This window comes from Pelistega suis (assembly GCF_013133795.1).
GTDB lineage: Bacteria > Pseudomonadota > Gammaproteobacteria > Burkholderiales > Burkholderiaceae_B > Taylorella > Taylorella suis.
Map to the genome: position 1 here is coordinate 518,559 of NZ_JABGBN010000001.1, position 57,671 is coordinate 576,229.

The window sequence follows — 57,671 nt, forward strand, 5'->3', positions numbered from 1 at the left end:
AACACGAGATTGATTCGAAATACCGTAGCGTGCGTGAGATGAAACGCCTTAATGCGAATCGCGAAGGCTCTTTGTTAGACTTTATTGAAGACTTTACAAAACGTTTCCCTAAATGTGTTGATGAATACGAAACGTTGTTGACGGATAACCGTATTTGGAAACAGCGTTTAGTAGGTATCGGTGTTGTCGAACCAGAACGTGCTAAAGCCTTAGGTTTCTCAGGTGTGATGTTACGTGGTTCAGGTATTGAGTGGGACTTACGTCGCAAACAACCATACGAAGTCTATGACCGATTGGAGTTTAATGTACCGGTTGGTGTTAATGGTGACTGTTACGACCGCTATCTTGTGCGTATCGCAGAAATGCGTGAAAGTAATCGCATCATTGCGCAATGTGTGCATTGGCTAAAAAATAATCCAGGTCCTGTTATTACGGATAATCACAAGGTGGCTCCACCCAAACGAGTGGATATGAAAACAGGTATGGAAGACTTAATTCACCACTTCAAACTCTTTACAGAGGGGTACCCTGTTCCTGCGGGTGAAGTGTATTCAGCCGTAGAGCATCCAAAGGGTGAGTTTGGTATTTACATGGTATCTGATGGTGCGAATAAACCGTATCGTTTAAAAATCCGTGCGCCGGGGTTTGTGCATTTGCAATCACTAGACGAAATGTCTCGTGGTCATATGTTGGCGGATGCAGTGACCATTATTGGTACACAAGATATCGTGTTTGGTGAAATTGACCGCTAATTTAGTGGTTATTAATTGGAACAATAACTATGTTGCTTTCAGAACAGGCTTATAAATTGATTGATGTAGAGTTGGCAAAATATCCTGCTGACCAACGTCAGTCTGCTGTCATGTCAGCGTTGCGTATTGCGCAAACTGAAAAGGGCTGGGTCTCTGCGGAGATTATTGATGATATAGCGAAGTACATTGGTATGCCACCTATTGCGGTACAAGAGGTAGCGACTTTCTACAATATGTATGATTTAAAACCAATGGGTCGCTTTAAAGTGACTGTATGTACAAACTTACCCTGTGCATTACGTGATGGCGAAAAAACACTAGACTACCTAAAAGAACAATTAGGTATTGATGTAAACGAAACCACCGCAGATGGTCTTATTACACTTAAAGAAGGCGAGTGTATGGGTGCTTGTGGTGATGCACCAGTTTTACTTGTTAATAATCATCATATGTGCGTACGCATGTCGAAAGAGCGTATCGATGAAATGTTGGCGGACATTCGCAAAGAGGGGCAAGCATGAGTTTTCTAGGTAAATACTCTCAAGGCTTGGTACCTAATCCAGGTAATGATTTAGCGACAAGCATGGCTTTGCATGGTCGTCATATTAAACCGCAAATTTTAGCGGATTTAAATGGCGATAATTGGCATATTGAGGACTATATCAAACGTGGTGGTTACGAGGCTTTACGTAAGATTTTATCGACAGGCATGACACAGGAAGCTGTGATTGCTGAGGTCAAGGCATCTGGTTTACGTGGTCGTGGTGGTGCAGGCTTCCCCACAGGATTAAAGTGGAGTTTTATGCCACGTTCTTTCCCTGGTCAAAAATATATCGTTTGTAACTCAGACGAGGGTGAACCGGGTACTTTTAAAGATCGTGATATCTTGCGTTTTAATCCTCATGCAGTCATTGAAGGCATGATTATTGCGGGTTATGCGATGGGCGTGAGCGCTGGCTATAACTATATTCACGGTGAAATTTTTGAAATTTATCAGCGTTTTGAAGAGGCATTATCAGAAGCGCGAGCAGCGGGTTTCTTGGGTGATAATATCCTCGGTACTGATTTTAGCTTCCAGTTAAATGCTCACCATGGTTATGGTGCGTATATTTGTGGTGAAGAGACGGGTCTTTTAGAGTCCCTCGAAGGTAAAAAAGGTCAGCCACGCTTCAAGCCGCCGTTCCCTGCAAGCTTTGGTCTTTATGGTAAGCCAACCACGATTAATAATACCGAGACATTTGCTGCAGTTCCTTGGATTATCCGCAATGGCGGACAAGCGTATGCGGATGTCGGTATTCCTAATAATGGTGGTACAAAATTATTCTCAATTTCGGGGGATGTAGAGCGTCCGGGGACGTATGAGATTCCATTAGGTACGCCGTTTTCAACTTTATTGGAGTTGGCGGGTGGTATGCGTGATGGTAGCAAGTTAAAAGCCGTTATTCCTGGTGGTTCGAGTGCACCAGTGATTCCAGGCAATATCATGATGGATCTCACCATGGACTATGACTCAATCTCAAAAGCGGGATCGATGTTGGGTTCTGGTGCTGTTATTGTGATGAATGATACACGTTGTATGGTGAAATCTTTACTACGTTTATCGTATTTCTATTACGAAGAGAGCTGTGGACAATGTACACCTTGTCGCGAGGGTACAGGTTGGTTATACCGCGTTGTTAATCGTATTGAGCATGGTCAAGGTCGTCAAGAAGACTTGGATATGTTGGACAATATTGCAGGTAACATCATGGGGCGCACTATTTGTGCCTTGGGTGATGCTGCCGCTATGCCAGTACGTGGTTTCTTAAAACATTACCGTGATGAATTCGCTTACCACATTGAAAATAAAAAATGTGTGGTGGCTCCATATAAATAGGTCAGAATAATGGTTGAATTAACTATTGATGGTAAAACCGTATCAGTTCCTGATGGCAGTATGGTTATGCATGCCGCTAACGAACTGGGTATCTATGTGCCTCATTTCTGTTATCACAAGAAGTTATCTATTGCAGCTAACTGTCGTATGTGTTTAGTGGAAGTAGAAAAGGCACCTAAAGCACTTCCAGCTTGTGCTACACCAGTGACACAAGGTATGGTTGTACATACAAGTTCAGAAAAAGCCAAAGCTGCACAAGAAGCGGTAATGGAGTTTCTATTGATTAATCACCCATTGGATTGCCCAATCTGTGACCAAGGTGGTGAGTGCCAATTACAAGACTTAGCGGTGGGCTATGGTAAAACAAGCTCTCGTTACCAAGAAGAAAAACGTGTGGTGATGCATAAATCAATGGGTCCATTGGTGTCAGCAGAAGAAATGTCGCGTTGTATCCAATGTACACGTTGCGTGCGTTTTGGCCAGGAAGTCGCTGGTCAAATGGAATTGGGTATGCTGAACCGTGGCGAACACTCAGAAATTACGTCTTTTGTGGGTAAAGCAGTTGAGTCTGAGTTATCTGGCAATATGATTGATATCTGTCCGGTTGGTGCGTTGACTTCTAAACCGTTCCGTTATTCGGCACGTACATGGGAGTTAGCTCGTCGTCGTTCGGTAAGCCCTCATGATAGTTTGGGTGCTAACTTAGTTGTCCAAGTCAAAGGCGACAAAGTGATGCGTGTTGTACCCTTTGAAAATGATGATGTGAATGAGTGCTGGATTAGCGACAAAGATCGTTGGTCGTATGAAGGTCTCAATGTAGAAGATCGCCTCACAGTACCAATGGTACGTGATGAGAACAATGTATGGCGTGAAGTGAGTTGGCAAGATGCACTCAAAGTGGTTGGCGATGCTTTAGGTCAGATTGCACATCATGACGGGGCGGAATATATCGGTGCTTTAGCCTCAGAAACCTCTACTTTAGAAGAGTTGGCGCTATTAAAACGCTTGATGAGCGGTTTAGGCTCAGACAATGTTGATGCACTATTACGTAATACCGATGTAAATTTCGCTCGTGCAACAGCAGGTGCTGCCTGGTTAGGCATGTCAATTAATGATCTAGATAGCGTAGATGGCGTGGTGGTGATTGGTTCTAACCTACGTAAAGACCATCCGTTGATGGCACAACGTTTACGTCAAGTAGCTAAAAAAGGTGCGCGTATCACATTAATTGATAGCTATGGTGAAGATCCTTTATTCCCTGTAGCTGCGCGTCTAACAGTAGCGCCATCTGAATTAGCAAATACCGTAGAAGCAGTTGCTAAAGCGGTTGCTGCGCAAAAAGCAGGTGCTACGGCAGACTTAAATGATTCGGTACAAGCCTTAGCGGCACAAATCGTTGGTGGTAGTAAACCAGCAGTATTCTTGGGTAATGCGGCGGTTGCAGCGCCTGATGCTAGTCAGATTGCTGCCAAAGCACAAGAGTTAGCCGATGCGTATGGTGCGACATTAGGTTTCCTAACCGCGGGTGCGAATACCGTGGGTGCTTATATTGTGGGTGCAGTTGCTCAAGGTTCTGGCCTGAGTGCAAAACAAATGGTAGAGAATCAATTAAAAGCATACTTGGTATTAAATGCAGAACCCCGCTTTGATATGGACAATGGTTTCACCGCAGAAAAGACGTTATCGAATGCATTCTCTGTTGCCTTTACTGCGTATAAATCAGCAGCAGCAAGTTGGGCGAAAGTGATGTTGCCTGTGGCGACATTTGCTGAAACATCGGGTACGTTTATTAATGCAGAAGGTCGTGTACAAAGCTTTAAAGGCGTTGTTCCGAGTAAGGGTCAAGCACGTCCTGCTTGGAAAGTACTGCGTGTATTAGGTAATGTATTACATTTTAATGGTTTTGAACAAGAATCTTCAGAACAAGTTCGTGATGAAGTAATTGGTTCAGGCATTCCTGCGAAGTTAAATAATAAAGTGACTGTACTTGGTCAAGAAGTACGTCGTGCGACTGTATCAACAGGTCTTGAGCGTGTAGCAGAGGTGGCTATTTATCGTACAGATGCGATAGTTCGTCGCGCAGAATCTCTACAAGCAACAGAGATTAGTCGTACACCAAAAGTGCGTATTAATGCAGCGACATTGTCTAATCTACAAGTAGTAGACGGAGATAAGGTCAAAGTGAAATCAGCAACAGGCGAGGGTGAGTTTGTGGTTGCGCTAGATAATCAATTAGCAGACAATACAATCCGCTTAGCACAAGGCTTTGAAGAAACTGTGGCGCTAGGTAGTGCCTATGCCCAATTAACTGTGGAGCGTATCTAAAATGGATATTTGGTCTTGGTTCACAGATGGTGTTGCTGCCCTAAATACTTGGGGGACTGAGTTATTAGGCGAAACGGCATGGCTCATCATTTGGTCTATCGTTAAGATTTTGGTGATTGCATTACCCATCATTATCTGTGTGGCGTTCTTGACTTTATGGGAACGTCGTATGATTGGTTATATGCACATCCGTCGTGGTCCTAACCGTGTAGGTCCCGGTGGTATTCTTCAACCATTTGCAGACGTATTAAAGCTACTTACGAAGGAAGTTATCGTACCCACAAAATCGAATAAGATTTTGTATATCGTGGCACCGATTTTAACCTTAGTCCCCGCCTTAGTGGCTTGGGCTGTGGTTCCTTTTGGACCAGAAGCGGTATTAGCCAATATTAATGCAGGGTTGCTCTTTATCATGGCAGTAACATCACTCGGTGTTTATGGCGTGATTTTGGCAGGTTGGGCATCTAACTCTAAGTATCCATTTATTGCAGCGATGCGTGCATCAGCACAAATGATTTCTTATGAGTTGGCGATGGGCTTTGTATTGCTGACAGTATTGCTTGTCTCTGGTACGTTAAATATGAACGGTATTGTGACAGGTCAGACGCAAGGTTGGTTTGCGGACAAAGGTCTAACTTTCCTTTCTTGGAACTGGTTACCTTTATTGCCTTTATTTGTTATCTATGTGATTTCGACAGTTGCAGAGACCAACCGTCACCCATTTGACGTGGTAGAGGGTGAGTCTGAGATTGTCGCTGGTCACATGGTGGAATATTCTGGTATGGGCTTTGCGATGTTCTTCTTAGCAGAGTATGCCAATATGATTTTATTATCTGCTATGGCTTCAATTATGTTCTTAGGTGGTTGGTCTAGTCCACTAGATTTTGCACCTTTTAATATGATTCCGGGCTGGTTATGGTTAGGTATTAAATCATTCTTTGTGGTGTCATTCTTTATTTGGTTCCGTGCTTCATTCCCACGTTATCGTTATGACCAAATTATGCGTTTAGGTTGGAAAATCTTTATTCCGCTTACCGGTATTTGGTTAGTGGTTGTAGCTATTTGGATGCAGACACCATTTAATATTTGGACCCATAACTAGGAGTAGGTAAGATGAGTTTTAAGAATCACTTTGCAAGCCTATTCTTGAGTGAATTAATCAAGGGTATGGCGCTTACAGGGAAATACTTCTTTAAGCCGAAGTTTACCTTGCGTTATCCATACGAAAAAACACCAATGTCACCACGATTCCGTGGTTTACATGCACAACGTCGTTACGCTAATGGCGAAGAACGTTGTATCGCTTGTAAATTATGTGAGGCTATTTGTCCTGCGATGGCGATTAGTATCGAATCAGCAGAACGTGAAGATGGTAGCCGCCGTACTACACGTTATGACATTGATTTAACAAAATGTATTTTCTGTGGTTTCTGTGAAGAAAGCTGTCCTGTGGACGCTATCGTAGAAACACATATCCATGAATACCACGGAGAAAAACGTGGTGACTTATATTTCACTAAACCAATGTTATTAGCGGTAGGTGATAAATATGAGCCTGAAATTGCAGCGCGTCGTGAAGCTGATGCGCCTTATCGATAAGGCAGGTGAGGAAAAATATGTTTTCTAGCATTCTATTCTATATCTTAGCGGCGGTATTGCTCTACTCAGGTGTGCGAGTTGTTTTAGCTCGTCATCCAGTAGTAGCTGTCTTACACCTTATTTTAGGGTTTTTTACGGCAGCGATGCTTTGGATTCTGATTGGTGCAGAGTTCTTAGGCTTGCTTTTAATTGTTGTATACGTTGGTGCGGTGATGGTGCTGTTCCTGTTCGTGGTGATGATGATTGATGTTGTACCAGAATCATTACGTAGTGGCTTCCGTACATTCTTGCCAGTCGGACTTGTCGTGGGTGGCCTAATGGTAGCAGAGGTAGCCTTTGTATTAGGCTCAGCTTACTTAGATACGCCAGCACCAGCAGCTTTACCAGCAGACTATAACAATACACTTGCTTTAGGCATTGCGATGTATACAGAGTATTCTTTTGCTATCCAAGTGGGTGCATTGATTTTGTTGGTAGGTATGATTTCTGCGATTGCCTTAACATTACGTGAACGTAAAAATCGTAAATATGTCTTGGCGAGCGATCAACTCTACGTAAACGCAAAAGACCGTGTTCGTTTAGTGAATTTAACATCAGAAAAGGAAACTCCTAAACAAGAAGGGGGTGAGCAATAATGGAAATCACACTAGCGCATTACCTCATTCTTGGCGCAATATTATTTGCGCTAGGAGTATTTGGTATCTTTTTTAACCGTCGTAATATCATTAGCTTATTGATGTCTATTGAGTTGATGTTGTTAGCGGTAAATATGAATTTTGTGGCTTTCTCAGTATGGCATCCAGCAGCAAATGGTTTGCCAGATACAGCAGGTCAGATTTTTGTATTCTTTATTCTTACAGTAGCGGCAGCGGAAGCAGCGATTGGTTTAGCGATTCTTGTATTGTTATTCCGTAAGATTAACTCTATTAACGTTGACGACGTGGCTCGTCTCAAAGGCTAAGGGGAAATATTATGACAACATTTTCTCCCGTTCTCTTAGCGTGCATTGCCTTAGCGCCGTTGCTAGGTGCAATTTTGGCGGGTCTATTTGGTACGGGCTTTTTAGGCAATTTTGTGAGCCGTCGAGGTTCACATATGGTGACGATTGCTTTAGTAGCCTTTTCTGCATTAGCCTCCGCTTACGTTCTCTACAACGTTGTTGTTAATGACGCTTACTTTAATGGTAATCTCTATACGTGGAGTATTATCGGTAAAATCGCCATTGATATTGGTTTCCTCATTGATCCTCTTAGTGCATTGATGATGGTCGTTGTGACTTCTGTATCGTTGATGGTACATATCTACACTATAGGCTATATGGTGGATGACCCGGGTTACCAACGCTTCTTTGCTTACATCTCATTGTTTACCTTCTCAATGCTGATGTTAGTGATGGGCAATAATATGCTCTTATTGTTCTTCGGTTGGGAAGCGGTAGGCTTAGTCTCTTACCTATTAATTGGCTTCTGGTATACCAAGGACACAGCGATTTTTGCCAATATGAAGGCGTTTTTGGTTAACCGTGTGGGTGACTTTGGCTTCATTTTAGGTATCGGTTTATTATTTGCCTTCTCTGGCTCAATGAAATATGACGATATTTTTGCTAAATCAGCAGAGTTAAATCAAATCATCGTATTAGGTGATTGGCATATGTTGACTTTGGCATGTATCTGCTTATTCGTGGGTGCTATGGGTAAATCAGCGCAAGTGCCTTTACATGCATGGTTACCTGATTCAATGGAAGGTCCTACACCGATTTCAGCCTTAATTCACGCAGCGACGATGGTGACTGCGGGTATCTTTATGGTATCACGTTTCTCTCCCTTATATGAGTTAGCACCAAGTGCTTTATCGCTCATTATTGTGGTGGGTGCGATTGGTGCCTTATTCTTAGGTATCTTAGGTCTTATCCAAAACGATATTAAACGTGTTGTAGCGTACTCGACCTTATCGCAATTAGGTTATATGACGGTTGCATTGGGTGCATCGGCTTACTCTGTGGCCGTATTCCACTTAATGACGCATGCGTTCTTTAAAGCCTTGTTGTTCTTAGGTGCGGGTTCGGTGATTATCGGTATGCACCATGACCAAGATATCCGTAATATGGGTGGTTTACGTAAGTATATGCCAATCACGTGGATTACGTTCTTGATTGGGACTTTATCACTTGTAGGTACACCGTTCTTCTCGGGTTTCTACTCAAAAGAGCACGTGATTGAGGCTGCACATTATTCAACTGTATGGGGATCTAGTTTTGCCTACTATGCGACGCTAATTGGTGTATTTGTGACATCGCTATACTCATTCCGTGTGTACTTCTTGGTATTCCATGGTAAAGAGCGTTTTGATACGACAGCTCATGCACATGGTCACGATGATCATGCTCATGATGACCATCATCATGGTGGTACACCGCATGAGTCTCCATGGGTAGTGACATTACCATTAGTGTTATTAGCGATTCCTTCTATTGCCGTAGGTGCGTGGGCAGTGGATGCGTTATTGTTCAAAGGTTACTTTGCTAATACCATCTTTATCGGTCCAAATAGTCCAGCAATGGCAACATTGGCTGAGCACTTCCATGGTTGGGTTGCTTATGGCGTTCATGCTTTCTCAACCTTACCATTCTGGTTGATGGTGGCTGGTTTAGTCGTCGCTTGGTATGGTTATGTTGTTAATCCAGCATTACCACCGAAGATTTATAAAGCATTATCGGGTGTAAACCGCGTTCTTGAGAATAAATACTTCGTGGATTGGATTTACGAAAATGTGTTTGCTCGCGGTGGTCGTGCTTTAGGTAAGTTCTTCTGGAATGTTGGTGATAAAGGCATTATCGAAGGTATCTTTATTGGTGGTTCAACCCGATTAGTAGGCTTGGTAGCTGCGCTTAGCCGCGTGTTCCAATCAGGTCACATCTATCATTATGCATTTGCAATGATTGTGGGTTTAATCGTATTAATTTCTTTCTTTGTATTAGGTTAAGGGCGGCGAAATGACATCTAATCTTCCTTGGCTTTCCTTATCGATTTTTGTACCGATTATTGCCGGTATTCTCGTGCTAATTTTTGGTCGTGATGAGCGAGCGGAATATACACGTAAAATGGCATTGATGGGTGCAATTGTGAGCTTTTTAGTGACATTGCCTATTATTGCAGGTTTTGATTCGACAACGGCAGAGATGCAGTTTGTTGAGAAAGCCGCATGGATTGACGCATTTAATGTGGCTTATCATTTAGGCGTTGATGGCATTAGCGTATGGTTTGTCATTTTGACTGCCTTTGTAACAGTGATTGTTGTTGTTGCAGGTTGGGAAGTCATCACGACACGAGTGGCACAATATATGGCAGCCTTTTTAATCCTTTCTGGATTAATGGTCGGTGTATTTGTGGCATTAGATGGTTTGCTTTTCTATGTATTCTTTGAGGCAACCTTAATTCCTATGTACATCATTATTGGTGTATGGGGCGGACCAAATCGTGTATATGCTGCTTTTAAGTTCTTCCTATACACATTGTTAGGTTCATTGCTCACATTAATTGCGTTTATCTACCTCTATACAAAGACAGGTACATTTGATATTGCTACATGGCAACAATTACCATTAGCCATGACACCGCAATTATTGATTTTCTTTGCCTTGTTTGCGGCATTTGCGGTGAAAGTACCTATGTGGCCAGTACATACATGGTTGCCTGATGCTCACGTTGAAGCACCAACAGGTGGTTCGATTGTGTTGGCTGCTATTATGTTAAAGCTTGGTGCATACGGTTTCTTACGTTTCTCGCTACCGATTGCCCCAGATGCTTCACAAAGTATGGCTGGTTTAATGATTGCTTTATCATTAATTGCAGTGATTTACATTGGTTTAGTGGCAATCGTTCAAGAGGATATGAAAAAACTGGTGGCTTATTCATCAGTAGCGCATATGGCTTTTGTGACATTAGGCTTTTTCATGTTCAATACAGCTGGTGTTGAAGGTGCGATTATTCAAATGATTTCACACGGTTTTGTATCGGGTGCAATGTTTATGTGTATCGGTGTGCTTTATGATCGTTTACACTCGCGTCGTATTGCTGATTATGGCGGTGTCATCAATGTTATGCCTAAGTTTGTGACTTTCTTTGTATTGTTCTCAATGGCAAATAGTGGCTTACCAGCAACGAGTGGTTTCGTAGGTGAGTTCTACGTTATTCTGGGTGCAGTGGAATACAATTTCTGGATTGGTTTATTGACTGCGACAGCATTAATTCTAGGTGCTTCTTACTCGCTATGGATGGTTAAGCGTGTTGCCTTTGGTAATATTACTAACCCAGAAGTGAAGCAAATGGATGATATTAGTAAACGTGAGTTTGCGGTATTAGCAACATTGGCGGTATTTACACTGTTTATGGGTGTGTATCCACAAGCATTTACAGATGTTATTCACGTTTCTGTACAAAACTTACTTGAGCATGTTGCTCAATCTAAACTGTAAGGTCTGGGACAATAATGGATAATCAATTTAATTTTGTACTCGCATTACCGGAAATTGTTCTTTGTATTTTAGCGACCGGTATTTTACTTGTAGAGGCATTTGCTAAGTCAAAAGATAGTGCAGTGAGCTACTCGCTTTCTTTATTGTCTTTAGTCGTTGTGACTGTGATTACTTTATTCCAATGGAATACAGGTGTTGTTGGTACAACCTTCTACGGACAGTTTACAGCAGATCCTCTTGCTCACCTTTTAAAAGCATGTTCATACTTAGCGGTATTAGCAACATTAATTTATAGCCGTCAATACTTAGTTGAGCGTCAAATGGTAAAAGGCGGTGAATACTACGCCCTAAGCCTGTTTGCTTTATTAGGTCAAATGGTGATGATTTCAGCCACAAACATGCTGACCATTTACTTGGGTTTAGAGTTAATGTCATTAGCTTTATACGCTTTGGTGGCGGTTCGTCGTGATCATCTTGGTAGTATTGAGTCTGCGATGAAATATTATGTGCTAGGTTCATTGGCTTCAGGCTTTATGTTGTACGGTATTTCTATGGTTTATGGTGCAACAGGTGAAGTTAGCCTAGCAGGTGTCGCAGCTGTATTACAAAGCGGTAAATTTGAACAAATGGCCTTTGTATTGGGTGTGGTATTCGTGGTGGCAGGTATCGCCTTTAAATTAGGTGCGGTACCATTCCATATGTGGATTCCTGACGTTTACCAAGGTGCGCCAACAGCAGTGACATTAACGATTGCGTCAGCACCTAAATTGGCTGCATTTGCGATGACATTACGTTTATTAGTAGAGGCGATGAATGCAGTGGCTATTAGCTGGCAACCGATGTTAGTGATTTTAGCTGTATTATCATTAGCGATTGGTAACCTCACGGCGATTATGCAAACTAACTTTAAACGTATGTTGGCTTATTCGACGATTTCGCATGTGGGTTTTGTTTTATTAGGTCTATTGTCAGGAGTGACGGACGGTAAGCTTGCAAGTGGTGCTTATGGTGCTTCGTTATTCTACATGGTGACTTATGTATTAACGACGTTAGTCGCATTTGGTGTGGTACTAATCCTTAGCCGTCAAGGTTTTGAGAGCGAAGAAATCAGTGATTTAGCAGGGCTAAATAAGCGCCATCCATTGTTAGCATTTGCGATTCTTATCCTTATGTTCTCATTGGCAGGTATTCCACCATTAGTGGGTTTCTATGCTAAATTAGTTGTATTGCAGGCGGCTTTAGCAGCAGGTCATGTGGTATTGACGATTGTAGCTGTATTGTTCTCACTTATTGGTGCTTTCTACTACTTACGAGTGGTAAAAACAATGTACTTTGATGAGCCTGCAGTCAATGCCCCTGTTATCGGTAACCAATTAAGCTTCCGTAGTGGTGTATTATCTGTAAATGGTTTATTGATTTTATTATTAGGTATCTTACCGGGTGGTTTATTAGCGTTATGTGTTCAAGTGATTGATGCATCGTTAAAATTCGCTCAATAATGTAAAGAAGAATTATGTATCCAGAGACATCCGTTTGGTTGATTATCGTATTGGCTGTTGTTTGTGCTAATTTACCGTTTCTCACTGAACGGATGTTTGTTTTGGCACCCGTAAAACTCAAGGGTGAGCCTGATAAATTTATGGGCTATTACCTTGGACGTGCTTTATTGTCATATTGCTTTTTAGGTACGGCATTTTATCTATTAACAGATGTCGGCCTGTCGATGAGTGCAAAGGCATTTGGTGGTGTAGCCTTTATTTTATTGCTTGCTGTTCCTGGTTTTATTTATGGTAAAACCGTTGCTTATAAAAATATGGGTATTCACTTACTTGAATTAGCTGTTTTTGCGTGTTTTGTAGTGGCAGTTGGCTTCTTTATCGAATCGTATTATGCCAATCGTTTTGTGCAAAGTTGGCAATTCTATGCCATTAGTATTTGTATCTTTCTTGTATTAGTATTTCCCGGCTTTACATGGCGTCATCTGATGCGTCATCCTCATTTACCTAAAAGTCGTTTAGAAGAATAAAGTGTTGTGGTGTTGCGGTTTAGTTAAACTTAATGCGTAGTTTAGGGTTAAATAATAGTGCAGCACCCATTCCAATCACAATCCCCCAAAATGCCGAGGCAAAACCCAACCAAGTCATACCTGATGCGGTAATGATAAAGGTCAGTAAGGCGGCTTCACGATTCTCCTTATCCTCAATGGCTATAGTAATATTGCTATAAATGGTACTGAGTAGCGCAAGTCCAGCTAAAATAGCGACGAGTGCACTTGGGAAAACAGTGAAAAGCGTTACAATGGTGCTTGCACCAAATGCTCCCAACATATACGTTAGACCATTACTAATACCAGCAATATAACGCTTATCAGGATTAGGATGACAATCTTTGCCTGTTGCAATAGCAGCACTCACGGCACCTTGTACAATTTGAACAGCTCCTGTTAAGGCAGTTAGAGCAGAAGTTGCACCCGTCACTAACATGATTGGACGTGATTTGGCCTGATGAAAACCATCAAGGCGTAAAATGGCCATTCCGGGTAGGTATTGACCGCTAAGACTTACCAGCAGTAGAGGGAGGGCAAAGCTTAATAAACTATTAAGCGTAAACTCCGGCATAATGAGTTGTGGTGTTACCCAACGCAATTCAAATTTATCGGTTTGTAATTGACCTGTGAGCAAAACATAGAGGATACCAACAATAAATACCATGAGAATATGGTAGCGAGGGACAAATCGCTTACCTAAAAGGTAGGTGCTAAGCATTAAGATAAAAAGTGTTGGCGAGACGCTAATAGTTTTAAAAGCAGAGGCACCGAATTGAAAGAGTAAGCCTGCTAGCATACCACCAGCGACACCTTGTGGAATCCAAGCCATTAGTCTATCGAATTGACCAGACAACCCTACAAGAATAATCCCGATACTGGCAATCATATAGCCACTCACCATTTCTCCGACACTAAAAGAAGGGAATAGACTAAGTAGGAGTACGGTGCCGGGTACACTCCAGCCCGTCATGATAGGGATTTTGAATTTACAGCTCAGAAATAAGGTAGTTATACCTATGCCAAAAGAAGTTCCCCAAACCCAGCTCATCAAGGTGTCATTGGATATATCAGCAAGTTGAGCGACCTGAAAGATAATTAATAAAGGGCCACAATAAGCAATGATGGCAGCTAAAATACCTGCAAGCACCGCGGTGATTGAGATATCTTTGACCATAAGTACATCCTTCGGGGATAAAAGAAGGATTGTAGAGTATTTTAGAAAGAGATTTAATTAGGGATTAAACCAATTTAGTACAGCATCTAAACCGCTATGATTAATGCTATAGGCAGCCTTTTCTTGGACGATTGGTTTGGCACGATAAGCGACGGAATAATGGGCATGTTGCATCATAAGCAAATCATTAGAACCATCACCCATAGCGATACATTGAGACGTATCTGCTCCAACTTTGGCAGCTAGTGCTTGTAGATAATTTGCTTTGGCTTGAGCATCGACAATAGACCCCAAGACACGTCCTGTTAGATAACCTTGATTGTCGATTTCTAGTGTATTCGCATGTGTTTCATAAAGACCCAATCGTTCTTTCAGTCTATTCGTAAAGAAAGTAAAACCACCCGAAACTAAGAGGGTTTTAATACCTGCTTCATGGGCTTTTTTAATTAAATGTTCTGCACCCGGATTTAAACGAAGTTTTTCTGTATAGACTTGCTCAAGCGCTGTAGCTGGTACGCCTTCTAACATGGCAACACGACGGCGGAGACTTTCTGAAAAGTCGGTGATTTCACCACGCATGGCAGCTTCAGTAATGGCAGATACTTGTTCTTTGCGACCAGCAATGGCAGCAATTTCATCAATACATTCAATATTGATAAGCGTGGAGTCCATATCCATGGCTAAGACTTTCATATTTTTCCAGTCCTGAAGACCTTGAGGGAAATAAGCAAAATCAGCACGATTATGCTGTGCCCATTGTTGAATTTCTTTTACCGTATCGCTATCAATATCGTTTAATAAGCCACTATGAGCACCTAATAAAATCAGTTGATTGGCATTCGCTAAAGCTGCGGCTTGTTCGAGTAGAGAAAGGTTTAAGCTAGGTGCTTGTAAAACGATACTGGCGTAGTTTGACATAATGGACTCGAAGGAAAATAATAGGACAAGTTTATCCTACCTATATTTTGTTATCTATCTTTTACAAAAAAGTTCTTTTAGGATAGAGGGAAATTATACAAAAGAGACTGTGGGAAAAGGAGATTATTTTGTCAAAACAGCTGAAATCTGATAACGTATATATAAATAATATATACGAGGTGTTTTCTATGACGGTTGCTAAAGTATTTTGGACAGGAAATTCACAAGCTATTCGCTTGCCCAAGGCGTTTCGCTTGAATAGTAAGACAGTACGCATTGAGCAACAAGGTAATAAGCTCATTATAGAACCTGTGATAGATGGTTGGGATTGGTTAGATGAATTAGGAACAATAGATGAAAGTTGGATTCGAAGTGTTAATGAAATGAAGCAACAAGTAGTTCCTCAGGAAAGAAATTGGGGGGATTTAGAATGAAATTCTTGATGGATACTAACGTATTAATCGCATTAATGAAGAGAAATACTAGTCTTTTAGCAAAAATGCGAATGTATACCCCAAGTGATTTTGGACTCTCAACTATTGTATTGTTCGAAATGCAATATGGGGCTGAACGTAGTCAGCGTAAAGAAGAAAATTTAGCAAAACTTGAGTTATTACCTTTTGAAAAACTGCCTTTTACAGCAGAAGATGCAAGGATAGCAGGGACAATAAAAGCATTTTTATATAATCAGGGGACACCCATAGGGGCTTACGATATTCAAATTGCAGCGCAAGCATTGTCACGACGGTTAATTTTATTAACGCATAACACAAAGGAGTTTTTACGTGTCCCCAATCTTGAAGTGGCTGATTGGATAAGTGAATGATTGCCTTACAATTGTCCCCCAGACAAGGTTTTAATCAATTGACGAATGCTATCAATACGTTGAGCAATATCAGGCATATTTTTTAATTCAATACGTAACTTATCGGGACCTTGCAAACGGATATGACGATGTTGTTGAATCAATTCAATAATTGTCACAGGGTCAATTTTATTGTCACTGGCATTAAAGACGAGTAATGCACTCTCTTCACTAATATCAATTTTAAGTAAACCAATTTTTTGTGCCATCAGACGTAGACGATGAGTCATCATGAGCATTAAGGCAGGTTCAGGCAGTTTACCAAAGCGATCGGTGAGTTCCTCTTGAATTTCCCATAAGGTACTTTCATCTTCAGCATGTGAGAGGCGTTTATAAATGGATAAACGCATATTGATATCAGGGCAATACTCATTGGGTAATAGCGCAGACGTATGTAAATTAACTTCTGTACTTAAATCAAAAGGGGATTCTAAATCAGGTTCTTTACCTTCTTTCAAGGCTTTTACAGCACGATTAAGCATATCCGCATAGAGGGTAAAACCGACTTCTTGAATATTGCCGGATTGTTGATCCCCAAGGACCTCACCTGTACCTCGGATTTCTAAGTCATGCATGGCAAGATAAAAACCAGAACCTAATTCCTCCATGGACTGAATGGCATCCAGACGCTTTTTAGCTTGCGAACTAATGGCATCATCACCGGGGGTTAGGAGATAGGCATAAGCTTGATGGTGTGAGCGACCAACGCGGCCACGTAATTGATGAAGCTGTGCCAATCCTAATTTATCGGCACGGTGCATAATGATAGTATTGGCACTCGGTACATCAATACCTGTTTCAATAATCGTGGTACAGAGTAGAATATTACAACGCTGGTGATAGAAATCTTTCATCACCGCTTCTAGTTCTCGCTCATTCATTTGACCATGGGCGACACCGATACGTGCTTCCGGAATAAGCTCTTCAAGACGTGCCTTACGGTTATAAATGGTATCAACTTCATTATGTAAAAAATAAACTTGTCCCCCACGTTTTAATTCACGTAATACAGCCTCACGAATGGTGCTATTGTCTTCACGTCGTACAAAGGTTTTAATTGCTAAGCGTTTTTGTGGTGCCGTGGCAATGACTGAAAAATCGCGAATCCCTTCTAAAGACATACTGAGTGTACGCGGGATAGGCGTGGCAGTTAGGGTCAGAATATCGACTTCAGAGCGTAGAGCTTTGAGGGCTTCTTTCTGACGTACACCAAAGCGATGCTCCTCATCGATAATGACTAAACCTAAGCGTTTAAAATTGACTTCTTTTGACAAGACTTTGTGTGTGCCAATTACCATGTCGACAGTACCGTCAGCTAAACCTTGCAGGGTTGCTGCAACTTCTTTGCTAGAGCGAAAACGCGATAGTTCAGCAATTTTGACGGGCCAATCAGCAAAACGATTACTAAAGGTTTGCGCATGTTGCTCCGCTAACAATGTGGTCGGGCAGAGCATCACGACTTGTTGTCCATTGGCAATGCATAGGAAAGCAGCACGCAGAGCAACTTCGGTTTTACCAAAACCCACATCACCACAGACGAGGCGATCCATCGGTTTATCGCTTGTCATATCATGGATAACGGCATTAATCGCTTGTGCTTGGTCAGCAGTCTCCTCAAAACCAAAGCCTTCAACAAATTGCTCATAATCTTGTAAAGGTAAATTAAAGCTAAAGCCTTGTCGTAAAGCGCGTTGAGCATAGATATGCAAAAGCTCTGCCGCAGTATCTCGCACTTGTTTAGCCGCTTTTTTACGCGCTTTTTCCCATTGTCCTGAGCCTAGTTTGTGCAAAGGAGCAGTGTCAGGGTCAGTACCTGAATAACGAGAGATAACGTGTAATTGTGAGACAGGAACATAAAGCTTACTTTCACCGGCATAGTCAATCTGTAACATTTCCACGAGGTCGCCATTGATTTCCATATGGGTAAGACCTTTATAGCGACCAATCCCATGTTGAACATGCACAATAGGATCACCTTCTTGTAGTTCAGAAAGGTCTCGCACCATGGCATCAACATCACTATGTTTTTCTTGTTGGCGACGGCGGCGGACTTGCCCGGCACTTTCTGGATAGAGGTCATTTTCGGTAAGGATAATGATATTTTTATCAAGTAAGCTAAAACCCTTTTGCAAGGGAGCAACAGCCATCGCAAAGGACTGAGGTTCCTGTAGAAAATCATTTACAGAATCCATTACCATGGAGGGACGTAATTGATTTTCTTGTAGTAGTTGTAGCAAAGTTTCTCGACGACCTGCAGAATCAGCACAAAGGAGTACTTGCCATGTATCGCTATCAATTAGTTTTTTTAAATGTTGAAAAGGATCTTCGTGTCGACGTAAGACGGAGACATTAGGTGGTTGAGCAATGGTTTCGCTAACTGTTTTAGTGTCAAAGGCTAAACGAGGGAAGTTTTTCAGAGAGTGAAAAAATTGCTCACTCGAAAGAAATAGATGGGTGGGTGCCAGAATAGGGCGCTCACGGTCACTATTTAAAAAACGGTAACGATTTTGAGTGTCCTCGCTAAAGTCAGTGATTGTTTTATCAATATCACCAATAGTAAAACTAATACTGTTCTGAGGTAAGTAATCGAAAATTGTGGCTGTTTTTTCAAAGAATAAGGGTAAGTAATATTCAATTCCTGCAAAGTTAATGCCATTACCCACGTCTTTGTAAGGTAAGGCACGCGAAGGGTCTCCCTCAAATATTTCACGAAAACGTGCACGGAATTGTTGTCGTGACTCGGCATCCATGGGAAATTCACGCCCAGGCAATAAATTGATTTCATTAACAGGATAAATACTACGTTGGGTATCGACATCAAAAGAGCGGATAGAGTCAATCTCATCATCCATTAAATCAAGACGATAAGGTAGAGCAGACCCCATTGGGAAAATATCAATAATGCTACCACGAATGCTAAATTCACCGGATGCAGTGACTTGGCTAACATGGTTGTAGTTAGCAAGCACTAACTGTTCTTTGAGTGCTTGTTCATTTAAACGCGCACCTTTTTTAAAAGAGAAGGTAAAGGCGGCTAAAAATGAGGGAGGGGCAAGACGGTAAAGTGCTGTCGTTACAGGAATCACTAAAATATCAACTTCATTATGTCGGAGTTGATTGAGTGTTTGTAATCGTTCGGAAATTAGGTCTTGATGAGGAGAAAACGTATCATAAGGTAAGGTTTCCCAATCAGGAAACTGATTGATACGTAGTGCCTTATTGAAAAGACGCATCTCTTCCGTTAAGCGTTGTGCCTCTAATGGATCAGCACAAAATAGGACGATGCATTTTTTCTCTTGTAAAGCCAATTCTGTTAACCATAGCGCATCACCAGAACCATGTGGTTTAGCAATAGAGAATTTTTGACCAACTTTTAATGCACTAGCAGGTAACTGAATTAAGCTCTTCATGACAACGAATAGTGAGTAAAAGGGTTATTGTAAATGATAACAAAAGAGTACGTGCTCAGTTTTGACAGCCAATGCTAATGGCAACAAGGTTCGCTGCACGTTTCGCGCAGTCGCTCGAACAGAGCCTCGCTGCCGCTCGCCTAACTCGCTTTGTGCATCGAAACGTCTCCGCAAACCTTGAGTGCTTGAGTTAAGATTGCTGTGCCAATGAGCACAAGACCACACGGAGAGACATTCACTCGTAGCGACATTGGAAACGGCGAAGCACTTTCCGGAGCAAGAGTGAACTGTCTGCAGTGTGGGCGGACAGCAAAACACTAATAGCAACAAGATTCGCTGCACGTTTCGCGCAGTCGCTCGAACAGAGCCTCGCTGCCGCTCGCCTAACTCGCTTTGTGCATCGAAACGTCTCCGCAAACCTTGAGTGCTTGAGTTAAGATTGCTGTGCCAATGAGCACAAGACCACACGGAGAGACATTCACTCGTAGCGATATTGGAAACGGCGAAGCACTTTCCGAAGCAAGAGTGAACTGTCTGCAGTGTGGGCGGACAGCCAATGCTAATGGCAACAAGGTTCGCTACACGTTCCGCAGTGAGGGCGATATACAGCAAGAGCGTGAGTTGTCTACGATGAGAGCGATTATTGCCACCTATAAGTCTGCTACAATAAACTTTTACTTTAGAACCTTAGAGCTATGCAAACAATGCCACAGATTACCGCGATTATTCCAGCAGGCGGCGTGGGTGAACGAGCAAAAGCAAGTTGGAATGGTATGGCTATTCCAAAACAATATCGTTTAATTAAAGATAAGGCGATGTTGCTGCATACCGTGGATGCTTTATTAGCACATCCTATGATGACATCCGTTGTGATTGGTGTGGCAGATAAAGATGATTGGATAGAAACATTAAGTCTACCCCCACAATGTATCGTTTCTCGGACAGGTGGTGCAACACGGGCAGATACGGTATTAAATACACTTATAGCGAGTGATTTAGATGATAATGCTTGGGTGATGGTGCATGACGGGGCGAGACCGGGATTGCCTTTTGCTAATTTGGATGCATTGATACAGCAATGTATTCAGGCTGATTCGGGGGGGATTCTTGCTTTGCCTGTGAGCGATACAGTCAAACGCCAGCGATCTCATCAAACTTTACCAGTCATAGAGCGAACCATTGATAGACAAGGATTGTGGTTGGCACAAACACCACAATTATTTAAAAAAGCACAATTAGAAAATGCTTTACAGCAAGCCTTGCAAGCAGGTTTTGTTGTAACAGATGAGGCAAGTGCTATCGAGTTTGTAGGGGAGTCATGTTTATTAGTGAAAGGGCATTGGAAGAACATAAAGGTGACATGGCCAGAAGATTTTGAATTAGTGGAGTATTTTTTATGATGCCGAGTTTTCGTGTAGGACAAGGATTTGATGTTCATGCTTTGGTAGAAGGGCGCCCATTAATTTTAGGGGGAGTAGCGATTCCGCATACTCATGGCTTACAAGGACATTCAGACGCAGACGCTTTACTGCATGCTATTACAGATGCTGTGTTAGGTGCAGCAGGTATGGGGGATATTGGACGGTTATTCCCAGATACCGACCCTCAATATAAAGGTGCAGATAGTCGAGTATTGCTTAGAGCGGCTTTTGATAAAGTGAAGTCTGCAGGGTGGTGCGTAGTAAATGTGGATGCGACTATTCATGCACAAGCCCCCAAGATTATGCCTTATGCACCAGCGATGGTAAGTAATATCGCGGCTGATTTACAAATTGCTGAAGATTGTGTGAATGTGAAAGGTAAGACAAATGAGTATTTAGGTTTCTTAGGTCGTAAGGAAGGGATTGCTGCTACTGTGGTTGTATTACTGAGTAAATAGAGATGAGTAATCTTATTCTGGATGTGGTGATTCCTTGCTACAACGATGAAGAAATGTTAGAACGTGCTGTGCAAAGTGCCTTACAACAAGCAGAGGTTCGTCATATTATTGTGGTAGATGATGGTTCCACCGATAGCAGCCTTTTGCTAATGAAACAATTAGCGCAACAAGATGTCCGGGTAAAAGTCTTATCAATGCCTGTGAATGGGGGAGCTGCACGTGCTCGTAATTGGGGGGCTATGCAAAGTGATGCTGACCTGATTGCTTTTTTAGATGCCGATGATGAGTATGAGACAGGTGCATTGAGTGCGGCTTACATGATTTTTCAGCAATATTTGTATATCAGTTTAGTGCGTTTAAAGCTACGTCCTGTGAGTTTACCTAGTCATTATCAGTATCATCAAGGATTCCCTCGAATTTGGCAAACCTTAGAAATGACGGTAGGAGGGAATATGGTTTTTCGTCGTAATGCTTTTATGGCAGCAGGGGGGTTCCCACAGCATGAGCTATTTCGTCGTCTTGGTGGAGAGGACGGTGCATTGGGTATTGCCTTTACGCGTTGTACCGTGGTGGGAACTTTATTTGGTGAGCATGAACCAGGCGTTAAACATCTTTGTCACCCCAAAGCGCATGCTTGGCACTTATTAGACACGGCCTTATTTGGTAAAGAAGAAAAACGGGTTAGTGCAGAGGACTTAGCGGCAGCAGAAGAGGTAACGGCTTCTATTGTGAAAAGACTTCAAGGACTTCAAGCAGTTTTGAATATTGAAAAAGCTGGTATTATGCCATTTTATCCAGAAAGGTCTTAAAAAACAGGCTTATTGAGTCAGTGCATACTGAGGGCCATAAAAAACGCCCTTCACCGCAGAGCAAAATACCTGTGCAGTGAGGGCGTGTTGTTATCAATGTAACGTTAATGAGGCGCTACATCAACCATTATTTACCTTGAGCAGCGAGCACTTGTGCTGCGGCATTAACGACAGAAGCAATACGACCGACGTCTTGCAATTGTTCGATAGTTAAACCAGCAGCTTTGGCGTTGTCATAGTGAGATTTTACGCAGAAATGACATTTCCCTACGATAGATGCCGCTAAACCAAAAATCTCAAAACGTGCTTTATCAACACCACCATGAGTGGCATATGCATTCATACGTAGCTTTGCTGGCAATGTACGTAATTGGTCATCCCCCGCCATTTCAGTATATGGGTAATACACGTTGTTCATACCCATTAAAGCAGCGGCAGTTAAAACGCCATTGACATCTTCTTCGCTTAGACCAGATTTAAATTGCTCAATTAAGAATGTGCTTTTTGCAGCATAAGCAGCAGCTAAAGCGACACCCACTGCATCCGCTGCAGATAAAGAAGAGCGAGCAATCGTGCCATCTAAATTTAAACGAATATCTTTTGCCCAGTCAGGGATTTCATTTTTAATAACAGATAAAAATTCCATAATATATTTCCTAGAGATGTTTTGTGATTAATAGGATAAGGGGGAGCCCAATAACCATTAGATACAAAAATGGCCCAGCATATAGCTGAGCCACTCAGCACTATCTTAAGAAATAGTGCTTTTGTTGTGCTATATGTTTGTCAATCAAACAATTATAAAGTTGCACCACCAGCTGCACGGTTGCATGGGCATAATTCGTCAGTTTGTAGACCATCTAAAATACGTAAGATTTCTTCTGGGTTACGACCAACGTTTAAGTTGTTTACAGAAACGTGTTGGATAACGTTATCTGGGTCAACGATAAATGTCGCACGTAGAGCAACACCAGCTGCCTTTTCACGTACACCTAATTGGTCGATTAAAGAACCTGTTGTATCTGCAAATTGGTAGTGACCTAAACGATCTAAGTCTTTGTGGTCACGACGCCATGCTAATTTACAAAACTCATTATCTACTGAACCGCCTAATAGTACAGCTTCGCGGTCTTCGAAGTCTTTAGCTAAGTTGTTGAAACCAACGATTTCTGTTGGGCAAACAAAAGTGAAATCTTTTGGATAAAAGTAAATAACTTTCCATTTGCCTGGGAATGAGCTTTCTGTGATGTCTTCGAAAGCTGATACACCGTTTTCTTCGTGGTTGTTGAAACCAGGTTTAACACCAACTACTTTAAACGCTTCTAATTTTTCACCAACTGTTTTCATCTTTAAGTCCTTTTAAGTTAACTAAGGGGATAAGTCGTTATGACTTAACTAAACCATAACGATATTCTAAAACTATTAAATTTTTTCGTCTAATTGAATATTTTTATTGTCATATAAGGAAATTTCTATCCTACACAATAAACCTCTAGGCTTATTAGGTAAAAGCTTGAGGCGAGCACCTACTGGTTTAAGTAAACGCTCACAAATAGCTAAACCTAATCCTGAGCCACTCACACCGGTTCGAGCTTGTTCACCGCGAGAGAATGGGCGCATAATACGAGGAATATCCTCTTCGTTGACACCTTTACCGTAATCACTAACATCAATATAGATATTGCCATGGTGACGATAAGCTTTTAGATCTATTTCAATTTGCTCATTTTCATTTTTGCCGTAACGACGAGCATTTTCAATAAGATTGCCAACGACACGTTTTAAATTGCCTTCAACAATACGAGCAAACAGATTGTTTTCTATATGATAGCGTAACTTGCCATTAAGTTCAGCGGTATAAGCAGACTCCAAACGGCAGAGATTTTCTAATGTTGTACTGATATTGATTAAGGAGGCTTTTTCTGCAGTCGGGCGAGAGTATTCCAAGATTTGATTGATACAGTGATTGACTTGTTCTAAATCCTGATCGATGGCTTGCATGGACTCTTCAGGAATATTCGACATTTCTAGTTCTAAGCGCATACGAGCAAGTGGTGTGCGCAAATCATGAGAAATACCCGCTAGCATCACTTGACGGTCACTGTCTAATTGTAAGCGATCAGATACCATGGTATTAATATCACGAAAGAGCGTTCTTAGCTCTTGTGGACCAGAGTCTTCAGGTAGGGGAACTGGCTTTTCTCCGCGTGATAATGTGTGAACTGTTTGAGAAAGTTGTCCTAGTGGTTTATTTGCAAGAAAGGCGGCAATACTAGAGCCAAGCACAGAGAGTGCCAGAATGATAAGGCTCCAATAAATCCATTCGCTTTTAATATCTGTAAAAATGGGTGGATTCCGAATCATGAGCCAGTACTCTTGATTATTGAGGGTTCGGAGGCTTAACCAAATACCTTCTACATTGTTAACTGAGCTAGCAATAATTAAATCTGGGTCATGCAATAAGGTTCCCCTGACTTTGCTAGAAACAAGGTTCCAAAAGGTGTCATCAGGTAAGGGTTTGTAATTATCACCAGATTCTTTTGGATAGGCTTGGGTATCACCGATTGAGGCTAATTCAAGAATAAGAGCAGGATGTGTTTCGAGAGGAGCGAAGCGAAATGCACGTTGGGTGATGTGATAAGCCGTAATTGCGCGTTCAGCGATTTGAGTTGCTCTAGGCTCTAGTTGCGCAAATAAGAAGGCAAAAACGAAAGCTGAGAGGCTGACGACCAGTAGAGCGAATAATGTTAAAAAGGCTCTACCAAATACACCCAGCCTCAACCGACTCATTAAATCTCTAAAAGGCGTCAAGAGTTTTTTCACTGAGAGTCGATTTATCCGCAAAATTATTGTCCAGCGTCTGCATCAGGAACAAACACATAACCCAAGCCCCATACTGTTTGAATGTAGATAGGCTTAGCAGGATTAGGTTCTAATAATTTGCGTAAACGTGAAATTTGAACGTCTAAACTACGGTCAAATGCTTCGTATTCACGGCCACGTGCAAGCTCCATGAGCTTGTCGCGCGACATGGGCTCACGAGGGTTACGAGCAAAGACTTTAAGAACAGAGAATTCACCCGTTGTAATAGGAATAATCTCTCCCTTTTTAGTGAGCGTACGAGTCGATAAGTTAAGGGTATAAGGCCCAAAATTAATTAATTCAGTCTCATGGCTTGGCGCACCAGGATGTTCTTCAACTTGACGACGACGTAAAATAGCATTGATACGTGCGAGTAGTTCACGAGGATTAAATGGCTTCGTGAGGTAGTCATCTGCACCCATTTCGAGACCGAGAATACGATCAATATCCTCTGATTTTGCTGTCAGCATAATCACAGGCGTCATATCATTAGCACCACGAATACGACGACAGATAGAAAGACCGTCTTCACCGGGAAGCATCAAGTCAAGAATATATAAATCAAAATTTTCGCGCTGAGTGGCTTTCACCATCTCTTTGCCATCTTCAGCAACGTGCACCGTGAATCCTTGCTCTGAGAGATAGCGACGTAGCAAATCACGAAGACGAGGGTCATCGTCGATAACAAGAATTTTGCGCGGTAAAGCAGCACCTGTTGTTTGCATAGTAGTAGGCATTCCTTTAAGGGCTAAAACGATTATTTTAAATAATATGTAACAACTAACAATGTTATCAGAAAAAAAGAATTATTTTGTTGCAATATGCAAAAAAATTAAAAGAAGTAATTATCTGACATTTTAGGATAAGAATAGATGTGCAGCTACTCAGTCTTGTTAAAATAGGCACAGATTAAATTGTGTGAAGAGTGTAATATGGTCAATTTTATTGCAATTGAAAATGCGTCTAATGGAGCGAGCGTAGCGCTTTTGCAGGATAATTCAGGTGTGCAGACAGTAAAACTTCAAATTTCAACTAATGAAGGTAAAAATGCAGAGCAAGTTTTACCGTTATTAGACACTCTATTAGCCGATGCAAAATTGACCAAAACAGATATTCATGGCGTTGCTTTTTCTCAGGGACCGGGTGGATTTACTGGGTTGCGAGTGGCTTGCGGTCTAGCTCAGGGTTTAGCATTAGGTTTACAGATTCCTGTTGTGCCAGTGAGTTCTTTGGAGGCGAGTGCGGTTTTATCACAAGCTTATATTGATAATGGTTTTATCGTTGTCGCCTTGGATGCCCGCATGCAAGAGGTGTATCTTGCTGTTTATCAAGTAAAAAATAGTGAATTGAAGTCTATTCCTGTATTATCACCTGTATTAATGCAATCACAAGATGTGATGGCGTGGGTGCAAGAACAATTGCCTAGATGGTGTTTAGTATCGGGTCAGTCTTTATCAACAGCGCAGTATTGTATAGCGGGTAATGCATTGAGTGCCTATCCAGAAGATTTTGTCTTACCAAATACACAGTGGGTGGTTGGTGAGACAGCTTGGGCTCATGCTGATACTTTAGTCAGTATAGCTTATAAAAAGTTCCAGAAAGAGGGGGGAGCGTCTTTGGAGGCGTTAGCACCCTTGTATTTACGAGATAAAGTGGCTTTTACCACCGTTGAACGGGAGTCAGGACTAGGGGGGAATCCAAAGATTGCTTTACCGATATTAAATCCTCTTGAAGTAGCACAAAATACATTGGCGACTCAATTGCTTGAGAGGTCGTTATGGATTCGACCGTTGCGCAATAGTGATTTGCCTGCAGTTATAGCGATTGAGAATGTTGCGCATCACACGCCTTGGACAGAGGGGATGTTTTTTGCGGCCCTAATGCATATCCACTATCATAATTGGGCACTTGTAGATGAGCAAGACAATATTCTTGCTTATGCCGTACAGTTGGTAGAACCAGATGTGGTGAATTTGATGACTATTGCGGTAGCACCAAGTCTACAAGGTCAGGGTTTTGGTGAACTATTGCTACGATGGCTAGAGCTGTTTATTATGGGTCGTTCACAAGGTCCTTATGTGCAACTACTGGAAGTTCGTGTTTCTAACGAAAAAGCCCGTTCTCTATATAGCAAACTGGGCTATGAGCAAATTGGTGTTCGCAAAGCGTATTATGAAACTGACGGTGGTAGAGAGGATGCCTTGGTATTACAAAAAGATGTTAGTCTGAATAAAGGAGCATAGAGGTAATGACACCGCAAATTCCTCTTTCAGAAGTACAAACATTATGGTTAAAAGAATTGGGTATCTCCATGCTTTGGGGGCAGGCCTTAGTGCCTTACGAACCAGAGATAGCTCAGTCAGCCTCAGAGCCCTCCTTTCAAGTCGTTCAAGAGGATAGTGCGTCATCCTCTAATAATAATGCTGTTGCTTTAATTAAGCGTAGCTCTCCAGAGGGCAAGACAAAAGCAGGTCGTGTTAGCCGCAAGCAAGAACAAGCTATCCAAGAGATTTATCAAGGATTTCAAAAACAACGAAATCGTCAGCGTCGTGCTCAATCTGAAGTTACCTCAATTCCGGTGGTTCATGCGCAGAACTGGACAGACTTGGAAATAGAAATACGTCACCAATACAAGCAGTGGCAATGGGTGAATGATGAGAAAGAGGTCTTGATTGGACAGGAGGGTAAATCGCCGCTTGATTTATTGATTATAGAAGAAATGCCCGGCGCAGATGATTATGTTGAGGGGACTGTTTTTTCTGGTGAGACAGGCGTATTGCTTGCGAATATCTTGGCACCACTAGGGATTAGCAAAGAGGATGTTGCGATAACTAGCCTATTAAAAATACATCTTCGAGACGAAACATTGCCTAGTCAATATGAGCAAGCTTTACCTTATTTACAAGCACAAATTGCATTGCTTAAGCCAAAGTGCATTTGGTTATTGGGGGCAAGAGCGGCGCAACCGATTTTGAAACAAGAGAATGGGAGTATGGATGTCTTACGAGGTCAAGAGTGGTTTTATCCGCTGAGTGATGATATTCAAATTCCTGTGGTGGTGAGCCATCATCCGAGTTTGTTGCTGATTCATCAGGGATTAAAAGCGGATATGTGGGAAGATGTACAGAAAATTAATGCATATTTGAGTGAGTAGGATTTAATTTTCTGATGTGAGATGGTGTTAAATTTAAAAAATACGGGATAAAAAGCTACTTATAACCTAATGAAGAGTATAAGTAGCTTTTTGTATTTTAGACGTGTTGTGCCTTGCCGTGGCTAGTATCGCCAATTTCCTCAAAAGCTTGAGGATATTTTTTCTCATTGTGTTTGCACAATAAAATCACGACAAACATTAGCACAGCCACACTCACACCAAAGATGATAATGATAGTATTAATGTGTAGGTCGAGATGGACCAGTAAGCCGTATAAGGCGACCATTAAAAGAATATTTAATTGTTCATTAAAATTCTGCACAGCAATTGAGTGTCCAGCTGAGAGTAGCACATGACCACGGTGTTGTAGTAGGGCATTCATGGGTACCACAAAGAATCCAGATAAACCACCCACCAGAATTAATACAGAGTACACTGCCCAAGGTTCTTTAACAACCACCATTAACATGACACAAAGTCCCATCGCAACACCGACAGGCAGAACAGAAAGGGCTTTTTCAAGCGGAATACGTCCAGCAAGCACAGCACCGATAATTGTCCCGATGGCAGCAACACCCATTAAATAAGCAGATGACGATACATCAAGACCTAGGTGATCCGTTCCCCATTTGAGTACCACCAGTTGGATAACAGCACCAGCGCCCCAGAATAAAGTGGTAACAGCTAAAGAGATTTGTCCGACCTTATCACGCCACAAAATCATCACATATTTAGAGAATACGCGGACGAGTTTTACAGGATTAGTTGCTTGTTTGGGATAAACAAAGTGTGTTTTAGGAATGAGTAAGTTGCAAACAGCCGCCGCAAGGTAAATAAAACCAATAATGATAATGGCGATTTCTGCGGGTGTTTCTTTGAAAGGCTGGAAGGCATCAAATTGTAAAAACCAATTGATTACGTTTTGATTAATTAAGATGCCGCCTAAAACAAAACCAAAAATAATAGAGAGGACGGTCAATCCTTCAATCCAACTATTGCCTTTGACTAAGTCTTTGGGAGGGAGTAACTCGGTCACAATACCGTATTTAGCAGGTGAATAGGCAGCAGCACCAATACCTACAAGACCATAGGCAATACAGATAATATAGGTTTGTAATTGGGGGTTATCATTGGCAAATATCCCCGATATAAACATCAAGAGGCAACCGGTAATTTTGATTGAGTTGGTGACAAACATCACTCGACCTTTGGGGAAAGAGTCAGCAATAGCCCCCACAAAGGCAGCCAAAATAACATAGGATGCGGCAAATGCCCACTTAAGTAGTGAGTCTAACCAGTCAGGACCTGAGAGTTGATGAATTAAAGCAATAGCGGCGATGAACAGAGCATTATCGGCAAGCGACGATAATGCTTGTGCAGTCATAACTGTAAAAAAACCTTTTTTCAAAACATCCTCATCTTGGTAGCAAATTGATATGCATATCGTGAGTCACCTGACAGAATATAAAATTTGTTGGTGAAGGTGACTTTTCTTAACCTTATTCTTTGATAAGCTAGGTTATTATATTGTTTTTTAGATTGCTTAGTAATTAGTTTCTAACGGTTTGTTGAATTCTTGTTCTGTTTTGATGGTTTATTGTGCGTTTAACTCAAATTAAATTATCTGGCTTCAAATCATTTGTAGACTCAACGGTTATCCCAGTACCGAGTCAGTTGGTAGGGGTTGTGGGTCCCAACGGTTGTGGTAAGTCTAATATTATTGATGCGGTGCGATGGGTATTGGGTGAGACCAAGGCATCAGAGCTTCGTGGTGAGTCAATGCAGGACGTTATTTTTAACGGTTCTGGTACACGTAAGCCAGCGGGTCGTGCAGCCGTTGAGTTGGTTTTTGATAATTCCGAAGGCCGTGCCGTTGGACAATGGAGTGTCTATGCGGAAATTGCCGTCCGTCGTGTTTTAACAAGAGACGGGACAAGTAGTTACTTTATTAATAATCAACAAGTCCGTCGTCGAGATGTTCATGATATTTTCTTGGGGACTGGTCTTGGTGCGAGAGGTTATGCGATTATTGGTCAAGGGATGATTAATCGTTTGATTGAGGCAAAGCCTGAGGAATTGCGTGTCTATCTGGAGGAAGCTGCGGGTGTCTCTCGTTATAAAGAGCGTCGTCGAGAGACAGAAAATCGTCTTTCCGATACAAGAGAGAATCTTTTGCGTGTCGAAGACATTCAAAGTGAATTAGAAAAGCAACTTAGCAAATTAGAAAGTCAAGCGGAGGTAGCGACACGTTATCGTAGTTTGCAAGCAGAAGGTGATAAAAAACAATTTGCGCTCTGGTTAAACCGTGAGGAAAATGCGTTACAAGAGCAGCAACGTAAAAATGCAGAAATTGAAGCGGCCCAAACGGAGTTAGAAGGCTCTACAGCTGAGTTACGTGCTATTGAGAACGAAGTAGAATCTCGCCGGCAAGCACATTATCAAGCGAGTGACCTTGTACATAAAGCACAGACACATTTTTATGAAGCCAATACCCAAGTCAGTCGTTTAGAAGCAGAGATTCGACATGTGGTGGATTCTCGACAACGCTTAGGAGCTCGTCGCACGCAACTTAATGAAAAGATAGAAGAGTGGTTAGAACAATTTAAGCATTGCGAAGAGCAGATTGTTCTTGTCGAAGAAGAATTAGCCATGGGTGTTGAGCGTCTAGAGGAGGCTAAATTACGAGAAGAAGAATTACGTACCCAGTTGCCTGATTTAGAAACTCAATTAAAAGCTGCAGCACAAGAACGCGAGCAGATGCGAATTGCTTTATCAGCGATTGAACAGAATTTGGCGTTGCTTGGGCAACAACAGCAAGAGGCTAATCGTCAATTGCAATCTTTAGAAGTGCGTAAAGAGCGCTTAGAAAAAGAAAAACGAGAGTTAGATGCACCAGATACGGAGCGTTTGAATCAATTAGCAGAAGAACGTGAAGTGGCTCAAGAAAATGTCGCCGTTGCACAAGAGCGCTTATTAGAAATTGAAGAAAAGTTGCCGGGCGCAGAAGAGCTTCGTCGTGCAGCACAAGTACGTTCACAAGAAGAGTCTCAACACTTAAGTAAATTAGAGGCTCGATTAAGTGCATTGGTAGCTTTGCAAGAAGATGTGCAGTCAAAGGGTGCTTTAGAGCCTTGGTTGCAAAAGCATGATCTTAATCGTTTTTCGCGATTATGGCAGTCTATTCATGTTGAGCAGGGTTGGGAAACAGCGTTAGAGTCGGTATTACGTGAGCGTATGACGGCTTTGCAGGTACATCAATTAGAGATGGTGGCAGGGTTTGCTTATGATGCTCCGCCAGCACGCTTAGCCTTTTATAGTAAACCAAGTGCAGTGCCTCTACCAGCGACACCCGTAGGATTGACTTCTTTATTGAGTTTGGTGCGAGTAAATGATCCAGACTTAAAGTCTTTATTAGCACAATGGTTAGACGGTGTTTATATTGTCGAAGACTTACAAACTGCCGTTAAAATGCGCAACCAACTGAAAGAGGGCACCCATTTTGTTGTTAAGCAAGGGCATATGGTAGATGCTTATGGGGTATATTTCTATGCAGCAGATTCAGAGCAAGCTGGAATGTTGGCGCGTCAGCAAGAAATCGAGAATCTGCAAAAAGAAATTCGTGCCGCCCAATTAAAAGCCGATCAATCCATTGACGAAGTGGTGCGTGCAGAGCAAGCGTATCAACATATTGTGTCAATGTTAGCCCCAGCACGCCAACAGGTATCCGATACAACACGTCGTGCACATGATGTTCAATTGGCGTATACACAGATGCAAAGTCGTGTGGAGCAATCCAATACCTTGACTAAACGCTTGAATGAAGATTTAGCGGATACCCAAGCACAGATAGAAGAATTAAATATCATGCTCGCTGAGTGCGAAGAAAAGTTTGAACAACTTGATATGCGTTTAGGTGATGAGCAAACACGTTACGCAGAAGCACAAATGCAAGGTGAGGATATTGACGGTCAAGCAGAGTCTTTAAAAGAACAGATTCGTGAGGCAGAACGTCAGGTACAAGAAGTTGGCTTTAGTCAGCGTGGGTTGCAATCTCGTCTTGAGGAGTTAAAGCGTAATCGTCAATTGTCAAAAAGCCAAGCAGATCAGGCTAAATTTGAATTAGAAAATCTAAATGCAGAACTCTTTGAGTTTGATGAAGAGGCGACACGTAGCGGTTTAGAAGACGCTTTACAAGTACAAGCAGAAAAGCAAGCGGCCTTAAATGAAGCTCGTATTCATTTGGATAATCTTGAGGCAAGTCTAAGAGAAAGTGATGAGCGTCGTTTGAGTATTGAGCACTCTCTAGAGCCACGTCGCGCTAAAATTATGCAATTACAGTTGGATGCTCAAGCCGCTCGTTTAGCTGTGGAACAATTCTCTGAGCAATTAAATCTACAAGAGGTTGACCGTGATGCCTTACGTGCAGAAATGCGTGAGTTAGGTGAGAATTGGCAGAAAGTAACTTGGTTGCAGAGCGAAGTTCAGCGTATTTCTCGCCAGATAGAGGCATTGGGTCCTGTCAATTTAGCAGCGTTAGATGAGCTTAATGAGGCCAAAACACGGAAAGAATTCTTGGATAATCAACATCGTGATTTAAGTGAGGCCATTCATACCTTAGAAGAGGCTATTCGTAAGATTGATCGCGAAACACGAGAGTTATTGCAAGATACTTTTGATAAGGTCAATGCGCATTTTGGTGAAATGTTCCCCCGCTTATTTGGTGGTGGTGAAGCGAAATTGCGGATGACGGGTGATGAAATTTTAGATGCAGGTGTGCAGGTCATGGCACAACCACCGGGTAAACGCAACAGTACGATTCATTTATTATCGGGTGGAGAAAAAGCCCTCACAGCGACAGCATTAGTGTTCGCCTTATTTAAGTTAAATCCAGCACCATTCTGCCTATTAGACGAAGTGGATGCACCATTGGATGATGCTAATACCGAGCGATATGCGAATTTAGTTTCGAGTATGAGCGACCAAACACAGTTTTTATTTATTTCTCATAATAAAATTGCAATGCAAATGGCAAAACAATTAGTTGGGGTTACCATGCAAGAGCAAGGGGTGTCTCGAATTGTGGCAGTAGATATTGATTCTGCTGTTAAACTAATGGGTGATGCGTAATAGGTATTTAGGAAAAATATGTCAAGTCTACAAATTAGTATCGTAATCTTTGGAGTATTAGCTGTGTTAGGTGTTGTTGCCTATAACTGGTGGCAAGAGAAAAAAGCACAGCAACGCATTAAAGAGCAATTTCCTGCCTCCGAACATGATCCCCTGCTAAATGGTTTACATGCTATTAATCCAGGTTCTGAAATAAAAGAACCTATTTTTGCCATTCAAAATGGTGAGCCTTCTTTATCGCAAGAGCATGATGAGGATGCTCCAGATGCTTTATGCGAGGCGGTGTTTGATATTCAGTTTGTGATGCCAGTTTTAGGTTCTCAATTAATTAGTCATTTACAGCCTTTACGTACAACAGGACAGAAGACTATTCGTTATTTTGCAGAAACTTCAGATGGCTACCACCGTGCACGTATTCAGCCATTAGAGAGTTATAGCTCAGTACAAATGGCAGTACTATTAGCCAATCGTAGTGGTCCATTGCGTGTAGAAGAATGGGATCGTGCGGTTGTGTATGCGGATAATATTGCCCAAGCCTTTGATGGTACGATTGATTTACCAAACAAAGAGTCTGTATTAAATCGTGCGGCAGAATTAGATGAGTTATGTGCTAGTTTAGAAGCGCAGCTAAGTGTCAAATTACAGCTTGAGGGCACACAACCAGTTAAAGCGATTTTAACGATTGCTCAGCGTCTAGGTTATAGCGAGTATGGCGCAGGACATGTGCGCTTACATGAAAATGGTAAGCCTTTGTTCTTGTTATTATTGGGTGGTGAGTTAAGTTCAGAAGTCCGTTCAGCAGGTGTTGAGTTTGTGGAACTATTGATTGATGTGCCTAATAGCCAAATTATTGATAAGCCATTTAGCCACCTTGTTCAACATGCACACGAACTGGCAAAAGCCTTAAATGCAGAAGTCATAGACGAAGAAGGTAAACCATTAAAACTGGATAATGCCGTTATTCCTCTTATTGATGAGCAACTTGCTCAAGTTTATCAAAATCTAGAAAATGAGGGTTTTGTGGCGGGTTCAGAGCGTGCTGCTCGTTTATTTAGTTAATTACACTTATTATGTTAGAAGTTAAATCACGTTTAGAAGCTTTACGTGATGAGATTCGTCGTCACGATTATGCTTATTACGTCAAAGATGAACCAACGATTTCAGATAATGAATACGATGGTTTAATGCGTGAATTACAAGCACTAGAAGAACAGCATCCTGAATTTATTACCCCAGATTCGCCAACGCAGCGAGTAGGGGGAGAGCCGCTAAGCGCATTTGCTTCTATACGTCATGCCCAGGCGATGTTGTCTTTGGGCAATGTTTTTTCTGAGCAAGAATTATATGCATTTGATAAGCGTGTTGCTGACGGTTTAGCTGAGGCGGGTTTATTAATGCCAGGACAAGCTGTCGAGTATAACTGTGAATTAAAGTTTGATGGCTTAGCCATGAGCTTACGCTATGAGAATGGTGTCTTGATTCATGCAGCAACGCGAGGTGACGGTCAGGTTGGCGAGGATGTAACAGCGAATATTCGTACGATGCCCTCTGTACCATTACGTCTAAATGCACCATACCCTGCCGTCTTAGAAGTGCGTGGTGAGGTGCTGATGAATCGTCAGGATTTCTTAGCCCTGAACGAACGCCAAGCTAAGCGGGGCGAAAAAACCTTTGTCAATCCACGTAATGCAGCAGCAGGTAGTCTGCGTCAATTAGACCCTCGTCTTACTGCGCAACGTCCTTTACGCTTTTTCGCATATGGTTGGGGTGAAATTGTGTTTGCTGAACATCAGACCTTTGCGATTGGTGATACGCATGCGACACGTTTAGATTATTTAGCACAAGCAGGTTTTGTGGTAGCAAAAGAGCGTGCTGTTGTGCGAGGTGCAAATGGCTTATATCATTTTTTCCAGCAAGTAGCTGAACAACGTGCGACTTTGCCTTTTGATATTGATGGAGTAGTCTATAAAGTCAATAAGCTTGTCCAACAACAAGCCTTGGGTTTTGTCTCACGCGCACCACGTTTTGCTGTAGCGCACAAATTCCCGGCAGAAGAAGAACAAACAACCGTAGTGGATATTGATATTCAGGTGGGGCGTACAGGTGCATTAACGCCAGTTGCTCGGTTGAAACCTGTATTTGTTGGTGGTGTGACAATTACCAATGCGACGTTGCATAATGAAGACGAAATCAGACGTAAAGATGTACGTATCGGTGATACGGTGATTGTGCGTCGTGCGGGGGATGTGATTCCTGAAGTGGTGCGTGCTTTGCCAGAATTACGCCCAGCGACTGCACTGGTATTCCGTATGCCGGAAGAATGTCCTGTTTGTCATTCTGCCGTAGAACGCCTACCTGATGAAGCCGTGCTTCGTTGTACGGGAGGCTTATTTTGTGAAGCACAACGTAAACAGAGTATTATTCATGCGGTTAGTCGTAAAGCATTGAATATCGATGGTTTAGGTGAAAAACTCGTTGAGCAATTAGTCGATGTAGGATTTGTCCATTCTATTGCGGACGTGTATAAACTGACGGTTGAAAAGCTGATAGGCTTGGATAGAATGGGGCGGAAATCGGCGGAGAATCTCATATCAGCGATTGAGGTAAGTAAACAAACAAGTCTTGCTCGATTAATTTATTCATTGGGTATTCGTCATGTGGGTGAGGCAACCGCCCGTGATTTGGCTGCCCATTTTGGCCATATTGAACACTTAGAAAAAGCGACAGTAGAACAATTGCTGATGGTGAACGATGTAGGGCCAGTGGTTGCCCAATCCATTGTGCGTTTCTTTGCTGAGCCACATAATCAAGCAGTGATTCAAGACTTATTGGCAACAGGTTTGCAAGTTGAAACGGCTGCCGTGGTAGCCTCAGTCACTAATACTGAAATCGCTGGCAAAACTTTCGTACTCACAGGAACTTTACCGGTTTGGAAGCGTGATGAGGCGGCCGCCTATATTATGCAAGCAGGAGGTAAGGTAAGTGGTTCGGTATCCAAGAAGACAGATTATGTTGTGGCGGGTGCTGATGCAGGTTCTAAATTAGAAAAAGCGACAGCGTTAGGCGTAAGCGTTATTGATGAAGAGCAGTTACGCCAACTTTTAGGCATGTCATCGCTTTAAATAGTTACTAACGAGGTTTACGCCATCAGAGCAAAGAGTGTGGCACCTATTTCCCATGCTTGCTCCTCTTGCTCTTTTGTTAGCACTTTCGGAGCTTGAATCGTTTCTGGTGTATCTGCCTGTGTCAATAAAATCTTACTGGGCACGACTTCATTTAGACGCCATCCGGTGCAAATAGTACGTAGCTGGCGTAATGCACCAGAACCGTCTGTGCCTGCACCAATAATGGCACTAAATGGACGACCTTCAAGTTTCCCTAATACATCATAGTAATAAGTATCTAAGCATTCTTTCATTGCTCCACTAAGTGTCCCGAGATTTTCGGGTGCACAAAAAAGATAACTATCCGCATTGAGTAAATCCTCCAAAGTGACTTCTGGTGCTTGTTTTAACAAAATTTGATGCTCAACGGCTAAACTTTTTTTGATGCTATCTGCTCCCTTTTTTGCCATAAGTGCAGCTAAACGGGCAGTATGCGTTCGCGAGTGATAGACAATTAACAGGGTTTTCATGACTTAATATCCTATGCAATACACGATATAATGACACAATCATCGTCTCGAATAAATACATAGCGTATGGAAAGTACCGATTTAACCCCTAGTGAATTTGACCAAGCTTGGAAAAACGAGGTTTTTGGTGACTTGAGTGAAAAAGATCAGGCGTTTCTTAATCGAGTGTTGGCATGGGTCGAACCCTATCTAAAAAATAAGGAATTATTTACACAAGAGCCAGCTATTCATCATGTTAAAGGTACCTTGAGAGTACTTTCTCTTTTAGAGATGGATGCAACGACGATGGCAGCTGCCTTATTGTCGACCATTACCTTGACATTGGGTGAAGACTCCACGCTTGAGGATAGCCAATTTAAGACCAAGGTGATGGATGATTTTGGTGCGGAGCTTTTTGAGTTGGTCGAAGGGGCACAAGCATTAATTCGCATTGGTACGGTTGCCTTTTTGGCGCATCAACCCTCTGCAGAACAAGAAAAACTACAACAAGAAATGCTACGTAAAATGCTGTTGGCGATGGCAGCGGACTTGCGAATTGTACTGATTCGTCTCGCGGCACGATTGCAGACCTTACGGTGGTATGCAGAGAGTAAATTGCCTTGTCCGGCAGAATTGGCATCACAAACGAGTAATATTTATGCTCCCTTAGCAAATCGCTTAGGGATTTGGCAGATTAAGTGGGAGATGGAAGATCTTTCATTGCGTTTTTTAAAACCCGATGTTTATCGCGAAATTGCGGTTAAGTTAGAGGCAACGCGTAAGCAGCGAGAGGAATTGGTCAATAATTTCCTTGATACGCTTCGCAAGGCGCTAGAAGAACAACATATCAAGGCAGATACAGCAGGGCGAGCTAAACATATCTATAGCATCTATAACAAAATGCGGAATAAGTCCTTGGCTTTTGAGGATCTTTATGATTTATTAGCGATTCGTATCATTGTTAATAATGAACGCGATTGTTATACCGCTTTATCGATGGTGCATTCACATTGGACGCCCGTGATGGAGGAGTTCGACGATTATATCGCACGACCTAAGCCTAATGGTTATCGTTCGTTGCATACTGTTGTTAAGGACGAAGCAGGGCATATTTTTGAGGTGCAAATTCGTACCAAACAAATGCATCAATTTGCCGAGTATGGTATGGCAGCACATTGGCGCTATAAGGAGGCGGGTGCTAAAGGTGGCTCTGTGAGTGCTTCTAGTTTATATGACCGTCAAATCTCATGGATGCGTCAGCTATTATCGTGGCGCAAAGAGGTGGGGATTACCGAACAAGCAGAGAAAAATCAAACTGTACCGATTGCGGATATTGAGCGTAAAAAAGATGCGCTTCAAAAAGAAAAAGAAAAGCTAATTCAAACAAAACCAGCGCAAGGTAAGCCTGATCGTATCTATGTGATGACACCGCAAGCACGCTTATTGGAGCTGCCAGAAGGTAGTACCCCAGTCGATTTTGCTTATTTATTGCATACCGATTTGGGGCATCGTTGTCGCGGAGCCAAAGTAGACGGGCAGTTGGTTTCGTTAAACACCCCGTTAAAAACAGGACAAACGGTGGAGATTATTGCGGCAAAATCTGGCGGACCATCGCGGGATTGGTTAAATCCTCAATTAGCTTATTTGCGTAGCCCGAGAGCTAAAGCAAAAGTACGACTATGGTTTAATGCGATTGAATTACAAATTCGTATTAATGCAGGTCAAGAGCAAGTTGAAAAAGAGTTACAGCGCTTAGGTAAAACGTCTGTGAATTTGGAGCATTTGGCCAGTAAGCTAGGTTTTGCACAGCCAGAAGACCTTTATGTTGCGGTGGCTAAAGATGAGTTCAGCTTGCGCCAGATTGCCAATGCTTTTATTGAGCAAGAGCCAGAACCGGAGGAGAAAACCTTTTTACCTCGTCAAAGTGCGGCGACAAGTGCGACGATTACCGGTAAAAGTGGTGTATTAGTGGTGGGTGTGGATTCATTGATGACGCAATTGGCGCGTTGTTGTCATCCAGCACCCCCTGATAAAATTGGTGGATTTGTCACAAGAGGTCGAGGGGTGTCCATTCACCGTATTAATTGTCCATCCTTTAAAGTACTTCAACAAAAAGAACCCGATCGTATTATTGAAGTAAATTGGGGGGAAACTGACGAAACCGTTTACCCAGTAAATATCTTTATTACCTCGGTAGATCGCAATGGATTGCTACGAGATATTTCGGAAACATTTGCTAAGATGAAATTAAACGTGGTGGGTGTTAATACACAGAGTAAAGAGTCCAACGCTTATTTGAACTTTACGGTAGAAATTCGTGACGGTGAGCAATTGAATAAAGCTTTAGCGTCGATTCGCGAAGTTCAGGGCGTGCTAGATGCTAGACGTGTCTAATTAAGGCTATAATAGCCAAATAGTTTTTAATCATTATGTGGAGTCATCTTGGAAACGGTTAATTTACCAGATGAAAAAGGGCATTTTGCTCAATATGGCGGTCTTTTTGTCGCAGAGACATTAATGCATGCCATTACGCAGTTAAAAGATGCTTATGATAAGTATAAAAATGATCCGGATTTTTTAGCAGAATTTCATTACGAATTAAAGCATTTTGTCGGTCGACCTAGCCCGATTTACCATGCTAAGCGTTGGTCAGAGGAATTGGGTGGTGCACAAATTTGGTTTAAACGTGAAGATTTAAATCATACGGGTGCCCATAAAATTAATAACTGTATCGGTCAAATTCTCTTGGCTCGCCGCATGGGTAAAACGCGAATCATTGCGGAAACAGGTGCAGGCATGCATGGTGTAGCGACGGCAACTGTAGCGGCTCGTTATGGTTTAGAGTGTGTTGTGTATATGGGGGCAGAGGATGTGCGTCGTCAAGCAGCCAATGTCCACCGTATGAAGTTATTAGGCGCCAAAGTTGTGCCTGTGGAATCTGGATCCAAGACACTAAAAGACGCGTTAAACGATGCCATGCGTGACTGGGTGGCTAATGTTGATAATACGTTCTACATTATTGGTACGGTGGCAGGACCTCACCCATACCCAATGATGGTACGTGATTTCCAACAAGTGATTGGTCAAGAATGTATCGCCCAGATGCAAGAGTTCGTAGGTCGTCAGCCTGATTATGTCGTCGCTGCCGTAGGCGGTGGCTCTAATGCGATGGGTATTTTTTATCCTTATATCCCACAAGCTGATGTGAAGTTATGTGGTGTAGAAGCGGGCGGTGAGGGTATTGATACTCCACGTCATTCTGCCTCTATTAATGCAGGTCAAGTCGGTGTCTTACATGGTAATCGTACTTATGTGATGCAGGACGCCGATGGTCAAGTCCAAGAAACACATTCTATTTCAGCAGGTTTGGACTATCCAGGTGTAGGACCTGAACATGCATGGTTGCATGATACTGGACGAGCAAGTTATGAGGTCATCAATGATGATGAAGCATTACAAGCTTTCCAAGACTGTTGTCGTCTTGAGGGTATTATTCCTGCATTAGAGTCATCTCATGCGTTGGCTTATGCGGCTAAATTAGCCCCTAGTTTGGCCAAAGATAAAATTATTTTAGTGAATGTGTCAGGTCGTGGTGACAAAGATATGCATACGGTGGCACAACATTTAGATTTAGCATTATAAGGAAGTCGTATGGCAAGCTCTAGAATTGATAAAGCGTTTGCGAAAGCAGCAGGTCGTGCGGCCTTAATCCCTTATATTTGCGCAGGTGACCCTAACGCAGAAACAACATTAGCTGTTATGCATGCTCTGGTTGAAAATGGCTCAGATGTGATTGAATTGGGTATGCCTTTTTCTGATCCTATGGCAGATGGTCCTGTGATTCAATACGCGAGTGAACGTGCTATTGCAGCGGGTATGACCTTAAAAAAAGTGTTAGCGATTGTGGCGCAGTTTCGTCAAACAAACACTGACACACCGATTGTGTTAATGGGATATGCTAATCCGATTGAGGCGATGGGACGTGCTGAATTTGCACAGGCGGCAGCCGAGGTAGGTGTCGATGGTGTTTTAATTGTGGATTATCCTCCAGAAGAATACGATGATTTTGGCGATATGCTAAAAGCAAAAGGGATTGATCCTATCTTTTTACTAGCACCAACATCGACGGATGCGCGTATTCAACAGGTGGCTAAAGTAGCCAGTGGTTATCTCTATTATGTCTCTTTACGTGGTGTGACAGGTTCAGCGAGTTTAAATATTGCTGAAGTTCAAGAACGCGTGAAGAAAATCAAACAATACGTGAGTATCCCAGTAGGTGTAGGTTTTGGCATTTCAGATGCAGAAAGCGCACAAAAAATTGGTTCAGTAGCCGATGCGGTTGTTATTGGTAGTAAATTAGTTGATACAATGTACAAAGCATTAAATGGTGCTAAGCCTACAGGTCTTGCTCCGGAGGTGGCACAAGCCGCAGGTGAGTGGATTGGTGGTATTGCACAAGCATTAAAAAATAAATAAGGAATGACAATGAGTTGGTTAGATAAAGTATTACCACGCATTAAAAAATCAGAAAGCAGTAATCGTCGAGTTCCTGAAGGTCTTTGGGTAAAGTGTCCTTCGTGCGAAACAGCGCTTTATCAAGAAGATTTGGCAAAAAACCTACATGTTTGCCCTAAGTGTGATCATCACTTACGCATTAGCGCACGTGAGCGTATTAACTCCTTATTAGACGCAGACGGTCGTGTAGAGATTGGTGCTAATGTTCGTTCAACTGACCCATTAAAGTTCAAAGACTCTCGCAAATACCCAGAGCGTATTAGTGAAGCAATGAAAGCGACAGATGAAACCGATGCATTAGTTGTCGTAAAAGGCACGATGGCTTCTGTCCCTGCAGTGGTAGCCGCGTTTGAGTTTAACTTTATGGGTGGCTCAATGGGTTCTGTGGTCGGTGAACGTTTTGTTCGAGGAGTGCAAGCGGCGATTGAGAGTCGTGCACCATTTATCTGCGTAGCAGCCTCAGGTGGTGCACGTATGCAGGAGAGCCTATTCTCTTTGATGCAAATGGCTAAAACCAATGCCATGCTGACACGTCTTTCTGAAAATGGTTTACCGTTTATCAGCGTATTGACCGATCCGACGATGGGCGGCGTTTCTGCTAGCTTTGCCTTTATGGGTGATGTGGTGATTGCCGAGCCTAAGGCACTTATCGGTTTCGCAGGTCCGCGTGTGATTGAGCAAACTGTACGTGAACAACTCCCAGAGGGTTTCCAGCGCGCTGAGTTTTTATTAGACAAGGGTGCGGTAGATATGGTCGTTAATCGCAAAGACATGAAAAATGAGATTGTCCGTATCGTCACTTTATTAATGCGTCAATCAGCAGAAGCAGTAGATGCAGCCTAACAAGCATTAATGATAAAAAGGGTGAGAGTCGGATGGGCACATCCGACTTTTGTCTTTTATGGAAGTTTTATGTTTAAAGCAATTTTTCAATGGTTTGAAAACCGTATTAACCCTTATCCTGATAGCCCCCCCGTACCGCCAAAGAAAGGGTTGATTCCTTTTATCTGGTCGGGGATGGAGGGATTAAAAGGATACTTAATTGCCTTGGTAGTTTTGACAGCAGGGATTGGTGCTTTTGAGGCTATTTTATTTAAGTTTGTAGGTTCTTTAGTCGATTGGTTAGGGCAATATACACCTCAACAGTTATGGGCGGAGAAGTCGACTTCCTTAATGCTAATGGGAGCGTTGTTACTTGGTTTTCCATTATGGGTGGGACTAGAGTGTAGTATTCGTTTTCAAAGCTTGCAAGGGGTATTTCCCATGCGCTTGCGCTGGAATTATCACCGACTGATGTTAGGGCAGAGCCTTGCATTTTATCAAGATGAGTTTGCTGGTAGAGTGTCTACTAAGGTGATGCAGACAGCCTTAGCTGTGCGAGATGTCATTATGACTTTTACCGATATGCTGGTCTATGTCATTGTGTATTTCGTGACGATGGGGATTATCCTATTTCAATTTGATGGCTGGTTGATGTTGCCCTTTTTTGTATGGATTTTGATGTTTTTAACTTCTCTACGCTGGTTTATTCCACGATTAGCGGAGTCGTCACGTCTACAAGCCGATGCACGTAGTTCAATGACAGGGCGAATTACGGATGCCTATGCCAATATCCAGACGGTGAAGTTGTTCTCTTATGATAATCGAGAGACGATTTATGCTAAAGAGGCAATGGAAGAGTTTATGGTAACCGTCCATCGTCAAATGCGATTAGTGACTTTATTACAAATTGTCAATAAGTGCATGAATATGTTCTTATTAGTCAGTACAGCCGGTTTGGGCGTTTGGTTATGGATGCAAGATACCGTGAGTGTTGGTGCGATTGCTGCAGCGGTTTCTATGGCATTACGGGTATTGGGTCTATCGCATTGGATGATGTGGGAATCTGCGCGTTTATTTGAAAATGTCGGTACGGTGCAAGACGGTATGAATACCTTGAGTAAACCGCATAAAGTATTAGACCAAGTTAATGCCTTACCATTGACTGTTAAGCGTGGTGAGATTCAGTTCAATCAGGTGAATTTCTCTTATGGAGAAAATAAACAGTTATTGCAAGACTTCAACTTGACGATTAAACCGGGTGAAAAAGTAGGTTTAGTCGGACGTAGTGGGGCGGGTAAATCGACTTTAATGAATCTCTTATTACGGTTTTATGATATTGATAGTGGTGAGATTCTTATTGACGGTCAGGATATTAAAACCGTCCAGCAAGAGAGCTTACGCCGTCAAATTGGATTAGTCACGCAAGATACTTCTTTGTTGCATCGTTCGGTTCGAGACAATATTAAATATGGATGTATTGAAGCGACAGAAGCCGAAATGATGGAGGCTGCCCGACGTGCACAAGCCGCTGATTTTATTCCGCAGTTGCGTGATGCCAAAGGTCGTTCTGGCTATGATGCCTATGTGGGTGAGCGAGGTGTTAAACTTTCTGGTGGACAACGACAACGTATCGCGATTGCACGTGTCATGCTAAAAGATGCACCTATCCTTATTTTGGATGAAGCAACGAGCGCTTTAGATTCCGAAGTAGAAATGGCGATTCAAGAAAGTCTTAGCCAATTAATGGACAACAAAACTGTGATTGCGATTGCACATCGCTTATCAACCATTGCAGCGATGGATCGTTTAATTGTAATGGACAAAGGGCGTATTGTTGAGCAGGGGACTCATCAAGAGTTATTAGCATTGAATGGTGTTTATGCGAAGTTGTGGTCACATCAAAGTGGTGGTTTCTTGCCGATGGATTGATAGGCTATTCTCAGTTTAGAAGAGCCCCTATAAGTGCTATTCAACTTATGGGGGCTCTTTATTTATGGCGAGCAGTGCAAAAAAGCGAGATATGTCAGTTTTAAAGTGCTGCTTATACCATGAAAGTGTTATCTATATTCGCTGATGAATTAGCGTGTACGAAGGGCTTCCACACATTCTTTGACCAGCTTAGGACCTTGATAAACAAGACCGGTATAGAGTTGAATAGCATTAGCACCTGCTTGGATTTTTTCAATCGCTTGTTGCCCTGAACTAATCCCTCCAACCCCGATAATAGAAAAATCATTGCCTAGCTCTTGACGAAGTTTACGGATAACCTTGAGAGAAAGTTCGTGTACGGGAGGGCCTGAGAGACCGCCTGTTTCTTCGGCATTAGGGAGACCTTTAACCGCATCACGAGAAAGCGTGGTGTTGGTAGCAATCACGCCATCCATTTTGTGTAAGGTGAGTAAGTGCGCAATAGAGATGACTTGATCCTCGTCCATATCCGGAGCAATTTTGACAGCGATAGGGACATAGCGTTGATATTGATCTGCCAATGCAAGACGTGTTTCTTGTAATTGACGTAGTAGCTGACTTAATTCATCTTCACCTTGTAAGGCACGTAGATTTTTTGTGTTAGGGGAAGAAATGTTAATGGTGATGTAATCAGCGTGAGGATACACACCTTTTAATCCAATAAGATAATCTTCACTCGCGCATTCGATAGGAGTATCCGCATTTTTACCCAAGTTTAAACCTAAAATGCCCCCTTGTTGGCGATATTGGCTTTGTTGTACATTGCGAAGAAACGTATCTAAACCCTCATTATTAAAACCCATGCGATTAATGAGGCAGGATTTTTCAGGGATGCGGAACATACGTGGTTGTGGATTACCTGCTTGTGCTCTCGGCGTGACCGTACCCACCTCAATAAAACCAAATCCCAGACTTGATAGTGCATCAATAAATTCCCCATTTTTATCGAGTCCCGCCGCTAAACCCACAGGGTTTTTGACCGTCAGTCCCATGATTTTTGTAGGGAGAGGAGCTATCTGATTGGCGATAAAAGGACGTAAAAGGGGATTTTGATAGTGTTCTTTTAGTCGTTGTAGCGTGAGATGATGCGCTTTTTCGGCATCCATAGAAAATAAGACAGAACGCGCAAGTTTATAGGGATTGAGTAGATTGAACATAGCGATGATTTATGTTGTTACGTAGTGTCCATTATTTTAAAAGATAAATCTAAACAGGTGGGTATTGTTGTTAAATGAATAATTTTTCTGCCAATTCTTGTAACTATTCAATGCTATCCACATTAAATTGGTCAAATTTGCCGCCTGCGGACGCAAGATATTCGTTTTGAACATCAATGATCAATAAAGCGGTTTTCATCGTTTTTGCCTAGTTTGGCTAAATAATGGGCGTATTTGAACCATTTTTTTGGTTATGCTAACATGGGCAATATTGCCAATCAAGGCAAGGATTTTGCTATTTTTTGATGTGATCGGTGGTGCAACAGTGAGTGCCAGTAATTAGTTTTTAATCGGAGAAAATGTATGAATAAAGCCACTTTAATTTTGCCATTATTATTGGCATTAACTGCTTGCCAATCAACTCCACAACTAAACACACAAGTCAATTCAGATTTTATTCGTATTGTAGAAGGGAAAACACCCAATGAATTGGCGGATTTATTATATGCACAAGCTACGAGCCAATATCATAATAAAATGATTGATCAATGCACCAAAATGCAAATCAGCAAATCAGACAATCAAGTTATTTTTGATAATTTATTATTCGATGACCAATGTGGCGGTAAAGTAAGACATAGTACCGACAGCCAAATTAAGGCTCATCTGCAATCAGGTAAGCAGTTTCGCATCAATGAAATCAAGAGAACACCAACCGCATTAACAATGATTAACGGGGGCGTAGAACAAGTTTATCGTTATTATCTAATGCCTGAGCGAAAGCTGATTGGTGAATTTACAATTGGCAAAAATGATGTGAAATAATAGCTTTTGCCAAAATGATTTTCGCCCATCAACCGCCAAAACTCACCCTTTACGCCCAAAATGGCTGTAACGATTTTGTCTTTAACATTCCCTTTTCGCTGTTTCAAGCCACTTATCAAGGGCAAAAGTTGTTTGATTTTGGGGTATGTAGCGATAATGGCAAGGTGATTTTGAGCGAATTTGGTGCAAAAATTGCGTTCAATGGCGATTTGTGGAGCGGGTATTGTGATGATGCCTGATTGGGCGGTGGCAGATGAAATACGAACAGGCAAACTCGTTCCGATTTTGACTGATACGCCTGTTTCCAGCGATGACGCAGATATTTATGTTGCTATTCTCACGCCACAAAGTGCGTATCGTCCTATGAATGTGCAGGCGGTGATGGATTTTTTTGTGGAAAAATGGGAAGGGGGGAGATGTTGGGCGTTTCAGGCTACCTGAAAACTTATTTTTGCAAAATCCCCAAACAAAAACACCGCCTGAATTTCTCCAAACGGTGTTTTTATCAACTCAAACAACTTCAATCCAACCTCTATCTGCCAATGCCCCAAGTGCGATTTGATGAATCAGCTCGGTTGGTGCGGTACAAAGACTTGATAATACACGGATTTTATAATCTTTGGCAAAAGGTGAAAGTGCGGTATGGGTAACGCAGTTTTGGGTCATAATACCGCAAATGTCCACTTGCTCAATACCATTTTCTTGCAAGATTTCAACAAGATTGGTATTTAAAAAACTGTCGGCGTGGACTTTTTGCACCACTGGCTTATCCGCCAAAATGCCTGCGACCGATGAATGCAACTCTGCACCAATCGAACCTTCGGCAAACAGCGGATAATCTTTTGCCATGATATGCTGAACGCCAATAATGAGCGTGCCGTTTTGCTCGGCAGTCTTGGCATAATCGGCGATGTCTTTGGCAATGTTATCTACATTAAACTGGTCAAATTGACCACCTGCGGACGCAAAATATTCGTTTTGAACATCAATGATTAATAAAGCGGTTTTCATGGGGTTTTTCCTAGTTCGGCTAAATCATGGGTGTATTTTAACCATTTTTTGGTTATGCTAAAACAGGCAATATTGCCAATCAACGCAAGGATTTTGCCAAAATGACTTTCACCCATCAACCACCAAAACTTATCCTTTACGCCCAAAACGGCTGTAACGATTTTGTTTTTAATATTCCCTTTTCGCTGTTTCAAGCCACTTATCAAGGGCAAAAACTGTTTGATTTTGGGGTATGTAGCGACAATGGCAAGGCGATTGTCAGCGAATTTGGTGCAAAAATTGCGGTCAATGGCGATTTGTCACTGCTCAACACGGCGGACATCATAGTGATTAGTGGCTTTGTGGGTGATGTACCCAGTGCCAAATTATGCCAAAAATTGCAAACCGCCCACGCACAAGGTAAAAAAATCATTGGGCTGTGTTATGGCACTTTTGTGCTGGCTTTTGCGGATATATTGCAGAATAAAACGGTGGTGACGCATTGGGCGGGTGAGCGAGCATTTAAGGATAAATTCCAAAATATTCAATTAGATAGCAATCGGCTTTATATTGATGACGGCAATATTTTGACATCAGCTGGGGCATTTGCAGGCTTAGATTGTTGCTTGTATTTTATCCGTACACTGTATGGGGCAAAGGTAGCCAATGAGTTGGCTCGGAACTTGGTTTCTGCACCGCACCGTGAAGGCGGTCAAGCCCAGTTCAATGCTATCAGCCCAATTAGCCACGCAAAAGATAAAAAAATCAATGAATTATTGCAATTTTTAAGCGATAATTTGGACAAACCCCATACGCTTGATGAATTAGCGGAGCGAGTACATTTATCCAAAAGAAGTTTTCATCGTCATTTTAAATCCGCCACGCACATGACATTAACCGAGTGGCTGACCGCCAAACGCCTAAGCCTTGCCCAAGAGCTGTTGGAAAGTACAGATTTTTCCATTGAAGTTATCGCCCATCAAACAGGCTTTGGTACGGCAAGCCATTTTAGAATGCAATTCAAGGCACGCTTTGGCGTATCACCACAAAGTTTTAGGAAAAGTTTTGGCGGATAAGTCTTTGTTAGCTAAGCAGACAGTCTCTTTCCAAAATATCCTAGCATCGTAAAAATACATTTATCTAAAAATTCAATACCTGCCTAGACCATTGATCTTTAGCATAAAATTCTAGCGGTTGATAATGAGTTTTATAATGCATTTTTTCACTGTCTTTAACCCAATAGCCAAGATAGAGATAGGGAAGTTCCCATTGCACACATAAATCAGCCAAACACATCACAGCGAATGTACCTAGACTGCCTTTGTACTCTGGATCATAAAACGTATAGACAGCGGATAGCCCATTATGCACACGGTCAAAGACACTCACCATACGCAAAATACCTTGCTTGTCTCGAAAGCATAGAAACTGTGTATCGACATAAGAATGAATTAAAAAGTCAGCATAACTTTCAGGTGTAGTTTCGGGTGCCTTCTCTGCGTGACGCAGTTGTTGGTAACGTTCGTAGAGAGCATAGTGTTCTGCTTCAAATATGGGTTGCTCAATAATGGCGATATCCAGTTCTTGAGCATGTTTTTTAAACATACGTTTTTGTGTTTTGGAGGGCTGAAAGTCGTCAACGCATAAACGGACAGAAACACATGCTTGACACTGATCACAGCGAGGGCGATAGGTAGAAATACCGCTGCGACGGAATCCTTGCTCAATCAATGCTCCATATACACTCGTATTGACCCATTCGGCTTGTACAATTACTTGTGAACGAGCCGTCTTATTAGGTAGATAACTGCATTCATAAGGGGCAGTCAGAAATAAACCAAGTTGCAGATTTTCTTGATTTTGCATATAGATAATTATTTAAAATATTGACTAATAAATACTTTAATCATGAGTGCTTTTCTGGCTTTTTAAGCTCGTTTAAAACTTCAAAATATCAGGAGATAAATAGCCTTTTTGCCACTGTATGGGGGCGAGCGGACAAACGCGCTGAAGATGAGCGCTGAATGTTTTTCTGGCGATACAATGCCCACCCATACTGCTTAGATGAGGCGTATCTTGTTGGCAGTCAATTAAATACACGTCCTGTTGAGCTAAATAAGACATTAAAAAAACAAGGGCGATTTTAGAACTATCTGTCTGATAAGAGAACATGGATTCGCCATAGAACATTTTACCAATGCTCACGCCATAAAGCCCGCCCACTAATTGATTATCACACCATGTTTCGACACTATGGGCATAACCTAGATAATGTAATTGGGTATAGGCTTGAATAAAGTCCTCCGCAATCCATGTGCCATGTTGACCAGAACGTTTTTTTGAGGCACAAGCACGAATAACATCTTCAAAAGCACTATCTAAACGAACCTCAAGAGCGCCTTGTGGCTCACGCTGCATTTTTTTAAGGCGTTTTTTAAGGCTATGCGATATATGTAAATTATCAAAAGTGAGCACCATGCGTTGAGAAGGCGACCACCAAAGTAAAGGTTCATCTTCCGAGCACCAAGGGAAGATGCCGTTCTGATAGGCATTGAGAAGACGAGCAGGGCTTAAATCACCGTCCCATGCTAATAGCCCATCGGGTTCACGTAATGCCGTTTCAACATCCGGAAAAGAGGTACTAGCAGTACTTAGCTGAGGTAAGATAAGTGGCGAAGTCATTTAATGCCTGTCTTCTTCAAGGGTAAAGATTATTCAAGGGTAAAGCGATGTGTTTCAAATACGCCCGTTTGTCTATCTTTGATATATTTTTTGAGTGTTTGTTCAACAGTGGTAAAAGAAATTTCTTGCCAAGGAATCTCATCGATATCAAAAAGCTTGACCTCAAGTGATTCTTCTCCGGGGTTAAACTCAAGATTAAGCACCTCAGCCAGATAATAAATATGCACCTGACTGACGCGTGGCACATCAATCACCGTGAATAATTGACCTAACTGAACTGAAGCGCCGGCTTCTTCAATGGTTTCTCGGACAGCGCCTTGATCTGTGCTTTCTAACATCTCCATAAAGCCAGCAGGCAAGGTCCATTTTCCATAGCGAGGCTCAATGGCACGTTTGCAAAGCAATACCTTTCCTTGATAAATTGGCACCGTGCCCACCACAAGGAGTGGATTACGATAATGCACAGCACCACAATGGGTGCAGCAATCACGCAGGCGGTTATCGAGAGGAGGCTGCATACGAGTCAAAGGGCTTGCACATTGGGTGCAGAATTTTTGCTCGACAGGAGCAGGAAAATAAAATGATGCGTCTTGAGTCATAATGCCTCTCATTCTAATTACTAGCCTAGCTGTATTGTAGCTGATTGTGTGTAAGATGTTTTGCTATGAGTGTCGATATGGATGCGCTTCCTATATGAAATAACAAAAATTTTTTCGGATTGCTCTGTTTTTTGATAGCGGTATTTGATGTTTCTTATGGTTAATCACTCAAATGAATAAAGTGATAGGTGAAAGAAAAGCCTAAAAAATAAGCGAATTTTTAGCTAAAACGAGAACAACGGAGGAATAGATGGCGAATATATGACTGGGAATTATGTTGTTTTTTTGAAACAAAAGTGTAAAAAAAGGGTTTTTGACGGTATAAGACTAGACAAAAAATAACAAAATCTGTATAGTTATATTCTTCACACAACGCACTCGTGGTGAAATAGGTAGACACAAGAGACTTAAAATCTCTCGGGCATTACGCCCGTGCCGGTTCGATTCCGGCCGAGTGCACCACTAATTTTTTAGTTTGTTGCGTGATTGGAAGCTTGGCAGAGCGGTTGAATGCACCGGTCTTGAAAACCGGCGAGGGTTTGTAGCCCTCCGTGAGTTCGAATCTCACAGCTTCCGCCAAACACTCTAAAGCAGTCGGGGCATAGCGCAGTCTGGTAGCGCATCTGGTTTGGGACCAGAGGGTCGTAGGTTCGAATCCTACTGTCCCGACCACTTTTAAAAATTGAAATTACCGTCCAGTATTATTCACGAGGACGGTTTTTTTACGTCTGTAGGTTTTTCAGAGATCAAGGATAAGAATGTTAGGTCAATTCGTTATGGCGATTGTAGCCAGTGCATTTTCTGGTCAAGCGATTGATGCCCCTGTATTGGCAGAAGGGCAATCAAAACCTGCTGGTATTTGGATTGATGTACGTACACCGGAAGAATTTTCTCAAGGTTATTTAGAAGGGGCGGTAAATGTCCCTGTACAAGTCATCGCAGATGAGATTTATAAGGTGACGGTCGATTTAGAGGCGCCTATTTACGTCTATTGCCGCAGCGGAAATCGCTCTCGTAAGGCAGCGGAGATTCTTCACCAAAAGGGCTATAAGAATATCGTCAATTATGGTGCTTATGAAGAGCTAAAGGCCAAAGGTTATCGTTAAAATATCAGTTATAATGCAGCAACCTCAGTTATTATTGACTGAGGTTTTTTTACGTCATGCTTTATCGTAGGCGACTGTATAATGAAAATAGGCTTGTACGAAATAAAGTAAGAGTATCTAGGTGGAGCATAGGAAAAATGACAAATAAGGCTGCAATTGAAGGGGTCGTTTCTGCTGAGGTGAAGACATTAGCTGATATTTTTAAGCATAAATTGAAAATTCCATTTTATCAACGTCCTTATAAATGGAATCGTGATAATGTGAGTCAGCTATGGTTGGATTTAAAAAAAGCATTTGATGACAATAAAGACCAGGCTTATCGTTTGGGGACGATAGTTATTCATCATAATAAGCAGCCAGAGGGTGAAAATGAACAGAATGCTTCGCAGGAGATTCAGCACGATATTGTTGACGGTCAACAGCGCTTAGTAACATTAGTTTTATTATTGCTGGCTTTACAGAAAGAGGGAGAACTAGAGTCTGGTGAAGATTTTTCAAATTTACTGGAGCATCATTTTGAAGCGGATATTAGTTGGCACAATCTGCTTGAAAATAGTCAATTCTTGAAAGAGTGTGTGGGTGGTTTGAATGACAAGAAAGACTTTAGAAATTATCTTCTAAACCAATGTGAATTTGTTTATATTGTTCTGAATTCACTTGGTCAGGCATTCCAGTTTTTTGATTCACAAAATGCGCGAGGTAAATCACTAGCAGCTTATGACCTTTTAAAAGCCTTTCATTTGCGTGCGATACCAGCTATTGATGAAAATAAGAAATTATTAGAAGACTATGTTTCCAACTGGGAGGGAGCTGTAGAGGGGAATGATGAAGGTAATACCAACGATGGTAAACCGATATTAGCGAAAATTATTAATGCATTACTCTATCGTCTCCGTAAAATTCGTCGTGATGAAATGGATTTTTTTGAGTTTACAACGGATGACTTGGATATTTTTAAAGGGTTGGATGCTAAAGATCGTGAAAAATATCCTTATTTAAAAGCAATGAGTGGCAAGAATTTTCAGATTTGCCAAACGCTTTTTAATGGTGAGGATTTTTTTAAATATATTGAACATTATCGAGAACAATATCGAAAGTTATTTGCGAAAGATGAGGGTTTATTAGCAGCACCTATCTTTAAGTCGGGGGATGTTCAACAGCATCAAAAGGACGATGAGAAGGGAGATGAGAAGTCGTCTGCTAATCAACAAGGGAAGGACAAAGCGAAGACTTGGTATGACCTTATTAATCAAGATGATATTAACCGTTTGACGGGAGATAAAAATCTTCGCAATTTTTTTGAGTTATCGATCATGCTTTATTATGATAAATTTGGGGAAGACGGTTTAGACGCTGCTTTGCATAAAGCTTTTGTGAATGCTTACCAAATCAGGCTCTTGCATCATTCGCAAGTGAGAATGGGTAAGGATAATGTGGAGTTATTATTGAAATTTATCCGTTGTATTGACTATGCACAACAGCCCAGTGATATTGAGAAATTTACGGTAGATAGTGCAAGTATTAGGAAAAAAATAAAGGATAAAAATAATACTGCAAATCATGAGACGAATACAGATAAGTCTTTTAACTATATCGCCAAGTATTTTAAGGACAAGGGTTTAGCATAGGATAACAATCAAATGGATAAGCAGTTAGGCTTTATTGATTTAAAAACTTTATTCAATGATTATAGTGATAAATATATTATTCCTATTTATCAGCGAAATTATGCGTGGATCGACATTGAAATTCAACAATTATTAAGTGATTTATTGAATACTAGTGAGAGTGATACAGCCTATTTTTTAGGTTCATTGGTGGTACAGAAAAAAACAGATGCTACTTATGAAGTGATTGATGGACAGCAACGGTTAACGACATTATTTTTACTCAATGAGTGTTTACGTTTATTGTTACCTGATGTTTATAATGGGAAATCATTTCATTTGCGGTTTGAGCATCGAAAAGCATCGGAAGATATTCTCAATGGACTAAAAGATTTATCGCCACAGGAACTGGACGCATCAAGTATTGATAAGCGGTTAGAGGAAAAGTTAAAGGAAAAGTCAGAGAACGAGTTAAAGGAAAGGTCTGGCTTAATTGATGGAGTCAGTATTATCGAAAAGTTTTTGAGAGAGTTATCTCAAGACAAACAAGAGCAACTATGTGCCTTTTTATCTTTGAAACAAAAAAATTGTGCTTATCTACTGAGAACAGAGCTTCCCTCACATATTGATAAAAACCATTATTTTGAAAAGATGAATGCACGAGGAGTGCAGCTAGAAGCGCAGGAGCTTTTGAAGGCAAAGATGATGGATGCTTTGGAGAAAAATAACGCAGAAATAACATTGTTTTCGCTTATTTGGGATTCTTGTGCAGATATGAGTCGATTTGCTGTACAACAGTTATATAGCAAACTCAAGTCACCATCAGAAGAAGTCTTTTCAGAGAGTGGTCTTTTGAAAAGCGAAATGACATTTGATAAGTTGGCTAAAATATACACGGACAGTAACCATAAATTATTGCAAAATAGTGCAGATAGTGGTGAAAGTGAGGAAGCCGATAGTGGTAACAGTGCTCATGATAGTAAGAAAGTTGAGCGAACCATTAAGACTCTTTTTACAGGAGACATTAGCGAGAATACGGAAAATCAAGTAACTGCTGACGAGAATAAGAGAAATCCTGACGAGGATAAGGGAAGTTATCAATCTGTGATTAATTTTCCCAATTTTTTATTGCAAGTGTTGTCTATTTATCTAAATAAAAATAATACTTCGGATGAAAATGCTATCCATATCCGCTTAGATGATAAGTTTTTATTAGAAGAGTTTAGTTATGCTCCGAAAGTTCCTAAGCGCAAGGAAAAACCTCATTTTGATAAACCAGAAAAAGTTAAAGAATTCATTATGCATTTACTCAAAATGCGATGTTTATTTGACTGTTATGTCCTTAAAATGACTGAAAAAGAAGATAAGGAAAAGTGGGGTATCTGGTCATGGAAAAAATCAGCAAAAAATAACTATTATTCTGTAGAAACATTCTCAAAAGAATTCCTAAAAGAATCGGAAAAAAAGTCTATTGAGTCTATTCTCCAATTGCAATCTATGTTACATGTTTCGTTTAATACACAGACCTACAAGAAATGGTTATTAAAGGTCTTAGATTTTTTAAATAATGCAACTATGCTGAATAAAGATTTCGTTAAAACCTTTAAGGAAGAATTAGAGAAAATTGCAGCGGAATTATTTAAAGAACAATATTCAGATGTGGACGATGTTGTACAGTACTTACAAGATGCTCAGTACCTTAACATTACACATTACACTTTTCATTATTTGGATTATCTCATTTGGAAAGCTTTTCAGAAAGATGAAAGCTCGAAAGATTTGCTACTAGAGAAGAGCAAGCAAGAAGATAAAGGATCTGTTGAAAAATTACAAAACGCCATTAAAAATTTTACGTTTAAGCATCGTAGTTCAGTTGAGCATTATTATCCACAGAATCCAGCATCTATACCGCCTTTGGATAAGGATGAAGAAGGGGAAAAGAAATTATTACACTCTTTAGGCAATCTCTGTCTGATTTCTGGATACCAGAATGGTAAGTTATACAACTCCTCTCCAGAAGAGAAGCGGAGAGAGGTATTATTAAGGTTAGAGCATACTAAAGGAATTGATAGTGCCAAACAAGCTTTGATGATGATGTATAAGCAATGGACAGACGAAGACATTACTGATCATCAGGAAAAAGTTTTGACACTTTTGGAAAATGAACGTAAAGAACTTAAAAAATAGAGAGCAGTTGAACTATACTTTTCCGACATAATATGTCGTATCATTGTATAAACTATCGCTTTATCGTGAGAGGTATAGCATGAGCAAAGTGAATTTGTCTATTTTATTGGGTGATATTACGGTTCAAGAGGTGGATGTGATGGTCAATTCCATCCATCCCTCTTGTCGACCTGGTTTAGGTGTAGCGGGTGCTATTCATCGACAAGGAGGAGCAGAAATTTATCAAGAGTGTCAGCAGATACATGCACAAAGAGGTCATCAAGATTTGGCAATAGGTGAGTATATCGTTACCAATCCAGGACGATTGCCAGCCAAGCGCATTGTGCATATTTCTGCGCCACGTTGGTTAGAGCATTCTGAGCAAGCACAGCCGGAATTAACAGAATGTTATGTCAGTGTGATAAATTATGCAGATAGTGCCGGTTTTAAAAGCATAGCCATACCGGCAATTGGTACGGGTGTTTTTCGTTTCCCATTTGAGTTGGCAATGCAAGCCGCTTTAGTAGGAATTCAAAAGGCTAGTCTTCAGTGTCATTCACTCGAAGAAATTCGGTTAGTATTTTTTAAAGAACATTATTATCAACAGGCCAGAGTGATGATTCAACAATTTGTACAGTCACAGGTAGAGTGAGTATAGTGGAATATAGATGGGTAAACGACAGGATAATTTAGAAACGACTTTAATGACGATTGAGATTCTTCGTCATATTGCAAAGCATCGGCTGACGACTTGTGCTGAAATTCGCACTCATCTTCTTGGTTTGGGGATAGAGCGTTCTGAACGTACTATTCAGCGCCATTTGGAAATGTTAAGTGAGCATTTTGATATTGAGCGTGATAATCGAAGTAAACCGTATGGTTATCGTTGGAAATACCAGAGCGTGGGTTTAAATTTGCCCACGATGAATGAGGCAGAGTCCTTGCTTTTTTTACTCGCTAAGAAAAATCTTTCTCCTTTACTGCCTCAGCAGGTATTGCAAAGTATGCAACCATTTTTTGAGCAGGCTCATCAAAAGCTGCATGTGGATGCACTGGATAAGCCGGAAAAAGAATGGTTGAATAAGGTTATTGTTGCACCGACCAGTCAACCCTTATTACCTCCACCAATTGAAGAAGGCGTCTTAGAAACGTTATCATCAGCATTATTTCATAATCGTTATGTTGATATTGTTTATGAGCGAGCTGATGGTCGAGTATTAAATTATCGTGTTTCACCATTAGCACTCGTTCAACAAGGACATTTGATGTATGTGGTGGTTGTCTTTGATGGTTATACGGATTTTCGCCATTTAGCCTTACATCGTTTTAAACAGGCGACTTTAACGTCATTTGGATTTCATCGACCTAAAAACTTTAATCTTAAAGAATATGTCGATGCGGGGCATTTTGGTTATACATCAGGTCATCAAATTCGCCTGAGATTTTCTACGACACCCAAGCAAGCTGTTTATTTTTTAGAAAGCCGTCTTTCAGAAGATCAGACAGTGATACAGCAAGAAAGCTATTTTTACCGTTTTCAGGCGACTGTGGTCGATACATCGATGCTGGAGGATTGGTTAAATAGTTTTGGTGATGAAATTTGGGATATTGAAAAAGAGGAAGTGCTTGATTAATCACTCTTCAGTTTATACTCCTTGTACATAAGCACCGTATTTGATGAGTTTCTTATCAGCGCTGAGTAGTGTTAGTCCCTCTGAAATACTTTGGGCTAATAAGATGCGATCAAAAGGATCTTTGTGAATATCAGCCAGTTGTGCTAAGGTTAGCGTATGCTTGCCAAGGATGGGCAATTCAATATAGTCATTTTCGATGAGACTACGTCTAAAAGCAGTAGCATTAATAGAGAAGTCATTTCTACCTAATTCGTTCTTAATTATAATTTCCCAGATGCTAGCCACACTAAAGAAGAGTTGGTTTTCTGTATCATTGAGCAATTTTTTAGCTTTTTTACTGAGATGCTTTGAATCGCTCGCAGCCCATATGAGTAGATGGGTATCTAGTAGTAATTTCATTTTTCTTTCCCTTCAAATAAAGCTGAAATTTCTTCTTCATTCATGTCATTAAAGTCCTCCGGAATGCTTAGTTCTGGAGCGAAACCAATGCGTTTAGTGGTTTTTTGATGGTTATCAAAGGGGATAACTTTGACGAGAGGTTTGCCTGATTTGGCAATGATTAAGGGTTCTCCGAACATGACGATTTCATCAATTAAACGGGATAAATGAGTTTTTGCTTCATGGACATTAATCATTTTCATTTTTCCTTTTCCTCTAAAAATAAACTAACTATAGTTAGTTTATCATAGAAGATATAACGTATTTAGAAGTAATTT

51 protein-coding genes and 3 tRNA genes (1 of these 54 only partly in view) are annotated in these 57,671 nt (G+C 41.5%); 38 read left to right on the forward strand and 16 right to left on the reverse strand.

The features are described from left to right. The 12 genes in view from HKX39_RS02460 to HKX39_RS02515 are tightly spaced (at most 29 nt apart) and all read left to right on the forward strand, a layout consistent with a single transcriptional unit that may run on beyond the window. Window positions 1-752, forward strand: the 3' portion of a protein-coding gene (locus HKX39_RS02460; RefSeq protein WP_171679714.1) for an NADH-quinone oxidoreductase subunit D. The gene continues 505 nt to the left of window position 1, outside the view; only the last 752 of its 1,257 coding nucleotides appear in the window; its start codon lies off the left edge, out of view; it ends in the stop codon at window positions 750-752. Between the two features lie 29 nt (window positions 753-781). Next, entirely contained in the window at window positions 782-1,273 is a 492-nt protein-coding gene (nuoE, locus tag HKX39_RS02465) for an NADH-quinone oxidoreductase subunit NuoE (protein WP_171679715.1), read from the forward strand. Next, window positions 1,270-2,628 carry an NADH-quinone oxidoreductase subunit NuoF gene (gene nuoF / locus HKX39_RS02470; RefSeq protein WP_171679716.1) on the forward strand — a complete coding sequence of 453 codons (1,359 nt, stop codon included), beginning with the start codon at window positions 1,270-1,272 and terminating at the stop codon, window positions 2,626-2,628. The genes nuoE and nuoF overlap by 4 nt, the downstream gene beginning before the upstream one ends. 9 nt (window positions 2,629-2,637) lie before the next feature. Beyond that, complete coding sequence (gene nuoG, locus HKX39_RS02475) at window positions 2,638-4,953, forward strand: NADH-quinone oxidoreductase subunit NuoG (protein WP_171679717.1); 2,316 nt, start codon at window positions 2,638-2,640, stop codon at window positions 4,951-4,953. Between the two features lies 1 nt (window position 4,954). Further along, window positions 4,955-6,055: an NADH-quinone oxidoreductase subunit NuoH gene (gene nuoH, locus HKX39_RS02480; protein ID WP_171679718.1), complete on the forward strand. Its 1,101-nt coding sequence runs from the start codon at window positions 4,955-4,957 to the stop codon at window positions 6,053-6,055. 11 nt (window positions 6,056-6,066) lie between these two features. After that, complete coding sequence (gene nuoI, locus HKX39_RS02485; RefSeq protein ID WP_171679719.1) at window positions 6,067-6,552, forward strand: NADH-quinone oxidoreductase subunit NuoI; 486 nt, start codon at window positions 6,067-6,069, stop codon at window positions 6,550-6,552. A 17-nt stretch (window positions 6,553-6,569) separates the two neighbouring features. Next, complete coding sequence (locus HKX39_RS02490) at window positions 6,570-7,187, forward strand: NADH-quinone oxidoreductase subunit J (RefSeq protein WP_171679720.1); 618 nt, start codon at window positions 6,570-6,572, stop codon at window positions 7,185-7,187. Continuing rightward, window positions 7,187-7,513 (forward strand): NADH-quinone oxidoreductase subunit NuoK, encoded by a 327-nt coding sequence (gene nuoK, locus HKX39_RS02495; RefSeq protein WP_171679721.1) that lies wholly within the window; start codon window positions 7,187-7,189, stop codon window positions 7,511-7,513. The genes HKX39_RS02490 and nuoK overlap by 1 nt, the downstream gene beginning before the upstream one ends. Before the next feature lie 11 nt (window positions 7,514-7,524). After that, the gene (gene nuoL, locus HKX39_RS02500) at window positions 7,525-9,534 is read left to right on the forward strand and encodes an NADH-quinone oxidoreductase subunit L (RefSeq protein ID WP_171679722.1); all 2,010 of its coding nucleotides are present in this window, start codon (window positions 7,525-7,527) and stop codon (window positions 9,532-9,534) included. 10 nt (window positions 9,535-9,544) lie between these two features. Continuing rightward, window positions 9,545-11,026, forward strand: a complete 1,482-nt coding sequence (locus tag HKX39_RS02505; RefSeq protein WP_171679723.1) for an NADH-quinone oxidoreductase subunit M — start codon at window positions 9,545-9,547, stop codon at window positions 11,024-11,026. A 14-nt stretch (window positions 11,027-11,040) separates the two neighbouring features. Next, entirely contained in the window at window positions 11,041-12,525 is a 1,485-nt protein-coding gene (gene nuoN, locus HKX39_RS02510) for an NADH-quinone oxidoreductase subunit NuoN (RefSeq protein ID WP_171679724.1), read from the forward strand. A 14-nt stretch (window positions 12,526-12,539) separates the two neighbouring features. Next, the gene (locus HKX39_RS02515) at window positions 12,540-13,052 is read left to right on the forward strand and encodes a DUF2818 family protein (RefSeq protein WP_171679725.1); all 513 of its coding nucleotides are present in this window, start codon (window positions 12,540-12,542) and stop codon (window positions 13,050-13,052) included. A gap of 19 nt (window positions 13,053-13,071) precedes the next feature. Here the strand turns inward: HKX39_RS02515 and HKX39_RS02520 are convergent, their stop codons facing one another. Next, window positions 13,072-14,247, reverse strand: a complete 1,176-nt coding sequence (locus tag HKX39_RS02520; protein ID WP_171679726.1) for a benzoate/H(+) symporter BenE family transporter — start codon at window positions 14,245-14,247, stop codon at window positions 13,072-13,074. 57 nt (window positions 14,248-14,304) lie between these two features. Then, a complete protein-coding gene (serB, locus tag HKX39_RS02525; RefSeq protein WP_171679727.1) occupies window positions 14,305-15,165 on the reverse strand; it encodes a phosphoserine phosphatase SerB in 861 nt (286 codons plus the stop codon). Between the two features lie 128 nt (window positions 15,166-15,293). On the opposite strand from serB, the gene HKX39_RS02530 reads away from it, so the two are divergent. After that, window positions 15,294-15,599: an antitoxin gene (locus HKX39_RS02530; protein WP_246225971.1), complete on the forward strand. Its 306-nt coding sequence runs from the start codon at window positions 15,294-15,296 to the stop codon at window positions 15,597-15,599. An 8-nt stretch (window positions 15,600-15,607) separates the two neighbouring features. Further along, window positions 15,608-15,991, forward strand: coding sequence for a type II toxin-antitoxin system VapC family toxin (locus HKX39_RS02535; protein ID WP_246225973.1), 384 nt, complete (start codon window positions 15,608-15,610; stop codon window positions 15,989-15,991). Window positions 15,992-15,996: 5 nt separating this feature from the next. Here HKX39_RS02535 and mfd read toward each other — a convergent pair whose 3' ends face one another. Continuing rightward, a complete protein-coding gene (mfd, locus tag HKX39_RS02540; RefSeq protein ID WP_171679729.1) occupies window positions 15,997-19,440 on the reverse strand; it encodes a transcription-repair coupling factor in 3,444 nt (1,147 codons plus the stop codon). Window positions 19,441-20,135: 695 nt separating this feature from the next. Here mfd and ispD point away from each other — a divergent pair. Genes ispD through HKX39_RS02555 form a run of 3 tightly spaced genes read left to right on the forward strand, consistent with a single transcriptional unit; the run spans window position 20,136 to window position 22,128 of the window. After that, window positions 20,136-20,840 carry a 2-C-methyl-D-erythritol 4-phosphate cytidylyltransferase gene (gene ispD / locus HKX39_RS02545; RefSeq protein WP_171679730.1) on the forward strand — a complete coding sequence of 235 codons (705 nt, stop codon included), beginning with the start codon at window positions 20,136-20,138 and terminating at the stop codon, window positions 20,838-20,840. Further along, window positions 20,837-21,319: a 2-C-methyl-D-erythritol 2,4-cyclodiphosphate synthase gene (gene ispF, locus HKX39_RS02550; protein WP_171679731.1), complete on the forward strand. Its 483-nt coding sequence runs from the start codon at window positions 20,837-20,839 to the stop codon at window positions 21,317-21,319. Before ispD ends, ispF begins: the two co-directional genes overlap by 4 nt. Before the next feature lie 2 nt (window positions 21,320-21,321). Continuing rightward, window positions 21,322-22,128, forward strand: coding sequence for a glycosyltransferase family 2 protein (locus HKX39_RS02555; RefSeq protein ID WP_171679732.1), 807 nt, complete (start codon window positions 21,322-21,324; stop codon window positions 22,126-22,128). A 127-nt stretch (window positions 22,129-22,255) separates the two neighbouring features. Here the strand turns inward: HKX39_RS02555 and HKX39_RS02560 are convergent, their stop codons facing one another. The 4 genes from HKX39_RS02560 to ompR all read right to left on the reverse strand — a co-directional run bounded on the left by HKX39_RS02560 (window position 22,256) and on the right by ompR (window position 25,715). Then, the gene (locus HKX39_RS02560; protein ID WP_171679733.1) at window positions 22,256-22,774 is read right to left on the reverse strand and encodes a carboxymuconolactone decarboxylase family protein; all 519 of its coding nucleotides are present in this window, start codon (window positions 22,772-22,774) and stop codon (window positions 22,256-22,258) included. Window positions 22,775-22,926: 152 nt separating this feature from the next. Next, on the reverse strand, window positions 22,927-23,475 hold the full coding sequence (locus tag HKX39_RS02565; protein WP_171679734.1) for a peroxiredoxin: 549 nt from the start codon (window positions 23,473-23,475) through the stop codon (window positions 22,927-22,929). Between the two features lie 75 nt (window positions 23,476-23,550). Next, window positions 23,551-24,918, reverse strand: a complete 1,368-nt coding sequence (locus HKX39_RS02570; RefSeq protein WP_171679735.1) for an ATP-binding protein — start codon at window positions 24,916-24,918, stop codon at window positions 23,551-23,553. A 56-nt stretch (window positions 24,919-24,974) separates the two neighbouring features. Next, window positions 24,975-25,715: an osmolarity response regulator transcription factor OmpR gene (ompR, locus tag HKX39_RS02575; RefSeq protein WP_171679736.1), complete on the reverse strand. Its 741-nt coding sequence runs from the start codon at window positions 25,713-25,715 to the stop codon at window positions 24,975-24,977. Between the two features lie 207 nt (window positions 25,716-25,922). Between ompR and tsaB the strand changes: the two genes are divergently transcribed. Then, window positions 25,923-27,233 (forward strand): tRNA (adenosine(37)-N6)-threonylcarbamoyltransferase complex dimerization subunit type 1 TsaB, encoded by a 1,311-nt coding sequence (tsaB, locus tag HKX39_RS02580; protein WP_171679737.1) that lies wholly within the window; start codon window positions 25,923-25,925, stop codon window positions 27,231-27,233. 5 nt (window positions 27,234-27,238) lie between these two features. Further along, window positions 27,239-28,144, forward strand: a complete 906-nt coding sequence (locus HKX39_RS02585) for a uracil-DNA glycosylase (RefSeq protein WP_171679738.1) — start codon at window positions 27,239-27,241, stop codon at window positions 28,142-28,144. A gap of 97 nt (window positions 28,145-28,241) precedes the next feature. Here HKX39_RS02585 and lplT read toward each other — a convergent pair whose 3' ends face one another. Then, window positions 28,242-29,552, reverse strand: coding sequence for a lysophospholipid transporter LplT (lplT, locus tag HKX39_RS02590; RefSeq protein WP_171679739.1), 1,311 nt, complete (start codon window positions 29,550-29,552; stop codon window positions 28,242-28,244). Window positions 29,553-29,743: 191 nt separating this feature from the next. On the opposite strand from lplT, the gene smc reads away from it, so the two are divergent. Genes smc through ligA form a run of 3 tightly spaced genes read left to right on the forward strand, consistent with a single transcriptional unit; the run spans window position 29,744 to window position 36,393 of the window. Continuing rightward, complete coding sequence (gene smc / locus HKX39_RS02595; RefSeq protein WP_171679740.1) at window positions 29,744-33,271, forward strand: chromosome segregation protein SMC; 3,528 nt, start codon at window positions 29,744-29,746, stop codon at window positions 33,269-33,271. 18 nt (window positions 33,272-33,289) lie between these two features. Then, on the forward strand, window positions 33,290-34,330 hold the full coding sequence (locus HKX39_RS02600; RefSeq protein WP_171679741.1) for a cell division protein ZipA C-terminal FtsZ-binding domain-containing protein: 1,041 nt from the start codon (window positions 33,290-33,292) through the stop codon (window positions 34,328-34,330). A gap of 11 nt (window positions 34,331-34,341) precedes the next feature. After that, window positions 34,342-36,393, forward strand: coding sequence for an NAD-dependent DNA ligase LigA (gene ligA, locus HKX39_RS02605; RefSeq protein WP_171679742.1), 2,052 nt, complete (start codon window positions 34,342-34,344; stop codon window positions 36,391-36,393). Window positions 36,394-36,410: 17 nt separating this feature from the next. On the opposite strand, the gene HKX39_RS02610 is transcribed toward ligA, so the two are convergent. Further along, window positions 36,411-36,905 carry a flavodoxin family protein gene (locus HKX39_RS02610; RefSeq protein ID WP_171679743.1) on the reverse strand — a complete coding sequence of 165 codons (495 nt, stop codon included), beginning with the start codon at window positions 36,903-36,905 and terminating at the stop codon, window positions 36,411-36,413. A 66-nt stretch (window positions 36,906-36,971) separates the two neighbouring features. Between HKX39_RS02610 and HKX39_RS02615 the strand changes: the two genes are divergently transcribed. The 5 genes from HKX39_RS02615 to HKX39_RS02635 all read left to right on the forward strand — a co-directional run bounded on the left by HKX39_RS02615 (window position 36,972) and on the right by HKX39_RS02635 (window position 44,150). Further along, window positions 36,972-39,278 (forward strand): RelA/SpoT family protein, encoded by a 2,307-nt coding sequence (locus tag HKX39_RS02615; protein WP_171679744.1) that lies wholly within the window; start codon window positions 36,972-36,974, stop codon window positions 39,276-39,278. Window positions 39,279-39,326: 48 nt separating this feature from the next. Further along, on the forward strand, window positions 39,327-40,526 hold the full coding sequence (gene trpB / locus HKX39_RS02620; protein ID WP_171679745.1) for a tryptophan synthase subunit beta: 1,200 nt from the start codon (window positions 39,327-39,329) through the stop codon (window positions 40,524-40,526). A 9-nt stretch (window positions 40,527-40,535) separates the two neighbouring features. Further along, window positions 40,536-41,360 (forward strand): tryptophan synthase subunit alpha, encoded by an 825-nt coding sequence (trpA, locus tag HKX39_RS02625; RefSeq protein WP_171679746.1) that lies wholly within the window; start codon window positions 40,536-40,538, stop codon window positions 41,358-41,360. Window positions 41,361-41,369: 9 nt separating this feature from the next. Further along, window positions 41,370-42,242 carry an acetyl-CoA carboxylase, carboxyltransferase subunit beta gene (gene accD / locus HKX39_RS02630; RefSeq protein ID WP_171679747.1) on the forward strand — a complete coding sequence of 291 codons (873 nt, stop codon included), beginning with the start codon at window positions 41,370-41,372 and terminating at the stop codon, window positions 42,240-42,242. A 69-nt stretch (window positions 42,243-42,311) separates the two neighbouring features. Further along, the gene (locus HKX39_RS02635; protein ID WP_171679748.1) at window positions 42,312-44,150 is read left to right on the forward strand and encodes an ABC transporter ATP-binding protein; all 1,839 of its coding nucleotides are present in this window, start codon (window positions 42,312-42,314) and stop codon (window positions 44,148-44,150) included. A gap of 149 nt (window positions 44,151-44,299) precedes the next feature. Here the strand turns inward: HKX39_RS02635 and HKX39_RS02640 are convergent, their stop codons facing one another. Then, a complete protein-coding gene (locus HKX39_RS02640) occupies window positions 44,300-45,346 on the reverse strand; it encodes a quinone-dependent dihydroorotate dehydrogenase (protein ID WP_171679749.1) in 1,047 nt (348 codons plus the stop codon). 363 nt (window positions 45,347-45,709) lie between these two features. Between HKX39_RS02640 and HKX39_RS02645 the strand changes: the two genes are divergently transcribed. Both HKX39_RS02645 and HKX39_RS02650 read left to right on the forward strand, forming a co-directional pair. Further along, window positions 45,710-46,171, forward strand: a complete 462-nt coding sequence (locus tag HKX39_RS02645) for a hypothetical protein (protein ID WP_171679750.1) — start codon at window positions 45,710-45,712, stop codon at window positions 46,169-46,171. A 183-nt stretch (window positions 46,172-46,354) separates the two neighbouring features. Beyond that, window positions 46,355-46,612: a LysR substrate-binding domain-containing protein gene (locus HKX39_RS02650; protein ID WP_171679751.1), complete on the forward strand. Its 258-nt coding sequence runs from the start codon at window positions 46,355-46,357 to the stop codon at window positions 46,610-46,612. Between the two features lie 69 nt (window positions 46,613-46,681). Here HKX39_RS02650 and HKX39_RS02655 read toward each other — a convergent pair whose 3' ends face one another. After that, entirely contained in the window at window positions 46,682-47,182 is a 501-nt protein-coding gene (locus HKX39_RS02655) for a cysteine hydrolase family protein (RefSeq protein WP_171679752.1), read from the reverse strand. Window positions 47,183-47,283: 101 nt separating this feature from the next. Between HKX39_RS02655 and HKX39_RS02660 the strand changes: the two genes are divergently transcribed. Then, the gene (locus tag HKX39_RS02660; protein ID WP_171679753.1) at window positions 47,284-48,237 is read left to right on the forward strand and encodes a GlxA family transcriptional regulator; all 954 of its coding nucleotides are present in this window, start codon (window positions 47,284-47,286) and stop codon (window positions 48,235-48,237) included. A 64-nt stretch (window positions 48,238-48,301) separates the two neighbouring features. Here the strand turns inward: HKX39_RS02660 and HKX39_RS02665 are convergent, their stop codons facing one another. The 3 genes from HKX39_RS02665 to HKX39_RS02675 all read right to left on the reverse strand — a co-directional run bounded on the left by HKX39_RS02665 (window position 48,302) and on the right by HKX39_RS02675 (window position 50,442). Then, window positions 48,302-49,027, reverse strand: coding sequence for an arginyltransferase (locus HKX39_RS02665; RefSeq protein WP_171679754.1), 726 nt, complete (start codon window positions 49,025-49,027; stop codon window positions 48,302-48,304). A 72-nt stretch (window positions 49,028-49,099) separates the two neighbouring features. Next, window positions 49,100-49,843 (reverse strand): leucyl/phenylalanyl-tRNA--protein transferase, encoded by a 744-nt coding sequence (gene aat, locus HKX39_RS02670; protein ID WP_171679755.1) that lies wholly within the window; start codon window positions 49,841-49,843, stop codon window positions 49,100-49,102. A gap of 29 nt (window positions 49,844-49,872) precedes the next feature. Continuing rightward, window positions 49,873-50,442: an NUDIX hydrolase gene (locus HKX39_RS02675; protein WP_171679756.1), complete on the reverse strand. Its 570-nt coding sequence runs from the start codon at window positions 50,440-50,442 to the stop codon at window positions 49,873-49,875. Between the two features lie 374 nt (window positions 50,443-50,816). Here HKX39_RS02675 and HKX39_RS02680 point away from each other — a divergent pair. From HKX39_RS02680 to HKX39_RS02715, 8 genes are all read left to right on the forward strand, one after another. Continuing rightward, a tRNA-Leu gene (locus HKX39_RS02680) sits at window positions 50,817-50,904 on the forward strand. A gap of 26 nt (window positions 50,905-50,930) precedes the next feature. Next, a tRNA-Ser gene (locus HKX39_RS02685) sits at window positions 50,931-51,021 on the forward strand. A gap of 16 nt (window positions 51,022-51,037) precedes the next feature. Next, window positions 51,038-51,114, forward strand: a tRNA-Pro gene (locus HKX39_RS02690). A gap of 86 nt (window positions 51,115-51,200) precedes the next feature. After that, complete coding sequence (locus tag HKX39_RS02695) at window positions 51,201-51,548, forward strand: rhodanese-like domain-containing protein (RefSeq protein WP_171679757.1); 348 nt, start codon at window positions 51,201-51,203, stop codon at window positions 51,546-51,548. 56 nt (window positions 51,549-51,604) lie between these two features. Then, window positions 51,605-53,176, forward strand: a complete 1,572-nt coding sequence (locus HKX39_RS02700) for a DUF262 domain-containing protein (protein ID WP_171679758.1) — start codon at window positions 51,605-51,607, stop codon at window positions 53,174-53,176. Between the two features lie 12 nt (window positions 53,177-53,188). Further along, window positions 53,189-55,342 carry a GmrSD restriction endonuclease domain-containing protein gene (locus HKX39_RS02705; protein ID WP_171679759.1) on the forward strand — a complete coding sequence of 718 codons (2,154 nt, stop codon included), beginning with the start codon at window positions 53,189-53,191 and terminating at the stop codon, window positions 55,340-55,342. A 79-nt stretch (window positions 55,343-55,421) separates the two neighbouring features. Then, window positions 55,422-55,973 (forward strand): macro domain-containing protein, encoded by a 552-nt coding sequence (locus tag HKX39_RS02710; RefSeq protein WP_171679760.1) that lies wholly within the window; start codon window positions 55,422-55,424, stop codon window positions 55,971-55,973. 16 nt (window positions 55,974-55,989) lie between these two features. Then, window positions 55,990-56,955: a helix-turn-helix transcriptional regulator gene (locus HKX39_RS02715; protein WP_171679761.1), complete on the forward strand. Its 966-nt coding sequence runs from the start codon at window positions 55,990-55,992 to the stop codon at window positions 56,953-56,955. Between the two features lie 12 nt (window positions 56,956-56,967). On the opposite strand, the gene HKX39_RS02720 is transcribed toward HKX39_RS02715, so the two are convergent. Next, window positions 56,968-57,354, reverse strand: coding sequence for a type II toxin-antitoxin system VapC family toxin (locus tag HKX39_RS02720; RefSeq protein WP_171679762.1), 387 nt, complete (start codon window positions 57,352-57,354; stop codon window positions 56,968-56,970). Then, window positions 57,351-57,596 carry a type II toxin-antitoxin system Phd/YefM family antitoxin gene (locus tag HKX39_RS02725; protein WP_171679763.1) on the reverse strand — a complete coding sequence of 82 codons (246 nt, stop codon included), beginning with the start codon at window positions 57,594-57,596 and terminating at the stop codon, window positions 57,351-57,353. The genes HKX39_RS02720 and HKX39_RS02725 overlap by 4 nt, the downstream gene beginning before the upstream one ends. Window positions 57,597-57,671: the final 75 nt, after the last annotated feature.

Coding starts and splice junctions, on each gene's coding strand:
- HKX39_RS02700 (WP_171679758.1), top strand. CDS start 51,605: ATGCTTTATCGTAGGCGACTGTATAATGAAAATAGGCTTGTACGAAAT.
- ispD (WP_171679730.1), top strand. CDS start 20,136: ATGCAAACAATGCCACAGATTACCGCGATTATTCCAGCAGGCGGCGTG.
- ligA (WP_171679742.1), top strand. CDS start 34,342: ATGTTAGAAGTTAAATCACGTTTAGAAGCTTTACGTGATGAGATTCGT.
- HKX39_RS02570 (WP_171679735.1), bottom strand. CDS start 24,918: ATGAGTCGGTTGAGGCTGGGTGTATTTGGTAGAGCCTTTTTAACATTA.
- accD (WP_171679747.1), top strand. CDS start 41,370: ATGAGTTGGTTAGATAAAGTATTACCACGCATTAAAAAATCAGAAAGC.
- HKX39_RS02675 (WP_171679756.1), bottom strand. CDS start 50,442: ATGACTCAAGACGCATCATTTTATTTTCCTGCTCCTGTCGAGCAAAAA.
- HKX39_RS02535 (WP_246225973.1), top strand. CDS start 15,608: ATGGATACTAACGTATTAATCGCATTAATGAAGAGAAATACTAGTCTT.
- HKX39_RS02490 (WP_171679720.1), top strand. CDS start 6,570: ATGTTTTCTAGCATTCTATTCTATATCTTAGCGGCGGTATTGCTCTAC.
- HKX39_RS02715 (WP_171679761.1), top strand. CDS start 55,990: ATGGGTAAACGACAGGATAATTTAGAAACGACTTTAATGACGATTGAG.
- HKX39_RS02515 (WP_171679725.1), top strand. CDS start 12,540: ATGTATCCAGAGACATCCGTTTGGTTGATTATCGTATTGGCTGTTGTT.
- HKX39_RS02665 (WP_171679754.1), bottom strand. CDS start 49,027: ATGCAAAATCAAGAAAATCTGCAACTTGGTTTATTTCTGACTGCCCCT.
- HKX39_RS02520 (WP_171679726.1), bottom strand. CDS start 14,247: ATGGTCAAAGATATCTCAATCACCGCGGTGCTTGCAGGTATTTTAGCT.
- HKX39_RS02585 (WP_171679738.1), top strand. CDS start 27,239: ATGACACCGCAAATTCCTCTTTCAGAAGTACAAACATTATGGTTAAAA.
- nuoF (WP_171679716.1), top strand. CDS start 1,270: ATGAGTTTTCTAGGTAAATACTCTCAAGGCTTGGTACCTAATCCAGGT.
- HKX39_RS02710 (WP_171679760.1), top strand. CDS start 55,422: ATGAGCAAAGTGAATTTGTCTATTTTATTGGGTGATATTACGGTTCAA.
- serB (WP_171679727.1), bottom strand. CDS start 15,165: ATGTCAAACTACGCCAGTATCGTTTTACAAGCACCTAGCTTAAACCTT.
- HKX39_RS02555 (WP_171679732.1), top strand. CDS start 21,322: ATGAGTAATCTTATTCTGGATGTGGTGATTCCTTGCTACAACGATGAA.
- nuoH (WP_171679718.1), top strand. CDS start 4,955: ATGGATATTTGGTCTTGGTTCACAGATGGTGTTGCTGCCCTAAATACT.
- HKX39_RS02600 (WP_171679741.1), top strand. CDS start 33,290: ATGTCAAGTCTACAAATTAGTATCGTAATCTTTGGAGTATTAGCTGTG.
- tsaB (WP_171679737.1), top strand. CDS start 25,923: ATGGTCAATTTTATTGCAATTGAAAATGCGTCTAATGGAGCGAGCGTA.
- aat (WP_171679755.1), bottom strand. CDS start 49,843: ATGACTTCGCCACTTATCTTACCTCAGCTAAGTACTGCTAGTACCTCT.
- HKX39_RS02505 (WP_171679723.1), top strand. CDS start 9,545: ATGACATCTAATCTTCCTTGGCTTTCCTTATCGATTTTTGTACCGATT.
- nuoI (WP_171679719.1), top strand. CDS start 6,067: ATGAGTTTTAAGAATCACTTTGCAAGCCTATTCTTGAGTGAATTAATC.
- nuoG (WP_171679717.1), top strand. CDS start 2,638: ATGGTTGAATTAACTATTGATGGTAAAACCGTATCAGTTCCTGATGGC.
- ispF (WP_171679731.1), top strand. CDS start 20,837: ATGATGCCGAGTTTTCGTGTAGGACAAGGATTTGATGTTCATGCTTTG.
- nuoK (WP_171679721.1), top strand. CDS start 7,187: ATGGAAATCACACTAGCGCATTACCTCATTCTTGGCGCAATATTATTT.
- HKX39_RS02565 (WP_171679734.1), bottom strand. CDS start 23,475: ATGAAAACAGTTGGTGAAAAATTAGAAGCGTTTAAAGTAGTTGGTGTT.
- nuoN (WP_171679724.1), top strand. CDS start 11,041: ATGGATAATCAATTTAATTTTGTACTCGCATTACCGGAAATTGTTCTT.
- nuoE (WP_171679715.1), top strand. CDS start 782: ATGTTGCTTTCAGAACAGGCTTATAAATTGATTGATGTAGAGTTGGCA.
- HKX39_RS02560 (WP_171679733.1), bottom strand. CDS start 22,774: ATGGAATTTTTATCTGTTATTAAAAATGAAATCCCTGACTGGGCAAAA.
- HKX39_RS02640 (WP_171679749.1), bottom strand. CDS start 45,346: ATGTTCAATCTACTCAATCCCTATAAACTTGCGCGTTCTGTCTTATTT.
- trpA (WP_171679746.1), top strand. CDS start 40,536: ATGGCAAGCTCTAGAATTGATAAAGCGTTTGCGAAAGCAGCAGGTCGT.
- HKX39_RS02705 (WP_171679759.1), top strand. CDS start 53,189: ATGGATAAGCAGTTAGGCTTTATTGATTTAAAAACTTTATTCAATGAT.
- HKX39_RS02655 (WP_171679752.1), bottom strand. CDS start 47,182: ATGAAAACCGCTTTATTAATCATTGATGTTCAAAACGAATATTTTGCG.
- HKX39_RS02635 (WP_171679748.1), top strand. CDS start 42,312: ATGTTTAAAGCAATTTTTCAATGGTTTGAAAACCGTATTAACCCTTAT.
- HKX39_RS02615 (WP_171679744.1), top strand. CDS start 36,972: ATGGAAAGTACCGATTTAACCCCTAGTGAATTTGACCAAGCTTGGAAA.
- HKX39_RS02610 (WP_171679743.1), bottom strand. CDS start 36,905: ATGAAAACCCTGTTAATTGTCTATCACTCGCGAACGCATACTGCCCGT.
- HKX39_RS02645 (WP_171679750.1), top strand. CDS start 45,710: ATGAATAAAGCCACTTTAATTTTGCCATTATTATTGGCATTAACTGCT.
- HKX39_RS02720 (WP_171679762.1), bottom strand. CDS start 57,354: ATGAAATTACTACTAGATACCCATCTACTCATATGGGCTGCGAGCGAT.
- HKX39_RS02695 (WP_171679757.1), top strand. CDS start 51,201: ATGTTAGGTCAATTCGTTATGGCGATTGTAGCCAGTGCATTTTCTGGT.
- HKX39_RS02725 (WP_171679763.1), bottom strand. CDS start 57,596: ATGAAAATGATTAATGTCCATGAAGCAAAAACTCATTTATCCCGTTTA.
- nuoL (WP_171679722.1), top strand. CDS start 7,525: ATGACAACATTTTCTCCCGTTCTCTTAGCGTGCATTGCCTTAGCGCCG.
- HKX39_RS02660 (WP_171679753.1), top strand. CDS start 47,284: ATGACTTTCACCCATCAACCACCAAAACTTATCCTTTACGCCCAAAAC.
- ompR (WP_171679736.1), bottom strand. CDS start 25,715: ATGCAAACAACAGGTGCTGCTTTACCGCGCAAAATTCTTGTTATCGAC.
- mfd (WP_171679729.1), bottom strand. CDS start 19,440: ATGAAGAGCTTAATTCAGTTACCTGCTAGTGCATTAAAAGTTGGTCAA.